Raw genomic sequence first — 50,948 nt, forward strand, 5'->3', positions numbered from 1 at the left:
TCTATATAATTAATAAGCAAGGTTTTAATGCTGAGAGTTTTGTAAATTTTTTTTGCGCCCACCACCTACTCTACGCTGTTTTCCTATGGGAATCTCTTCATAGATTTTTTCATTTTTTAGCTCTAAAAGAACTTTATTGAGCGTTCGACGACTCATGCTCAATAGTTTACTAATGTACATTTTGCCACCAAAACCTAATTTTTTAGCCTCAATAGCTGCATATTGACGTCGGTCTTTCTCTGACAATCGGCTGTAATGCAACTGTATAAAGAACTCTATCTCTGTGTCATAAAAATTTGCCATACGGCAAAAATAATAACTTAAAACGTACACCTTATTTTATTACTATTCCTAAGTGAACAATTTCTATAACACAACCCTCAATCGAAATGAAAAAATTCTTCAAAATCGCGGGCCTTATTGTAGGCATTGTTATCCTTGGTGTCGCGGGCGTAATAGCCTATGTGAAGTTGGCACTCCCGAACGTGGGCGATGCTCCTGATTTAAAAGTGGAAGTGACTCCTGAGCGAGTAAAACGGGGCGAATATCTCGCCAACCACGTCAACGTCTGTATGGATTGCCACAGCACACGAGATTATACGTTGTTTTCTGCTCCATTAGTGCCGGGTACACTCGGAAAGGGTGGTGAGCTTTTTGATCAAAAACAGGGATTTCCAGGCATATTTACTTCTAAAAATATTACGCCTGCCGGCATTGGGAATTGGACGGATGGTGAAATCTTTTGCGCTATCACAACCGGTGTAAGTCGGGACGGTCATGCCTTCTTTCCTATCATGCCCTATCCTTATTACGGAAGCATGGACGAAGAAGATGCCAAAAGTATTGTGGCGTATTTACGTACCTTGCAGCCCATTGAAAGCAAGCCTGCCGACTCTAAACCTGACTTTCCATTCAATTTTATTATCAATACCATTCCTAAAAAAGCAACTCCTTCCTAGCGTCCGGCAGAGTCGGACGTGGTGGCTACGGGCAAGTATTTGGTTAGTATTGCGGCCTGCGCAGAATGTCATACCCAAGCTGAGAAGGGACAAATTATAGCCGAAAAAATGTTTTCGGGAGGTCGAGAATTTGCGCTTCCAGGCGGGCTTCTGATTAGTCCGAATATTACTCCTGATAAAGAAACCGGCATGGGAAATCTTCCTAAGGAAGCCTTTAATGCCCGTTTTAAAGCGTACGCTGACAGTTCTTACAAACCTTATAAAGTAGGACCAACTGATTTTCAGACGATTATGCCTTGGACGATGTACGGAGGTATGAGCGAGCATGATTTAGGAGCCATCTATACCTACCTGATGTCGCTTAAACCCATCAAAAACGCGGTTCCCGAGAAGTTCAAGCCCAATGCCAAAACGGTGGCCATACGCTGATAAAACGCTCAAGCAGCGATGCTCCCGGAGCTGGTCTGATAAAAGGTAATAGTCTATGTTTGTTTTATGAAAAACTTTGCTTTAGTTGAATAAAAAAACGAATTATGACCATTACTAACCGACTTCTTACCTTCGCGCTTTTAGGCGGGATAATTGCCTGTAATCCGGGCAAAAACAAAGACCAATCGCAGGATACCGAGACGGTTGCCGTGTTTAACTATGACTTTGCCAAACCTACTGAAAAGTACGTGATGCCAAAGGTTTTGAAAGAAATATCGGGATTGTCGTTTTACAAAGAAGGACAGCTTTTATGCGTACAGGACGAAGCGGGGGATGCATTTGTGTACGATTTAGCCCAACAAAAAGTTACTGAGACGCATCATTTTGACCAACCAGGCGACTATGAAGGAATCGAAAAAGTGGAGGATGAGGTGTATGTTTTGCGGAGCGATGGCAAACTCTTGAGTTTTAAGTTTGGAAGCAAGGAAACCCGTGAAATAGAAACAAGTCTGCCCGGGAAAAATGATGTGGAAGGACTAACGTATGATACCGTAACGAAGCGACTTTGGCTGGCGGTAAAAGAAGCCTCTAAAAAAGCCGTTAAAAACGATGATAAGGTGATTTATTCTTTTGATTTGAAAAAAAGAAGGGTTTTTACTGAACTGGAATTGAAAGAAAAACAATTTGAATCCATCGGTTTAAAGGGTAAAAGCTGGAAGGATTTTAAACCTTCTGGAGTTGCTTTTCATCCGAAAACGGGGGAAGTGTATTTACTGAGTGCGGCGGGGCACAAGCTGTTGATTCTCAGCCGCAGCGGAGTGCCGCTCAAAAGTATAGAACTGAATCCATTGATTTTCCTGCAACCGGAAGGTATCTCTTTTATGCCGGATGGTACGTTGTACATTGCCAGTGAGGGAGATGGTGGAAGCGGTTATATCCTGAAATTTACGCCAATGAAGGATGCGGGAATGTAGATAATGACACTTGTCACCCATCATCTCTATTGGCTTTACATATCAAACCCCTGATAGGTCATTTAGACACCATCAGGGGTTTGTAAATAGTTTATGCTGCTTGATATTAAACAGTAACGGCCACAATTTGATCCAAAATATACCGACCGTCGGCATTGCCAAGGGCTTCATCAGAGGCACGTTCGGGGTGGGGCATCATTCCAAATACGTTTTTACCCGCATTGGTTACTCCCGCAATGTTCTCTAAACTGCCGTTTGGATTGGCGATTTCGGTGATGAGGCCATTTTCATCACAGTAGCGGAACAATACCTGATCGTTGTCGTTAAGGCTTTTCAGCGTATCCGCATCGGCAAAATACCGACCGTCGCCGTGCGCGATTGGAATTTTGTAGGCTTTAGGCTCTAATCCTGCCGTCAATATCGTTGATTGGCTTTGTGGAGAGAGGTAAATATTACGACAAATGTATTTTTGAGAGCTGTTTCTGAGTAATACGCCCGGTACCAGACCTGCTTCGGCCAAAATCTGAAAGCCGTTGCAAATACCCATGACATAGCCGCCGCGGTTGGCGTGGGCAATCACTTCGTTCATGATGGGTGAAAAACGCGCAATAGCGCCCGTACGCAGGTAATCGCCGTACGAAAAACCACCGGGCAAAATGATAAAATCACAGCCTTGGAGGTCGTGGTCTTTGTGCCATAGCTTAATAACTTCTTGTTCTAAATTGACCCGTAAGGTATAGACGGTATCATCGTCGCAATTGGACCCGGGAAAAACTACTACGCCGAATTTCATAGAATAATGGAATAATTGAGCAGATGAGTGATTAACTTGCCGCTGCAAAGTTACGGTTTTCGATGCGTGATTGATAACAAAACTTCACGTAACTTTGAATGTATTTGAAAATTAGTGCGTTAGATTCAAACAGAAATAATAGATTTATAGTGACTTTCGAAGATTTTAACCTCAACCGCCAACTCCTCAACGCCATCGCTGATGCGGGTTATGAGACTCCTTCACCCATTCAGGAACAGGCAATTCCGCTTGTTATGCAAGGCCATGATGTATTGGGCATTGCCCAAACGGGAACGGGTAAGACGGCGGCCTACTTACTCCCGCTCCTCATGCGTATCAAGTATGCGCAGGGACAGCACCCGCGCGCACTCATCCTCGCTCCCACGCGTGAGTTGGTGATGCAGATTGATGCTGCCATTAGTGAATTGGGTAAATATACTGATTTGCGCCATGTTGCGCTTTTTGGCGGTTTAGGGCCCAAAGCACAAATTGCAGCGCTGCAAAAAGGAGTGGATATTGTAGTGGCGACTCCGGGACGGTTTATGGATTTGTATTTGAAAGGTGAAATCCTCGTCAAGCAACTCTCGACGTTGATTTTGGATGAAGCCGACAAAATGATGGACATGGGTTTTATGCCGCAAATCAACCGAATTTTGGAGGTGATTCCGCGTAAACGGCAAAACCTTCTGTTTTCGGCAACTTTTCCTCCCAGAGTTGAAAAACTGTCCGAAAATTTTTTGGAAGCCCCGATTCGGGTAGAAGTAACCCTTCAGGCAACCACTGCCGAGCGTGTTGAACAAAGCATTTTCGAATTGCCCAATTTCAGGTCAAAAATCAACTTGCTCGAATACCTCGTTCAAGGGGCTGAAGATTTTCAACGGGGTATGGTTTTTGTCCGCTCAAAGGAAGCCGCCGACAATATTTATAAATTTTTGAAACGGAAAGTGGTAACCGACGAAGAAGTGCGGGTCATTCATGCCAATAAAGGCCAAAATACGCGTATCAACGCCATGGAAGCCTTCAAAGAAGGTAAAGTTCGGATTTTAATTGCCACCGATGTAGCGTCCCGTGGAATAGACGTAACTCAGGTAAGCCACGTCATCAATTTTGACGTACCGCTGATTTATGAGGATTATGTGCACCGCATCGGGCGTACGGGCCGAGCCAATCAGGAAGGCAAGGCTATTACGTTTGTAACGATAGCGGATGAATATCACATTGCAAAAATTGAAAAAATCATTCGGCTGACCATTCCGCGCGCACCCATGCCCGAAGCCGTTGAAATTCCGGAAACGCCTTTTGAGGAAAAGCAGGATATGCTCCGCGAGATAGATGAACAGCGCAAGCGAGATGATCCTAATTTTAAAGGCGCATTCCATGAAAAGAAACATAAAAAAGTTGTAATTTCGAAGTCACAAAAGAAGCCTTCCACACTAACAAAGAATAAGTACAGCAAACGAAAAAAGTAAAAGTTCGTACAATAACAGATTGGAAACAAACGTTTTTTAAGACGTTCTGATGAGTTGGTAGCGATGAAAGAAATACTGTCACTTAGTCATTTAGTTTTTGGGTCATTTGTTGTCATGTTGATGCCCCTTTTTGGGGTGGCTCAAACGATGCAGTTTATCAGCAGCAATCGTCCCGCCGATACCAGTACCAAAGCGTCTGCGGAAGCTACTGCGGTGGTGAAGAACATGCACTTAATGCCCTTGTTTGGTGAAACCGCTAAAAGCATTGAGCAAATTGAGTTTGAAATCACTTTTCTCAACGACTGCGATCAAAATTTCACCAATCGTACCGAAGCCAGTGAGTTTTTCTCGGCACGTGGCTGGGAATACCTTCAGGAGGGCGACCTTGATACCGCTTGCTATCGTTTTAATTTAGCTTATTTGCTCGACAGCAGAAACAGTGATTGTTATTGGGGGTTAGGCGTGGTATGTTTTCAAAAAGGTCACCTGACCGATGCCGAGCGAATGCTGCGCAAAGGAGCTGATATGGATTCTACCAATGTAGGTTTGTTGGTAGATTTGGCAACGGTGGACTTAATTCATTATAAAGAAGCTAAAGAGAATTGGGAGTTGATGGAGGCGGAACAAATTCTTAACCGTGCCATTCGATTGGATTCTACTTCTGCGAATGTGTATCTCAAAAAATCAGTACTGGAATTTCACAAAGGCAATTACGACGCGGCTTGGGCCAACCTGCATAGAACCCGCTTGTTGGACATAGAACTGCTTGATTATGAGTTCATGAAAGAACTGCTCGCTAAAAAATGTGACCCCGAGGGGATTTTTAGTACCCAAAATTAACACTGAGGCACCGCTCCAAACGGTGCCTCAGTTGTTTTTAGCCTATGATTCGTACGATTACTTCTGAACAAACCTACCCGCTTCGCCACCAAGTTTTGTGGCCTGACAAACCCCTCGAATTTGTAAAAGTTCCCAAAGATGAGTTCGGGTTTCACTTTGGCTATTTTGTGGCTGGTGAACCTGTTTGTGTTATTTCTTTATTTATCAACGAGCATAAAGTTGCCCGTTTTCGCAAGTTCGCCACCCATCCTGACTTTCAACGAAAAGGCATTGGCAGTCAATTGCTTCAACACGTTTTTGAGAAAGCAATTCAATCAAAGGCAGTCCAAATTTGGTGCGATGCCCGCTTGGATGCCAAACTCTTCTATGAGCGTTTTGGCATGAAACAGGAAGGCGAGCGTTTCTACAAAGGAGAAATACCGTATGTAAAAATGATACGAGTGTTTTAGCTTCGCATCTCATTCATCAATTGTTGAATTACCTCCACAAACTTCTCAGTATATTCGCGCTTAGGAGTGGTATCCCAATTTCCAACCAAACCATTTCCACCCAAGTAAATTCCGTCTTTTCGGGCAATGATGTTGGCGCCTTTGGTGATGAGTTTGTACGTAACTTCGGGTTGAGGAATCAAACACGCCAACTGCCCCGAAATAGGCGTTAATTCTTCGTCGTTAAAAACGGCTTTGGCTCCCAATCCCATGCAATTGACGATGCATTTTTCAGGTAAAGCATCCAAATCTTCCAATTTTTTGATTTCCTGAATCTTGATTTTTCCTCCCAACATCACAAACGTACTCATCTGATGATGCAGGTAGCTCGGGATATTGAACATCATATTGGACCGCCAATTCACAATTTTATTTTTGAAAGGATGTTGATTAGCAGCCAATTCCTGTCTTTCGGCCACGAGGCCCGCTAAATGGAAAGATTCTCCTCCCTGTGATATATCTGTTTGACCGGTAGGCCGCTCGGAAGAAACATTGTATTCGTCCACCCAAGCGGCGATGTCGTTCATGCCGAGTAAAAACTGAAACGTACGAAAGGAAAAGCGCGTGGCTTCTTCCCACTGTTGTTGAAATTCCGGTTTGGCAACTTTGGGATCACACACCCGCGATGCCGGTGACCACGTACCCGTAGCGAGGCTACTCGTTATATTAGGCGCTACATCTTTCGTATAAATGGTTACTTCACAGCCTTTTTCCTGTAGTAGTCGGGCTGTTGCAAGCCCCACCGTTCCACAACCAATTACTGCTATTTTGCGCTCTCCCGTGGCTAAAACCAATTGACGAGCCATGTTGCCCGTTCCCCAGGAAAGCGACCACCCGCTGCCACCATGCCCATAGTTATGAATGATGGTTTTGCTGCCCATTTCTTCTTTGGCAATGCGCGGTCCCGAAGCTCGGAAAGGCCGTAGTCCGACGGTTTCTTTGACAATACGGTCTAAAGAGAGTTTGAGTTTTGGGATTGTGTGATAACTGCTTTTAACACTGGGGCGCGGAGCACAACTCACGACTCCTGTAGCTATCCCGAAGCCGCTTAGGGTAGCTGCATTGATAAAATTACGACGATTCATAATGATTAGATGAAGAGAATGAAAAGTTAGATTAAAAATGCGCGGCCAAACAAAAATACCATAAAAGTCGTGATAGTCAAATGATTTTATTGTTATCTTGGATAACTCAAAATATTATTTCAATAAATACCCAAAACGTACTATTTTTTATTTCTTCACTCCAATTTATATTAACGATGAAAACTACTTTTACTCTTTTGCTAAGTTGTTGCTTATTCGCCAATGCTTTTGCGCAAACAGTGCAGTTTTATGGAAATCCAACCTCTCCGATTTCATCGGGGGCGGTGGTGCCGTCAGGAAAACAATTACTTTGGACAAGTGGGGTTGTGGCAGGTGTAGCTGACAGTACAGCTGCTGAAGGAACCTTGGCACGTTTTGGAGATACTAAAACGCAGGCAATCAATATTTTGAAGAATCTTGAAAAAGCCGTAAAAGCGAAGGGATTGACCTTCAAAGACGTGCTGATGTTGCGGATTTACGTAACACCCGATCATTTTAAAGGTAACAAACACGATTATCAGGGCTGGTTTGATGCGTACGCGCAGTATTTTGGAACGAAAGATAACCCAATCAAACCTACGCGCTCTACCATTGGCATTATGGCACTCACTCACCCTGATAAATTCATTGAGATTGAGTTAGTAGCGGTATTTCCCTAACTAAAGAAGTCGGGTATTTCTACCCGATTTTACAAAAAATAGTTGTCATCCAGTAAGGGTCAAAATGCGTCAATTTTAGACCCTTACTGGATGACAAAGTTTATTATTTTTTCTTCCGCAAATACACGTTGCCGTTGATAGTGCGAATCAAGATTTTTGTTTGACCTTCATTGAGTACGTATTTTGGGAATCCTTTGTCAGCGTCGTTCCAAGACAGATAAGAAGTAGGAGCCGCACTGTTAGCTGCGATGTTTGTGTTGTTTGTAGCCCAATCATTTCCACTCCAATAATACACATTTGGAAAAGCATTAGTAGCGGATGAAGTACTACCCCAGCCTGCATCCTTACCTACACTTTGTCCATTAATCGTAATGGCGCGGGTGCGATCTTTGACAGCATTAGCAATTACTTCATCCTGTAATTGTTTAGTTGATTTTTCCTCGGTTTTGGCTGGTTCAATATAAGGTTTCAAATCTAAATCAGTAAACATATTGCCATTGCCTGACAAAATACTGAATAATATTTTGGCTTTGTCAGAAACAGAAATATCAATATGACCATTATAATTAACGTTGGATGAAGGTTTATCCGGCATTTTATCGTCAAAAACCACTTTGATTTTCCCTTGATTAGAATTGGCTACCACCGGGCCGGTTACGTCGGTTAGGGTAATGTCTTCGTAGTTGGTATTGATTTCCAACGGCCCTTCCATTCCAATAATATGCATTCCTCCTTCGTTACATGAACAGGAGTTGCGCTTCTTTACAACCAATGCCAATTCTTTAGGCATTTTAATTTTGTAAAGCGCTTTTCCTTTCATTACTACGTTGATTTTGAGCACATCTCCGTTGGGGTAGACGGATAATCCGGCACCCGTGTTATCAATGCCTCCGGCTGACAAAGGGCGAAGGCCGTCGGCTTCTTTGGGCACACTGGGTACGTTGGTGGCTTCAATGATAATTTCATCGCCGTTGTATCCTTCAATATCCAATTGTTTGGCGTCAATGTCCATTATGACTCGTTTATTGGCACCGCTGAACTTGGTTTTATACGTTTTTGCATCTTGGGCATACGTGCTGCCCGCAATTGCCAGGGTGCACACGAAAAGCATGAATTTTTGCATGACTTTTATAATTAGTGAATTGTGAATGACTAAATTTTACTGCTATATGCTTCTTATTCCGTAATCATGGACAGTTCTCCGATGCCGCTTCTGGCCAAAAGCCGCACGGAATTGTCTACTTTTTCGTCTTTCTGAAGTTGTTCAAAAATGGGTAAGCTTTCTTTTGCTTTCATCCGTACGAGCGTTTCGATGAGCGATGTTTGCTCGGCGGGTTCGTCGGTTTGAGTGAGTTGACTTACTAATACTCGTTTTACTTCGTCGGTTTGTTTAAATCGCTCTAAGGTTTCGATGGTGGAAAGGCGTACGTTCAAACTTTCATCTTCGCGCAGTGTTTTGATAAGTGCCTGAATCACGGCGGGTTTAGGGTCGTTGAGCGCCGCAGCGTAATTAAGCCCTTTGAGTCTTTCAGAAGCTGAACGGTCTTTTAACAGGCCCAAAATCACTAATTCCTGCGTCATTTTCATATTGCGACGTAAAGATGCTATTTGCTGAGCAATGGTTTCGTCTTTCGATTTTTTCTTAGGCTCATCGGCCAAATTGGCTACCTCCGTTATTGATTCCTGTTGCTGTATGGGTTGGAGGCTGTCAATAGGTTTGGTAACGGGTGGTGCTGCCGTGATGGTACGGTATTCGATTTGGGTAGGAGCCGTTTGGCGGCCTATCCAAAAAGTGAGCGTAATACCTGCTATAGCAGCCGCATAACGCATATAATTCTGCCAAGGCTGAGGTTTAAATGCAACTACCGTGGTTTCAAGCATTTTTTCGCCCTGCAATGCCCGATAAAACTTCGAATCCATTTCTATATCGGTCTCGGCTTCGACGTTTTGGAGAACTTGCCAAACGCGCCTCAACTCCTCCACTTCTTTCCGCAAAACGGGGTCGGCACTGAGACGTTGCTCAAAAACGACCCGTTCTGCCTCGGAAAGGTGTCCCAATAGGTAATCGGTTATGATTTGTTCGTTTAACATCGCTACAAATATTTCGCGGCTCTGCCGCTTTTTTTACTGACTCCTAACTCCTCGCTACTGACTGCTGACATTGAAATACAGATCCCTCAGTTTTTGCATGGCTCTGAATACTCGCACTTTTACATTAGCAACGGATAGCCCGAGCGTTTGCCCGATTTCTTCGTAATTCATATTTTGAAACCGACTCAACAACAGCACTTCGCGGTATTGCTCCGGCAATTGTGCCAGTGCGTGATGTAAGTATTGATGCTGTTCATCGGTTTCGTCGTACGACTCGCCTACGTCAGGAATCTCGGTAAGGTCAGAGAACGTTGGGTTTTGTTTTAGATGATCAAAAAAAACATTGCGCGCAATTTCCAATATCCACGTTCTGAACGAGGCTCCTTCACGATACGTATGCCGATAGCGTAACATGCGCAGAAATACCTGTTGTGTCAAGTCACGGGCATTTTCGCGGTCGTTTTGCCGGTAAAGAAAGAAGTTCAGCAACGACTTCTTGTAACGTTCGTACAAGATAGCCGCCTTGTCTAAATCTCCTTGGCTTACGGCATACATGGCCTGTTCGTCGGTCATGGGCTGATTGGGTTTTCATGAAGAGATTACTGAACCAAGGCAAGAAGGTTACAAAATAGAAGAAAAAAATTATGAAATGGGAAGCAGCTCGTTTATAATAAGCCATAAAATGGAGCCATAAAAAAGCAAAAAGCGGCAATTCTACTAAAATTGCCGCTTTTTGCTTCTCAAATTATCTCTGGATCAATAGCTCGTTAACCAGCCGCCTGTTTCTGGGCCAAGTTCGCTTTCTTCTTGTAATCACCACGAGAGAAGGTCTTTTCGATGAAACAGTACATCAATATAAAAAAGTAACGGCTACCCATTTCTTTGATTTTCAACTTCGATTCACCGTATTTTCGATTGGTCCAACTATTGGGTACCACGGCGTAATTATAGCCTCTTACAATGGCTTTTAAGGGTAATTCGACTGTCAGATTGAAGTGCGGGGATAAGAAAGGCTTCAGCCCTTCCATGGTTTCACGCTTGTAGAGTTTGAAGGCGTTAGTGGTATCGTTGTATTTAATTCCCATTACCATCCGAATGATGAAATTAGCCAAACGATTGATTACTTTTTTTACGGTAGGATAATCATAGACTTTTCCGCCTTTTCCCCAACGTGTCCCAAATACCGCATCATAGTCGCCTTCCACCATCTTTTTGTAAAACTTCACTAAATCTTCGGGGTCGTCAGAAAGGTCGGCCATAAAAACAGCTACGCAGTCGCCCGAAAAGCGCTCAAGCCCATATCGAACAGCATAACCAAATCCATTAGGGCCGAGGTTGGTTTCAAAAACTAAGGTAGGTATGTCTTTTGATAAGCCTTCCAGCACTTTTAGCGTGCTATCCTTAGAATTATCGTTCGTAACCCAAATTTCGTGAGGAATGTTATATTTTGATAGTGCCGCATACAGTGTCAGCAGTGTTTGCGGCAGAGAATCTTGTTCGTTATAGGCAGGAATGACGACGCTCAATTTCATATATGTAGCAGCCCCCCACCCGCAGCGGCGGACCGTCCCAATGGGGGAGTTTGTTTATGGTTAATCTGCGAGGATTGTGCAGTAAATTTGGGTTATTTTACCCTAATTTCCAATTTTTTCCAGCAAACGGTCGTATTTTTGAAGTGTTTTTTGAACGGTAGCATCGTATCGAAAACCAAGCCATTCATTTACATCTGCAAACATTTGGCGACGATTTTTAAGAAAAAACGAATTGGTTACGGCATGAACGTTGCTCAATCCTCCGCGGTGTTTGCGGTATTTTCCCATGATCTCTGGCAAATAGCCAATCTCCCCCCGCGCTGCCAATTGAATCACCAAGGCCCAATCGCCGGCAGCCGCTCGTTGATGCCATTCAGCAAAATCTTCGGTACGAAAAAAATTGCGATACATCAAACTGGCCGTCCCCACAAACCAACGATCTTCTAGCAAGTCTTCTATTCCCGAAATGATTTTTTGGTCTGTTGAATTGAACGAATAACTCGGAGAGCCGTCTTCATAAATCACTTCCAAATCGTGGTGGCAAATGGAGAAATCGGGGTTGTTTTCTAAAAAATCAACTTGTTTTTGAAGTTTAAACGGGTCCGTCCAGTAATCATCCCCTTCGCACAGCGCTACATAATCGCCGGCACAGGCTTTGAGCAAAAAGAGCACATTATTTCGTCCGCCAAATTCACGCGGTTCGTGGGGACCTAAGTTTTCGGAATGAAGGTAGGCGCGAATTTTATCGGGAAAGCGCTGGGCGTATTCTTGAATAATGGCAGGGGCCTTATCGGTAGAAGCGTCATCCCCAATGATAATCTCAAATGAAAAGTTCGTCTGTTGCATCAATGCTCCTTCGAGCATTTGGACGATGTACTTTTCGTGATTGTAAGTAGGAACGCAAACGCTGACTTTCATCGAGCAGATTCTTTGAGACGGTGCGGCAAAAGTGCAAAAAAGCTATAAACACTCATTATCCATTTGGGTGTAATATAATCTCGAATTACTTCTTTGGAAACGTCTTTACTTGGTTTGCCCAAATTTAAGTACTTCAATGCCAACCCTGCACGACGAAAGTAACTTTTTTGGTATTGTCGCGCATCCAACATCATTCTATAATACCGTGCAATATTACGCTTCAGCGTTTTATTGTGTTGGTAATCAAGTTCTTTGTTGATTCCTTCATACATCTGAATTCGATTTTGTAGAAATCTGGCATCGCGATAATGGTCTCTAAAACTGGCACCACCTCGGTTTTTGCGATAGACTGACATCACACCGGGTACATAACCAATCGGACCCTGTTTTGCCAAAATTACATACCGAGGAATATCTCCGCTGGTTGACTGTAAAAACCATTGAGGATAATACATCAGCCCGTTTTTAAATAGAACAGCAGAAGTAGCCATGAACCAAATTTCGTCTTCTCCAATCAAATCCTCTACGGTAATTACCGTTTTTTGGTCATGCGCATTGAGTTCGTGTGCCGAACTGCCGTCTTCGTACGTAACGAGTGCATTGTGAAAACAGGCTGAAAAATCGGGGTGGGCTTCCATAAAGTCCACCTGTTTTTGCAGCTTTTGAGGATGAGTCCAATAATCGTCCCCATCCATGGGCGCAATGTACTTTCCCTGCGCCAATTTGAGAGTTTCAATGGTATTGAAAAGGCCATTTTGCCCTAAATTCTTGGAATGCAAAATGGCCTTTACTTTACCGGGATAGGTATTTTGGTACGAGGAAATTACTTCCTGAGCACCATCGGTAGAACAATCATCGCCCACCAATATTTCAAAATCAAAATCGGTTTCCTGAGTAAGGGCGCTTTCGATGGCCTTACCGATGAAGTCTTTCTGGTTGTAGGTGAGAATAACGACGCTTACTTTCATTATACAGCAGGGGCTGGTGAGGCAAAAACTGTTTCCAGTTGTTCAACTGTTGGGAAGTTGGGAGTTACGAGCTCTGCTTCCGGTTTATAAATATAGGCCATTGGATAACCACGCTCGATAAACGTTGGCTCCGCTAAATTGTTATATCTCAATTGTACCGACCAACGGATGTTTTTAGTAATGTTATTGCCCGATTGATGGACCAAAAAGGCAGAAAATATCAATAAGTCGCCTACTTGAAACTCAGTTTGGACAAAACTTTCATCGCTAAGTTCGGCGGTAATTCCTCCTTGATAACCCGAAGTACTTGAGGCCAATAGACCCGTTTTGTGGCTTTTAGGAATCACTTGCAAAGCTCCTAAATCTGCTCCAGCATCCACCAATGGAAACCAGATGACCGTGCTGTCCAACGAGCCCTGTCCCGTGCGCCAATCTTGGTGAGCGTCGAGTTTCCAGTGTTTACTGCCATCTTTTGAAAGAAAACGGCTGTTGAACTGCATCGCAGGACGTGCGCCAACGACGGGTTGTTCGATACCAATGTCTTTTAATAGATTAACAATTTTTTCACTAACTCCAAATTGATGAAGAGAAAGGCAATGCTGTACTGTCAGACCCGTGTTACGAAAAGCGGTAAAATCTTTCTCAAAAAACTCAAACATCGCGTTTTCAAATTCATCAAGGTTGTCAATATCAACCGTACGTCCTGTTACGTGTTTGATTTGGGTCGCAAAAATTTCACGAGCCTCGCGATAGATGTTTTCTACCACACTTTTATCTAAGAAATTACGGATAAGCAAAAAGCCCTCTTGACGAAACTGCTCTACTAGTGTTGACATCTTACTGATTAGTTTGGTTTAACAACCCTCAATGTTACCACATAACTCCCTTTTAAAGAATGACATTGGTCAAAACCAAAAGATAAAGTTACAATAAACGTTCCAAATTTTAATCTTCCCAAACTGCATACGCAAACCCTGCCGCCCCGAAACCATTGCCGTTATACAACAGATATTTTTTGCCTTTGTATTCGTAGTAATTGGCGTAATTAATCATTTGATAATCAAAATCCTCGGGATTCTCTGATTTATGAATTCCTACCAAATGGTCTTTACGCTCCCAATGTTCTCCGTCCACCGATTCTGCATAGCCCAGCCGATAACTTTGGTTACGGTCGGTACGGTAGTCACGAGTATGACGGTAGGAATAGTACATTTTGTAAAGACCATCTTCTTTAAAAACGCTCGGGCGACCTACTGCGTGTAGAAAATCGTCGAAATCAAGCGTTGGTACGTCGCTGATAGTCCAGTGTATACCGTCGGTTGAAGTAGCCGATTGTCCTCGATAATAAGGTTCAGGATAGCCGTGAATGTACTCGCACTTATGGCCCGAAATATACCACATGCGCCACGTTCCATCCTCTTCACGAATCACCGAAGGTTGCGCCGCCCAAATAGGATTTTGAATACTGCGATCCATAATAGGCCCCACAAACATCTTTTTAAAGGTCAATCCCCCATCGTGACTAACTGACAGTCCCATCGAAAGGCGATATGAATTATAAGTACGGTTCCAACCCGTGTAATACAGCCAAATGTCGCCATTGGGCATATCTACAAACCACGCCGGCATGGAGCCCGTTTCGTCATATTCACCGGGACCGCCCAATTCTAAAACAGGTCTGTCGTGGATGTACAAAATTTTGGTGGGGTCGTCGTAATCTACGTCAATAAACGTAGGCTGCGAGTACCCTTGGTCGTTGCGCGATGAAAAATAGATCCGTAAAAAATCGGGATGTTTATAAGCAAACGGTACCTGTGCGTGCGAACGGCTATGCGCCATCGAACCGTCAGGTTTATAAATAACTCCTTTTTTTTGCCACATAGTTTTTGAGTACTAATGGAACACGGATTGAACAGATAATACGGATTTTAAAACCTGTATAAATCTGTTCAATCCGTGTTCTATTTTAATTCACTTTTTTCTGCTCTCAGTTTCCAGTTATCCACAAAATCCTTGCCCGGAATAGGCAACTCAACATCAATTTCAGGTGCTTTGGCAGCCACGGTATATTGCATGACATAGAAACAGTTACCAAAAATATAATGGAGTTTGAAGTTTTCTACTCTATCCGGCAAATCTTCAAACGGTACTTCAGCATGAAAAAGAGGATTAGCTTTCCATAGAATTTCGTAGGTAGGTTCTTTCCGCAGCCAAGGGGCCATACTTTCATCACCAATCACTACTTTGCCACCCACTTTCACCACGCGAGTCAATTCGGCAAACGCTTTTTTACGCTCAGAAAATGTATTGATACCTCCAAAGTGGAAAACTGAATCGAATGTTCCGTCGGGAAATGGTAGATAAGAACCATTTCCCAAGAAATAATGCACATCGACCTCTTTGGGTTGGAGTTTTTGGGTAGCCAATCGTAACATATTGGGTGATAAGTCTGAAAGTACTGCTGTACCGCCCGGGCTGATTTGGTCAATTATCAATGCTGAATCTTTACCGGTTCCCGCCCCTACTTCCAACACCGTTTGTCTGGGCTTTAAATCCATCAGCCCAATCATAAATTGACGGGTAGCCGCTTCATCTGAATGATTGAGCGTTTCAAAAACCCAAGATACTCCTCGGTCATAGCGTTGATAAGCTTGGTCGTACAGGTATTGCTCACGGGCATCGTCGGCAAACAATTCGCGTGGGTGAACCATGTCAACAATCCCCGAATCCAATACCGGATAAACGGTGCCATCGGGAGCGGTGAGCGATAAGCCATTGTCGGCAATTTGTAATGGCTGTCCCGTATTTGGACTAACCAACGATTCAAGGAATTGAGTATGTGTCATTATGTATGAATATTCTAAGGATTCAAAATTAGCTTAACTTTTAAACTTTGACAAAGTTCGGAACTGGGGCGCATAGCCTTTGTCAAAGTTTAATGGTACCACAACTTATTGTTCGGCATTTCTTACATACACTCGGGTTCGTTCTACTTCTCCCACCAAATGGTAGTTTTTTGTAATAAATTCATTCAATTTAGGAAAGGCTTCGTGGGCTTGCGTAGCGCGGTCGTTTAGCCAAAGACTGTTAGGGATTGCATCCACAAACACTTTCGGGCGATTTTGCTCCAAGTCTGAAAGGTAGCGCTGATAGTACTTTTCACGCATGGGATGCGGATAAATACAACGTTCCGAATGATTTTCTGCCGTTCCCTGAGGCATTTGTGTTTCAATGTGATAACGGCACATCCATCCCCATACGACTAAACGGTCTTTGGAAGTGGCATGTTGCAATATCAATTTAGAAACGTTGCTGACCGGCACACGGTGATCAGCAGTTGACATATAGGTGTTCAGCGGTTGATGTTTAAGTATTTTATAACCAAAAACCGAGGTAAACGGTAGCAGAATAAGCAATGCTGTTAAGCTGCTAAACTGCTGATTTTTAAAGTTTTTATTGATAAAGAATGCACCTATTAACCCAAAAGGATAAATACAAAGATTCAAGTAATGGACAAAATCGTTGCCTGATTTAGTAGCGGCATAAAGTGAAGCTACTAACCAAAAACAGGCGAAAAAAATAATTGTTAAAGGAGTTTTGCTTTGATTGTCCAGAAGCTTTTTAGGAACAAAAAAGGCTAACAATGAGCTCAAGCCTATACTTATCAGAAACACTATAAAATCAGGACTTTTGGCAAAGAACGACGGTATTCTCAAAATGGAATCAAGTACTGAACTGCCTCCTGCATAAATCAAGTTGCCAAGTACATAAAAATCCCAAAAATCGTCTAAAACCCCATAAGCTGCTGCCCAACCAATAATCAGCAGTGGAAAAGTTATCCCACCCGCGATTAATGCGCCTGCATTCCTGAAGAAATTTTTAGGTTGAAAAGTAAAGACCAATGAAAATAGCCCAATGACTGCCGCTTGCGGGACTACCTGAATTTTAGCAAAAGGACTCATTCCCAACACAAAGCCTAACCAAAATAGCCCTGATAGTGCTAATGCTCGTCTGGATTTGTAATCCGGACGCAAACTGGCTTGCTCCCTTCTCCAAATGGACGGGGCCGCCCGTGCGGAAGGGCTGGGGATGAGGTTACTCAACAGCCAAAGTCCCCAATTCAACAGAAACACGGGCAATTGTTCACTCGAATAATGCACAAAATCAGCATCCTGTGTGAAGGTCACTAAAAATAAAGGTGGCAATAAGGCTAAACGAGCTACCGAACCATTGAAGAAATTTTTAACACTTTTGTAGAAAAACCACAAACTTCCCAGTACACAAAGCAAACCTACCAACTTGGCAGAAGTGTAGTTTATGGCAATTCCAAAAAAAGAAGGAAGAAGTAAAACATAATTGTCCAAAGGGCCAATCGTTGTCCCGTCCACCGATTGCCAATAAATAGGGTATTGCTGTAAAGTAAGAGCATGGGCAATCATCTGGCTTTCGTCAGGATTTATTTCCTGATTGAAAATGACGATTGGTAAGCGCATCAGTATCACCAATGTACCCGAAGCTACCAAAAAAAGGAGCTCCTGAATTCTGATTTTGTTCCCATACACCAACAATGCCACTGCCGCCGCCAATAGGTAGCCGAGCGCAAAGTAAACTACGGGAAAATCATCGAAACTTAGCACAGAGTAAGTAATCTGTTAGTTATAAATTAGAGACCCATTTTACTACAAACCGTGAACTGAAGACTGCGAACTGTCCATATCCTCTACTTTTTCAATAAAATCACGGTATTGAAGCACAGGGATAAATTGCTGTTGGGTGCGGTATTGTAACACCATAAATACTAAAAACAGTGAAATCAGGAAGGATTGCAGCACCACAATCAACAAAGCGGAACTTAACGTAGATGCCCAGCCCGGTGATGCATTGTTGATCCATTTCAAAAACAATACGACAAAAATGACAAACAGAGCTGCCACCGACATGCCAATGGAGAAAATCAAAATTCGAACCGCTGTTACGTCAATCAAAACCGAAATCGTACTGAGGCCATGCAAAACCAGCGATACAAAATTCATTTTACTTTCTCCCGCCAGTCGCTTTCCGCGTTCAGTAGGGACAGCCTCATACGGAATCCTTGATTTAATAATCCCTCCCGGAAAGTTGTTCCAAATTTCCGATACACGCACCAAGTTCTGCAAGCGTCGTTGAGGAATGAGTGAAAAATTGCCGAATGTGATAACCTTACCCGTCAACTGCCTGAAAATGAATTTATAAATTCCGTAAAAGAACCGAAAAGTAAAGCTTTCCTGACGTTTGGTCCGTTGGGCAAAAATAATACGGTCGGGTGATTTTTTAGAAGCGGCCACAAGGGCGTTGATATCTTTGGGCGCATCTTCGCCATCGGCATCCATCACAATCACCTTGTCACAAGCTACTTCTTTAGCAATGTAGGACAAGCCGATTGCTATTGCTCGTTGATGTCCAAGATTACGGTAAAGGCGCACTATCTGTACTTTTTGACCGCCGAAAGGTGCCAATCGTTCCAAATCCTGACTTGAGCAATCATCTACAATAACCAAAGACGTAGCAGCCAGTGTATCGGCCGCTACGTCTTCGTTAATGCGTTCGATGAGCAGGTTCAGCGCCTCCCAATCGTTGTATTGTGGTATGAGTATGACGTATTTAGGAGTCATTTAACAGTTACACAGGTAATGCTAAGCGAGCGGCAATACCGTCGTGAATTTGGCTAAGTGTGCTTTCGAGATCATACGACCAGTTCCAATCCGGATAATGACTCTTAAATTTGGTTAAGTCGCTTACGTACCAAATGTGGTCTCCGATACGGTTAGTCTCTGAATAATGATACGTCAATTTTTTGCCGGCGATTTTTTCACAAATAGCAATAGCTTCCAACATAGAGCAGTTGGCATAACGTCCGCCACCGGCATTGTAAGCTTCGCCTGGGCGTGGGTTTTGGTAAAAATGCCAAAACATATTTACTAAGTCGTAGCTGTGAATATTATCACGTACCTGTTTTCCTTTGTAACCAAAAATGGTGTAAGGATTGCCGGTAATTGTACATTTCATTAAATAGGCTAAAAAGCCGTGCAACTGCGCTCCGGAGTGATTAGGACCCGTTAAGCAACCGCCGCGAAATACCCCTACTTTCATTCCGAAATAGCGACCGTATTCCTGACACATAATATCAGCAGCTACTTTAGAAGCTCCAAAAATCGAGTGTTTGGTATGATCAAGACTATGGTGTTCGTCAATTCCATTTTTGAAATAAGCATGGTCTTCCGAAATCTCCCAACGAGTTTCCAATTCTACCAATGGAAGGTAATTGGGATTATCGCCGTATACTTTATTGGTAGAAGTAAAGATAAACACTGCTTCGGGGCAATTCTGCCGAGTCATTTCCAGCATATTGAGCGTACCTACGGCATTTACACCAAAGTCAGTAAAAGGCTCACGCGCTGCCCAATCGTGGCTGGGTTGTGCTGCTGCGTGGACGATAAGTTTAATATCAGCCCCATATTCTTTAAAAATGGGTTCCAGTTGGCTTACTTCACGAATATCTGCGCTATAGTGCTTATAATTAGTGTAAGCGTCCTGAATACGATTACGGTTCCATTCCGTGTTACCGTCCTGACCGAAAAAATATTGACGTAAGTTATTATCTACCCCAATAACGAGGTCAAATTTATCAGCAAAAAACGCTACGGATTCGCTTCCAATCAATCCGGCCGAACCAGTGACAAGTGCAATGTTCATACAAGAATCGTCTTTTTGAAGTGTGTTAATATTAGAAAACTTCTATTTTTCTTGAAATAAGGGTGTAAAATAAGCCAAAAAAGTTCAATTCGCCTAATCCGTAAAATAAGTCGTTTACTCCATTTTGTCCAATTTGAAGGTAAATGTTGTCCCTTTGTCCACTTTACTGGCTACTGTGATTTTTGAACCGTGAGCACTGAGAATGTGCTTTACGATGGCTAACCCCAGTCCTGTCCCTCCTTTTTCACGCGAACGGCTTTTATCGACTCTATAAAAACGCTCAAAAATTCGGGGCAAATGTTCCGACGGAATTCCGGGGCCATTATCCCGTACCGAAATCGCAAAATGTTTTTTATCTTCCTCAAAATGTACAATTACCTTACCATTATCATTCCCATATTTTATAGCGTTTTCGATAAGGTTAGTCATTACTTGGGAGATTCGTTGTGGGTCGGCCTTTACCCAAGCGTGTGGCATTTGATCTGGTTTGATTTTTAAAACGGTATTTCGCTGATTGGCTTTGTTTTCGAGTTGTTCACATACTTCTAAGGTAAGCAATCGCAAATCCACCTTTTCTTTGTGCATTCTGATTTCGCCCGTTTCCATTTGCGAGAGTGCTACCAAATCTTTCACCAGAGCATCGAGTCCGTCAAGACTCTTTGCTGCTTTCAGAAGAAATTTATCTCGCACTTTTTCGTCATACATCGCTCCGTCCAACAGCGTAAGTATGAATCCCTGCGCAGCAAAAATGGGTGTTTTCAATTCGTGCGAGACATCCGCTAAAAACTCTCGACGAAATACTTCCAATTTTTTGAGTTCATCAATCTCCTGCTGCTTTTTGGCTACGTAGACAAAAATTTCCTGATTAAGTTTCTTTAGCGGGTTTGAATTACTTACTATCTCTTTACGAGGAAAGCTAAAGTCTTTTAGTTTAAGTCGCTGAATAGTTTGGTGCATCTTGGTTACTTCTCGGTACACCAAAATTTCGATAGCATACAAAATCATAAAAAAAGACGCAGAAAAACTCGCTAAACCTACTACAAAAAGCATACTTTGGTTTACGCCATTTACAAAAGACAGAAATGCAACCGTAATAGTTGAGATTAGCAGAGCAAGTAAAAAAGCGGTAATGCGCGGATTGAGTCGCATAATTTTGGATAGAGGTGCTTTATTTCACAAAGTTAACCAAATATTTTTATCGAAATTTTAAGAAAATGTTTTGTCTTCTACCTGACTATCCGTAACTTTGCACTCCGTTTTGAAAATTGAAGCAAAGCAATGGCAAAGAAAGGTAACAGAATACAAGTAATTTTGGAATGCACTGCTCAGAAAGAATCAGGTGTTCCCGGGATGTCGCGCTACATCACCACTAAGAATCGTAAAAATACGCCGGCTCGTATTGAAATGAAGAAATACAATCCGTATTTGAAAAAAGTAACGGTTCATAAAGAAATTAAATAATTCGTCATTTGTTAATCGTTAGCCGCTTAATTGGTACTGTTAAACGATTGACTATTAGCAATTAACAAATCTAAACTATACTAACATGGCAAAGAAAGTAGTTGCAACCCTGAAAAAAGAAGGTGGTAAGACTTACGCCAAAGTGATTCAAGCAATTAAATCACCTAAGACAGGCGCTTACACTTTTAAGGAGGTCATCGTTCCCACCGATGAGGTACAGGCTGCGTTGAAAAACTAATCCGCATACTCTGTTACCACAACGATATTTGAGAAAGTCCCCTTGAGGGACTTTTTTTGTTGTACATTTGTTAAGTAGTAGCAGAATAAGATAGTAAAAGTTATTCTGTTTTAATAACTGTTATAAACTGTAAACGGCCGCACGGGCGGCCCCGCTACCGTAACATGGGTTTATTTGATTTCTTCTCTAAAGAAAAAAAAGAATCGCTCGACAAAGGGCTCGAAAAATCAAAAGAAAGTCTTTTTGGCAAGTTGAGCCGTGCCATCATTGGAAAATCCACCGTAGATGAAGAGGTACTGGACGAACTGGAAGAAATTCTCATCAGTTCAGATGTAGGTGTTGGTACCACTGTAAAGATTATAAAACGAATTGAAGACCGAGTATCGCGCGATAAATACACAAGCACCAGTGAGCTGGACACTATTTTACGCGACGAGATTGCTGCCTTACTGACCGAAAATCAGTCGGTCGATATTAAAGACAGTTATGAAACTGAGAACCTTCCCAAGCCTTACGTTATTATGGTGGTAGGCGTAAATGGCGCAGGAAAAACAACGACTATCGGTAAACTCGCTCATCAGTTCAATAAACGCGGTAAAAAAGTAGTGTTGGGAGCCGGCGATACATTTCGCGCAGCAGCGGTGGATCAGCTTAAAACGTGGGGGCAACGTGCAGGTGTACCCGTGATTGAACATGGAATGAATACCGACCCGGCGGCCGTAGCGCATGATGCGGTAAAAAAAGGCGTAGAAATGGGAGCAGACGTCGTGATTGTAGACACGGCAGGACGATTGCACACGAAAGTAAACTTGATGAACGAATTAACGAAAATCAAGCGGGTTATGCAGAAAGTGCTACCTGATGCCCCTCATGAAGTGCTTTTGGTATTGGATGGAAGTACGGGGCAAAATGCGGTAATTCAGGCTCGTGAGTTTACGAAAGCAACAGAAGTGACCGCTTTAGCTATTACAAAATTGGATGGTACGGCAAAGGGCGGAGTAGTCATAGGTATTTCGGATGAATTTAAAATTCCGGTCAAATACATTGGTGTTGGTGAGAAAATGGATGATTTGCAGGTATTTGATCGCACCCAATTTGTAGATTCCTTATTTAAAAAATAATAAACCCTGCAACTTTATGAAACCACTTCACGCACGTATAGGTGGGTACCGAGCTGGTGCCGTTCCTGACGATGTACAAAAACGTTCCACCAAAAAACGTAATTTACCATCCAAAGTTGATTTACGTAAATTCCTGACCAGTATAGAAGTACAAGTAGGAAATAGCTGCGTGGCCAATGCAATGGCCGGAGCTTATGAGTACTTGGCAAAACGCGAATTGGGAGATTCGGCAGATGTAAGTAGGCTGTTTATCTACTATAATGCTCGAAAATACCAAGGGGAAGAAGGCGAAGATAACGGGTCAATGATGCAGGATGCCATTGAGGCACTGAAAGAATATGGTGCCTGTTCAGAACAACTTTGGCCTAACGATGAAGAAATATTAACTGAAGAGCCAGACGAAGATTCGTATAATCACGGCAGTAATTTTAAAATTGTAGAAGCAGAATACGTTGAAACCGATTTAGATATCTGGCGGAGTGCGCTTGCCGATGGTTATCCCATTGCTTTTGCCCTAAATACATTTGACTCTTTTGATAAAGCCACGTCGAATAAAGGGCGGGTTATCATGCCCAAAAAGTCAGATAAAGTACGCAATACTCACGGTTGGCACGCCATGTTGTGTGTGGGTTACTCGGATCCTGACGAGGTATTTATTGTGCGAAACTCGTGGGGGGAAAATTGGGGCCAAAGTGGATATTGCTACATTCCTTACGCTTATATAATGGATGAGGATTTTAATGGACATGATTCCTGGATAATCAAAGCCGTTGAAAATTTATCTTACGATGACGATGTAGCGGTAGAGGATGACGATTCTCTGTTTTATAACGAAGATGCTTTGTATCTCGTCGATTTTTATATTCAGATAAAAGACGAAGACGAATTTAGCACTGCGTTGGAAGAACTTTGCCTCGAATATGTCGAATCAGAAGAAGATTATTATTTTGATTATGAGATGATTGAGGACGAAGAAGGGGTAGAATACTTAGAAATTTCTAATTTTGAAATTATAGTAGAAGACCCCGATGCGTTTTTGGAAGCATTGGATGAACTCTGTCTTGAATACGCTATTGATGAAGATTATGAGTACGAAATAGCAGAAGCAGAGTAGTTATTACTCTGCTTTCTGAACATTTTCTACGGAAGAATTTTGTCAATTACTTTCTCAGCAGTAGCCCGAATGGCGGGAACTGCCACAGAATTTCCAAATTGCTTATAAGCGGAGGCATCGGCAACAACGATTTTGAATTCATCAGGGAAGCCCTGCAATCTTGCCCATTCTCTGGGAGTCATTTTTCGGATGCCTTCGCGATTTACTTCTCCTTTTATTTTGGTTTCAGGGACAAAATTAGTGAGCCTGTGATCGTACACCAAATTTCTTTCACGGCCCATTCCACCCACTACAATGGCATTGGCAATGCCTTCATTCTCAATGATTTCATAGCCGAAACCGTTGCCTTTGTTTTCGTGCCTTTGTTTGTGGTTTACTAAAGTGGATAGATACTGAGTGGATAAGTAATATTTGACAGAGACGGGTTCTGTTTCTTTTACATCTTCAAATGCCACTGGAACTTTACTCGCTTCAGGATAGTCAAACGACGTGATGCCCAAATCGTTGCGAAAGCCAACTATGAAGATACGTTCTCGGTTTTGTGGAACTCCAAAATCCTTTGCATTCATTATTTGGGGCTCAGGAACAAAATAACCTAAATCTTCCCGCAGGGTGGCTAAAATGGTTGCCAGAGTGCGGCCTTTCTCGTGGTTTCGAAGCCCTTTCACATTTTCCAGAAAAAAAGCTTTCGGTTGTTTCTGTTTTATAATCTCAGCTACATCAAAAAACAGCGTTCCTCGGGTATCTTCAAACCCCCCGCGACGTCCGGCAATGGAAAATGCTTGGCACGGAAACCCGCCGCATAATACATCAAAGCCGTCGGGAATATGTTGCTTGGTCTCTTCTTTTTTAATATCGCCAAAGGGAAGTTCTCCAAAATTGGCTTTGTACGTTTTCTGCGCCTGCTCGTCCCACTCGCTGCTGAAAACACATTCGCCCCCCAAACTTTGAAGGGCCATTCGGAAGCCTCCAATGCCCGCAAAAAGGTCAATAAATGTAAACTTTGGATGAGTTATAGAAGGGAAAGGGATATTTTCTACGTTAGAAATTTCACTGTTGACTGTTTCGCTTACTGCCATTGAATCGTCTTTTGCTTTTATTGAAGCAAATATCTGTCTTTTTATCAACTTTTTTACGCTAAAATAGGTCTAACCACTTTTCCGTGCACATCCGTCAGACGATAGCGGCGACCTTGAAATTTAAAGGTAAGTTGTTCGTGGTCAATGCCCAGCAAGTGCATCACGGTAGCTTGAAAATCGTGAACATGGACAGGGTCACGAACAATATTATAGCTAAAATCATCGGTTTCACCGTGAATGTAGCCTTTCTTTACACCGGCACCAGCCATCCAAATCGTAAAACAACGCGGATGATGGTCCCGTCCATAGTTCTCTTTAGTAAGCTTGCCCTGTGAGTAAGAACCTCGGCCAAATTCGCCTCCCCAAACAACGAGGGTATCATCCAATAAACCTCTTTGTTTTAAATCCATCAACAATGCCGCCGAAGGTTGGTCAACGGATTTAGCCATGACTTTGATGTCATTGGGTAAATTTCCGTGCTGATCCCAGCCCTGATGATAGAGTTGAATAAATTTAACCCCTTTTTCGGCCAATTTTCTAGCCAATAAGCAATTGGCGGCAAACGTTCCTGCTTTTTTGGCTTCGGGGCCATACATGTCAAAAATATAGTCAGGCTCTTTGGAAATATCCAGCGTTTCAGGCACGGCAGTTTGCATTCGATAGGCCATTTCGTACTGCGCCATGCGACTGTTTATTTCGGGGTCAAGTACCTGTTTGTATTGGTCTTGGTGCATTTTGGCCAAGTAATCCAACATTCGACGACGACTCGTGCGGTCAATACCGGGAGGATTGTTAAGGTAAAATACGGGGTCAGGTCCGGAGCGAAAAACAACTCCCTGATGCACAGATGGTAAAAAACCATTTGACCATAACTTGGCATAAAGAGGTTGGTCACCTCCTTTTCCTTTGGAGAGTAAAACCACAAAAGCAGGTAAATTTTGATTATCAGAACCCAAACCGTAGCTTACCCATGATCCAAAAGAAGGCCGTCCGCCCTGCTGACTGCCCGTTTGAAAAAAGGTAATAGCCGGGTCGTGGTTGATGGCTTCGGTGTGCATGGAGCGGATAAACGTAGCCTCATCCGTAATTTTAGAAATGTAAGGAAGTATTTCACTGACCCACATCTTGCTTTGGCCTTGTTGGGCGAACTTGAAAGCCGAAGCAGCCAACGGAAAACTGCTTTGGCCGGCAGTCATTCCCGTAAGGCGCTGCCCTTTACGTACAGATTCGGGCAGTTCTTTGCCCCACATTTGTTCCAACTTAGGCTTATAATCAAACAAGTCCAGTTGGGAAGGTGCTCCGCTTTGGTGCAAATAAATCACGCGTTTTACTTTAGGCGCAAAATGCGGTTTTCCCAATACACCTCCTGTGCTGTTGGCAGCTTGAGCAGAATTATTCCCCAATAACGACGAAAACGCCGCTGCTCCCAACCCCATGCTGGCTTGCGATAAAAAATTTCGCCGACTCAATTGGTCGTGGGTATGTTGTTCCAGTTCTTCTAATGCGTTCATAATGCCTCCTCCCAACCCTCCTCCATGTTGGAGGAGGGCTTTTTATTTACGTTGGCTCTTTCTCCGAAAGAGTTTTGTATTCAATGATTTTGCTTAACACTGCGTTTATATCTTTTAAAACTTCATCGTTTGAGAATCGCAGTACTTTTAGCCCCAGTTCTTTAATAAGTGTTTCTCGATATTGATCATATTGAGCCACATCTGACAACTGATGAATGCTCCCATCTAATTCAATGACCAATTTCAGTTCATGACAATAAAAATCAGCTATAAATTGATGAATGCTATGTTGCCTTCTAAATTTCAAATCGTTTAATTTCCTTCCCCGTAATTGTTCCCAAAGTACTTTTTCAGCTTCTGTTGCTATTTTTCGTAAATGTGCAGCATTTTGAAAAGTACTTGCTTTAGCCTGATGAAAAAAAGGATAGTCCTGAGGTCTGGCAGGTTTTGAAGCATCTTCCATCGTAGCTAAATTCTTCAATTTTTAAACATAACCTATTACACTCCTTCTCCATTTTGGAGAAGGGGCAGGGGATGAGGCATTACCGCTTTATCACAAACTCATCAAAATTCATAATCGTACTTGCCACTATCGTCATGGCTGCCAATTCATTTTTATTCAATGACTTATCCACAGGATATTCACCTACACTCAATAATTCATCAGCTCGTTTGGGGTTCTTTGTAAAATCTTGGTATTCCTCCTGGTACAACTGCGTCATGGCTTCCAACTCGCTTTGTCGCGGCGGGCGCGACGTGAGTGAGTTGAAAATATAATTTATGGAATGTCGAGGGTCAAATGCAGATTGTCGAATCGGATTCTTTACTTCGACATTCTGCATTTTGCCTTCGACACTTTTCTGTGCCAAAACTCGGGCTGCTTCTACAAATTGCGGGTCGTTGAGGGTAACGAGGGCTTGGAGCGGGGTGCTGGTTTTTTGACGACGTACACTGCAAAAATGCCGCTCGGAAGCATCAAAGTTGAGCATCATGGGTGGGGGCGAACTTCGCTTCCAAATCGTGTACATACTCCGACGATATAGTGTATCGCCATGATTTTGAACGTATTGTACTGCATTTCGAGTAGCCAATGCTTCCCAAATGCCGTCGGGTTGATAAGGATGAACACTGGGCCCGCCAATTTTTGAACTCAAAAGGCCACTTGCCGCCAAGGCTGCATCCCGTACCTGTTCGGCCGAAATTCGATAGCTGGGTCCACGGGCATACAACGCATTATTGGGGTCTAATTCACGGAGTTTATCATCACAAACCGACGATTGCCGATACGTAGCCGACATTACGATGTACTTTTGCAGGGCTTTATAATTCCAACCCGACTCACGAAATTTGACAGCTAAGTAATCCAGTAATTCGAGGTGAGTGGGCAAATCTCCCTGATTGCCAAAGTCTTCCGCTGATACTACTAAGCCTTTTCCGAAGTAGCGCTGCCACATTCGGTTGACCATTACTCGCGCAAAAAGTGGGTTTTCTTCGTGAATAAGCCATTTTGCCAAGCCAAGGCGATTGCGCGGTAAATCTTTCGGAATCTTAAAAAATTGGTCAGGCGTGTCAGCCGTTACTTCTTGGTCCTGTGCGTCATAAGCACCGCGTTTGAGGATAAATGCCTTACGCGGATACTTGCGTTCCCGCATGACCATTACGTCAATTTCTTTGTTCAAAACGTCAGTTTCTTCTTTCAGAAGTTGCTTCCGCTCGGCCAGCAGTTTTTGATTTTTTGGGTCTATATTGGTAGTAAAATAGTCGAAAAGGCTTTCTTTTTGGAAATCGGTACGTTTATCAGCTGGCGTTTTTAGCGCTGTTTTTACAAAATCTTTTTGCCCAATCACACTGTGAACTTCCAACGGAGTCAGTTCGCGCGCAAAGACTTTCAATTCATCAACCGCATAGCCTTTGTAATTGTAGTCGTGCCGTTGACCAATCGAAAAGTTAGGCGCACCTGCTCCCCAATTGGTATGATTTTTACCCCAAAGTATACTTTCCCGTAATCCATCCGACATCACTCTTCCCGTAGCCCGTTGCCCATTAATATAAATTTTTAGCCCGTTTGCTTTGCTTGAACCATCGTAAGCCATCGTTATATGTGCCCAACGGTTAAGTTTGAGTACATAGTCTGTTTCAAAATCAATGGCATTATCGGGCCAAACGTTGCTTATTCTGAAAGCCAAATGACCATCTTCCAATCGCTCACATTCATAGCCTCTAAAGCCATTGAATGGGCCCAAGTTTCGGTTAAACAGCGGCCCTTTAAATTTGGGGTCAAGTAAACCTACCCACAAACTCACGGTAAAAGGTTGATTTCGTTCAAAAAAGCCCGAGATAGTAGGTACTTCTTTGTACTGCCCCCAACCATTGATACCTCGTATTTGCATAAAACTTTCTCCTACCAGCCGCACTCCTTTGCCACGCGGGCTTTTGATTCGAACGGGCAGAAAATCCAAATCACCGTTGGTTTCAAAATTCAGCGTATCATTGGCTAAATTCTTGAAAATCGGTCGTTTTTTATCTTTTTTCTCCCCCGCCATTCGTATATCCATCGAATCAAAAGGAACGTCAATGACTAAAGCAGATTGAGGAGAAATTAGCGGTGCTTTATCGGCTTTGGCTACCCATTGTTCAAACCGTTGACGTAATGCGGTGGCTTCTTTCAGTTGACTTTTAGTAACATCTGACAAATTTTCTTTGATGAATCGCAGTTGCTTTTCGGCTTCGGGTTTAGGAAGCGTAACCGTTGGACTGGGTTCGCCGTTGTAAGGAATTTGGCCGTATTCGTTGTTATTGTTAAAAAACGCAAACAGCGAATAATAATCTTTTTGACTGATGGGGTCATATTTGTGGTCGTGACAGCGTGCACATTCGACCGTAAGCCCTAAAAAGGCTTTTCCGAAAGTATTGGTCCGGTCGGCAATGTACTCTACAAAATATTCCTGCGGAACAATCCCGCCTTCCTGACTTTGTTGGTGATTTCTGTTGAAAGCCGTGGCTATCAAATGTTCTTTTTGAGGATTAGGCAACATATCGCCCGCTAATTGCCAAGTAACGAAGCGGTCAAACGCCAAATTTCGATTAAAAGACTTAATGACCCAATCGCGGTAAGGCCACATCGTGCGCAGACCGTCATCCTGATAACCGTGAGTGTCGGCATAACGCGCTATATCCAGCCAATCTGCTGCTTGATGTTCGCCAAAATGGGTGTTTTGTAGTAATTGGTTGACTACTTTTTCGTACGCATTGGGAGAAGTGTCTTTCAGGAAAGCCTCTACCTGTTCGGCAGTAGGGGGGAGCCCAATCAAGTCCAGATAGACACGCCGTAATAGCGTAGTTTTTTGTGTCTCAGACTGCGGTTTCAGGCTTTTATCTTCTATTTTTTTGAGTACAAAACGATCAATGTCATTTTTAACCCAAGCTTCATTTTTGACTTTGGGTAATTTGGGCTTAACAGGTGCTACAAACGACCAATGCGGTTTATATTCAGCACCTTGCTCAATCCATTTGATAAGCGTTGCTTTTTCTTCGGCCGACAGTGTCAGGTGGGTCGAAGGTTCAGGCATTACGTAATCGGGGTCTTCTGATAAAATACGGTGAACGAGGTCGCTTTGGGCAGGGTTGCCTTTTACAATGGCTTTTAGGCCACTCTCGCATTTTTTATCGTATGCCGCATCGGCGATATCCAAACGTAAATCGGCCTTTTGTTTGTTCTTATCAGGCCCGTGGCAGGCAAAACATCTATCTGATAAAATTGGCTTTACGTGGAGGTTATAGTCCACCTTTTCGGGCAAGGTAGCCGTCGCTTTTTGTACATCCAGAGGCAAATCAATGCTGCCTCCGCAGGCGCTTAGCATTGCCGCTGACACTACCCATACACTCCAATTACAGAAGACACGCTTTTTCATTTTACAATACAAATACGGTTAACAAAACCACTTATTATAAAAAGTTGGCAGTATGGTAAATATACTGAAAAATGGGCAAAAAATATTACTCAACGAGCAAGTATCGTTCTGTTGTTTGTGTACTTTATTTGAGCGAAGTTGTTATTTCTGACTCAATACGGTAGTGGTATCACTTTTGTCCTGTTCCTGTTTTTGCTTTCTAAAATAGCGGCGGAATAGGAAGTTATGCTGAAGTGCTTCTAAGTTTTGGTCTAATTTTCGACTGCTGCTGGTTAAATTTTGAAGTGTAGTTTTGATTTGAGTAGCCGCTGTTTCGTCATGAAGCAATACGCCAACGGGGCTTTTGCGGTCGGGGGTAAGTTCGTTTGTTATTCCTTTGGCTGACTCTTGCAGTTGGGCCACTAAAGTACGTGCAGTGGAAGCGGTTTCGTTTAACTTGGCTACCGTTAAGCGTACATTGCCCATAATGAGCGTGTCCGTAGCTAAGTCGTTGGCCAAACCTCCTTTTTGATTGAGTTTGGTACCGTAGCTGCTCAAAGAAGCCGTCAGTTTTTGAGCATCTATAGAAGCGTTTCGTAAGGTAGCCATTGTTTTTTCTAAATCTACGTACATCTTATCATCGGTCAATAATTTCCCTACCGACCCTTCTCCTTTTCTGATGCTCTGAGTTATGCCTTTCAAATCGGTCGTTATGGCCAAAATGTTTTTGTTGTTGGCTTGAAGCGTGTTTAAAATTTCCTGTTGCCCGTCTTCTTTTATTACTATCAACATATCACCCTCTTCGATAGCTGGCATTTTAGGACTGCCTCCCGTAATGACCACGATTTTATTGCCAATTAATCCATCCGTACTGATTTTAACATGGGCATCTTTACGAATGTATTGTTGCGATTTTTCTTCGATGCTCAAATCAACTTCTACCTTCGATTTGTCATAAAAACGGATGGATTTTACTATGCCGACTTTAACACCGGAAAACCATACATTATTGCCTTTTTTAAGGCCGTTTACGTCATCAAAAACAGATCTTACCGTTATTTTGCTGATAAATGCTTTTCGCATACTGCCAATCGTCAGGACTCCTACAATAAGTATAGCAAGGCCAAGAAAGACAAAGATTCCGACGGTGACGGCGCGCTTATTGGGGTTATTGGGTGATTGCATGGGTGGTGTGGGATGATGATGGAGGATTAATGAAATTATAATCGTAAAAGTTCTTAACCTGCTCTTCGTTTGTGTCGAAGACTTCTTCAAAGGTTCCTTGGCGGAGAAAACGTCCTTCCAAAAGCATTAGAATTCTATCTCCCGTAACTTTGGCACAGGTCAGATCGTGGGTAATAATGATGGAGGTAGTGTTATAACGACTTCTTACTTCGTTGATCAGTTTGTTGATTTCTATACAGGTAATGGGGTCTAAACCCGCAGTAGGCTCGTCGTAAAGCATTATCTCAGGGTTTAGGATGAGCGTTCTGGCAATTCCAATACGTTTGCGTTGCCCTCCCGAAAGTTCAGAAGGCATCTGATGAAGCGTTTTTTTCAACCCTACCGAATCCAGTACCTCTGCAACCTTGCGATTGATTTCGCCCCGACTCAAATTTTTAACGTTTCTGACCAAGGGGAATTCCAAATTTTCACCAACAGTCATACTGTCATAAAGGGCACTGTTTTGAAATAAGAACCCTAACTTTAATCGTAATTCGCGCAATTGTTTATCGTTCAAATCAGCCACTTCCTGCCCCAGTACTTTCACGCTACCTTTATCGGGAGTTAATAAACCTGAGATGATTTTTATTAAAACCGACTTCCCTGTTCCCGAACGTCCCAAAACCACTACATTTTCGCCTCTGTATACATCAAGGTTCACGTCGCGCAGCACGTGCAGGTCTCCGAATGATTTATACAAACCTCGGATGGTGATGACGGATTCTCGTTCTGTTGTATGATTAGCCATAGATGCGAATGGTGAATGAGCGAATTGTGATTTAGTGAATAATTGTAAATAGATTATGAAGTGTTTAATGTACGAAATTGGTTTAAGGTGTTAATAAATAATGTTTAAGTGATTGAATATTAAAAAATTATTCACGAATTCACCATTAACTAATTCACAATTACCATCTATCTAAACCAGTTCGTAACCTGAACAATCGCAACTTCTTCCAAAAAAATCAAGAACATAGAAGTCACTACTGCGCCGTTGGCGGCTTCTCCTACGCCTTGAGTACCTTTATTGGCATAATACCCTTTGTAACAACCCACTAGTCCAATGGTAAATCCGTAAGCAACGGCCTTTATCAAAGCAGAGCCGATATCTAAAAAGGTGATTTGCTCGAACGCATTTTGAAAGTAGGCCTGAAGGTTCGTCTCTTCGTTGAGGGTAATGTCCAAAAAAGAGCCCATTAATCCCACAAATGCACAATAGAAGGACAAGATCGGGATAGTAATCGTAGTGGCTAATACCCGGGTTACTATCAAAAATTTAAACGGATTCACCGCCGATACTTCCATCGCATCTATTTGCTCAGTGACCCGCATAGATGCCAATTCAGCTCCAATACTTGATCCTACTTTTCCCGCACTGATGAGGGAAGTAATTAAAGGAGCCAAAGCTCTCACAATGGCAATGGAAACCAAAGATGGCAACCAGGAAGTAGCCCCAAATTCCATCAAAGACGGACGCGACTGTTTGGTAAAAACCATCCCGGTAATAAAGCCAGTCAGTGAAATCAGCGGCAATGATTTATAACCTATTTCAAAGCATTGTTTGATTAATTCCTGAAACTCAAACCCGCCCCCAAAAATTTCCATAAAAAAACGCCTTGTGAAGATGTAAGCTTCATAAACACGTAAAGAAAAATTGTCAATTCTTTTTGAAATGACGTATGATTTGGGGTGTGATTTCATAGATGCTGTTCAAAACGTTTCCAATTGGGGAATTTTATCCCCAATTTTTAAAGTGATAACGGACAAAAAACGTATATAGTCATTTATTTGTACTATTTCTTTTATCAAAGGCTTTATAGGCCGAATCAAATGTTTCACCTGATTTTATACGGTTTATTAAGCCGGGAATGTGTTGTGTCCCTGTATTTGTCAACCATCTGGATACTTCCATCCCTGAGGTCATATAGGCTAACATAACATGGCCCTCACTTCCACTAAAAAAACCGTGCAAGGAACTGATTTCATGTAAGCTTAGCACCGTCTGCCCGCCATTGGAAACGTAGGAACATTCATCTTTATAGTCCAGATAACGTTGTACACTATCGGAGGTTGCCACAAAACGGTAGTCTACCATCAGGGCTAAACCTTCATTGAACCATTGGGGAATCTCGCGGGTAGTTTTCCACCAACCCAGACGCGTAAAAAGTTCGTCATGGCACATTTCATGAGCAATTACGTCGGTATTCAGTCCATCAAGATTAAGCACTATAAATGAAGCCCCCCAAGGGGTGCCAATGCTGCAACCTGCACCCTCATCGCTGTTGCAATAGCGATGGTATTGTTCGGTACTTTCACATAAGATGATGGTGGCATCGCCAACGGGTTTTCCCCACAATTCTGCAATACGCTTGCGAGCTTCGTCAATGGATTGAGTTGCTTTGAGAAGATGTTTGGGAGGAGTTGTTGGACTTACATAGAGGCTGGGTTTGACCTTTGTAAAATCCGAATAACCAATCCATTGGCAGTGCCAAAGGTGAGGGAAAAGAACATAATAACTGATTGTTATACCTAGAATGACAAACAGTAGCCACGAACAAAATTGACGAATGGGCATTATTCCAACTCAACGTTCATTTTGGCTAAATAAGTACCAATATTCATCATAATGTCGTCCTGGAGCAGGATATCTTTGTTCCAGTTTATAATGCGCCAATCTTGGTCAGGCTCTGCTACAATGACGGTTTGTGTAGGAGTAAGTACCCAAATCACTCGTTGAACCCCAAAATCCAGTAATTTTTGCGTCTTTTTGGTTAGATATTCATTATCAGTAAAGTTCGTGTTGTCAATTTCGACATCTACCTCTATTTGTAAAAGAGGAGGTGATTGGAAATAGTGCTTGTCAAATTTGGTCAATTGTTCAGCTTTATAGACAATCAAATCTCCTGATAAATTAGTGTGGTGTTCTAAATGCAAACCAGGTTCCCCTGAAAAAACAAAATATAAATCCTCCTCTAAAAACTTCAATAGAATTCGTTGGATATAATTAATTATTAATATCTGTAAACTACTGACACCCATAATATCTTCTACTTTTTTACCCCCAAACATAACAGTGCGGTACCCTTTATAGTACACAGGTTTTCCGTCAAGTACCTCTTTGATGAGATATTCAGGTGCTTTCCGAGGACGTTTAGGATTTTGAATAATAGTTGTCATGTCTAACACATTATGTTCACTTAATCAAATTTAGGGATAAAAATCAGGTTAACAAAATGCCGAAATGTCAATTTCTAACGCCAGAGCAGCTTCTTTAATGATATTCTGTTGGAAGGTTGGGCCAATGTCAGACAACTTTGCTTCACCCAAAATTAACTGACTAATGGTTTCATTACTAAGTACATAAGGGGCAAATAAAAGACTGTATTGCTGTTCAATCCAACGTTTAATAGGCAGAAAAATTCCATCACGTAATGCATTAATGCGAGTTGCCCGTTGTTGGGCTTCGGCGATTTCCTGTCGGCTCAACTGACGTTTAAACTTAGGCAGTTGAGAATCTTCCGCAGCTCGTTGGGCTTGTTGGTATATAGCTTTGAATTTTTCGGCCACCAATTCATTTTGAATTCGGTAGTGAATGCCTTTCAGGCTCATCCAATCGTCTAATACAGCCGGTTGTTGCAGTATCTCATAAATGATACTCTCCGGAATGACTTGATACACAGGTTTGCTGATGCGTTGCGCCTGCTCGTCGCGAAACCGATAGAGTTCATTTAAAATATATTGGTCAAAAGGATGGAATTCCTTTTGTTCTTTAAAACTCAAAAATGTGCTTTTAGTCTTAGGGGCGTAGTTCTTTTGTTCCAAAAACAACATACTTTGTTGAAACCACTCCCAGCGATTTTGAGCTTGAAGTCGCTCCGTAAATACCTCTCTCAACTTGAGTAAATAAATTACATCGTTAGTCGCATATTCCAATTGCAAGGGTAACAACGGTCGTTTGAGCCAGTTGCTTTGCTGTTTTTTCTTATCGGATTCAATCCCCAAAACTTCGTTTAAAACACTTCCTAAGCCTATTTTTTCAAAATTGAGCAACTTAGTAGCAATACTGGTGTCAAAAATGCCGCGCGGGGAACAGCCGTGTAAATAGAAAAGCCGCATATCTTCCCCGCTGTCGTGCAGCACTTTTTCGACGTTGGGATTTTCCAAAACTCGCCAAAGCGAAGATAAATCCTGAATTTCGAAAGGGTCAATCAAATAGCAGGCATCTGGCGTGGCAATTTGAAGTAGACAAAGTTTGAAACCATAGGCGTAGTGATTGTTATCGAATTCGGTATCAATGGCAAACGCCTCTAAACGGTTCAGATGTTCGGCCAAGCCTATAAATTCTTCTTGGCTCTGAATAAAAACGGGAATAGACATAGTGCCAAAAGTAGCGAAAACACGCCATTCTGTCTATAATTTTTAGGAAAAACCAACGAAATCGTGTCAAAATTTCCGCTTTTTTTCGTAGGCACGACTATTGTGCAATTTCTATTCATAAGCCGATAGACCATTACAAATACTATTTAATACCGTTTTAGCCATGAATTTTAATCAATATACCATCAAAGCGCAGGAGGTTGTACAGCGGGCTGTGCAAATTGCGCAAAGCAACCAACAACAGGTAGTGGAAACGGGTCACATTCTGAAAGCTATTTTGGAAGAAGACCCGAATACGTCGCAGTTTTTAGCAAAAAAAGGGAACGTATCCCTTCAAACACTCAATACAAAACTGGAAGTCATTGTAAACGGCTATCCTCGTGTAGCTGGTACCGCCAATACAGAATACCTCAGCAACGACCTGAATGCCGCATTTCAAAAAGCCCAGAGCTATCTGAAAGAGTTTAATGATGAATTTGTAAGTATAGAATTGCTCTATTTGGGATTGGCTGCTGGCAAAGACACCACGGCAAAGCTCATGCAGGAAGTAGGATTAAAAGAAAAAGAACTATTAGTAGCTATCAAAGAATTAAGAGGAAAAAATAATCCTGTGAAAGACCAAAATGCCGAAGCTAAATATCGCTCGCTTGAACGGTACAGCAAAAATTTGAATGAAATGGCTAAAGCGGGAAAAATTGACCCTGTCATTGGCCGAGACGATGAAATTCGCCGGGTATTGCAGATTTTAGCCCGCCGTACCAAAAATAATCCCATGCTCGTAGGGGAACCTGGGGTAGGTAAAACCGCTATTGTAGAGGGGCTTGCTCAACGTATTGTGCAGGGTGATGTGCCCGAACAATTGAAAGAAAAACAAATTATTTCTTTGGACATGGGGCTGCTCATTGCGGGAGCCAAATACAAAGGAGAATTTGAAGAACGTCTCAAAGCCGTTATCAAAGAAGTGACGGATTCTGAGGGACAGGTTATTTTATTTATTGATGAAATTCACACGCTCATCGGGGCGGGGGCCGGAGGTGAGGGCGCCATGGACGCTGCCAACTTGCTCAAACCAGCCCTCGCGCGGGGCGAACTTCATACCATTGGGGCGACAACTATCAAAGAGTACCAAAAGTACATTGAGAAAGACAAAGCCCTCGAACGCCGTTTTCAGGTAGTTACTGTCGATGAGCCTAATGAAGCAGATGCCATCAGTATTTTGCGGGGTATCAAAGATAAATACGAGCTTCACCACGGGGTGCGTATTCAGGATGATGCCGTCATTGCGGCGGTAGAATTGTCAAGTCGGTATATTTCAGACCGTTTCTTACCTGACAAAGCCATTGACCTTATGGATGAAGCGGCGGCTAAGTTGCGTTTGGAAATGGACTCTGTGCCAGAAGAACTTGATGACATCAACCGTCGTATTATGCAGCTGGAAATTGAACGCGCTGCCATTCGTCGCGAAAACGACAAAGACAAAGAGTCGCGTTTGAATAAAGAGATTGAGGATTTGAACGAAGACCGCAATGCCCTTAAAGCTCAATGGGAATTGGAAAAAGGGAAAATTACGGAAGTGCGTGCGTTGAAAGAACAACTGGAACAACTTCGTCTTGAAGCCGACCAAGCGGAACGGACAGGTGACTATGGGAAAGTAGCCGAACTTCGTTACGGAAAAATTCCTGAAATTGAGAAAAGGTTAGGTGAAAATAACCAAGATAAGCGAGCAGAAAGTCATACGCTTATTCAGGAAGAAATAACAGCGGAAAATATCGCGGAAGTAGTCGCCAAATGGACGGGTATTCCAGTGAGCAAGATGCTGCAAAGTGATCGCGAAAAATTATTAGGCTTAGAAGCCGAACTTCAAAAACGCGTAGCCGGGCAGGAAGAGGCCATTCAGGCCGTATCTGATGCCGTACGTCGTTCACGGGCGGGTTTGCAAGACCCCAAACGCCCCATTGGCAGTTTCTTATTCTTAGGTCCGACGGGTGTTGGTAAAACCGAATTGGCAAAAACCTTGGCAAACTATCTCTTCAATGACGAAAATGCCATGGTGCGGATTGACATGAGTGAATACCAGGAACGACACGCTGTAAGCCGTTTGGTAGGTGCGCCTCCGGGCTACGTGGGTTACGATGAAGGCGGTCAATTGACCGAAGCTGTGCGTCGTAAGCCTTACAGTGTGATTTTGTTGGACGAAATAGAAAAAGCGCACCCTGATGTTTGGAACATCCTGTTGCAGGTATTGGACGATGGCCGCTTGACCGACAACAAAGGCCGCCTTGCCAATTTTAAGAACACTATCATCATCATGACTTCCAACATTGGCAGCGAGATTATCATGGAGAAATTCAAAGAAGCGGGCAGCAAACTTGAAAAAGGCTGGAAAATGTACTTTAAAGAAGAAGCCAAAAATGATGTGTTGAGTCTGTTGAAACAAACGGTTCGTCCTGAGTTTCTGAATCGGATTGATGAAATCGTTCTCTTTGATCCATTGAGCCACGACAACCTCAAACAAATTGTACGGATTCAGTTCAACCACATCAAAACATTGTTGGCCGAACAGGGCGTGACGATAGATGCCACCGACGAGGCCCTCGTCAAACTCTCCGAAGAAGGCTATGAGCCTGCGTTTGGTGCGAGACCGCTGAAACGCGTGCTCCAAAAACGCATCCTAAATGAGCTTTCTAAGCAGATTTTGAGTGGAAGAATCACCAAAGATTCCGTGATCATGATGGAGTTAGGCGAAAACGGAGAAGTAGTTTTTGAGAATATAAGCGATGTGAAAGTCGAAGTGTAACATTCAAAACTAAAATAATTAAGAAGCCCCGCTGAAAATTGCAGCGGGGCTTCTTAATTATTGCTCAAATTCTATATCCTTATAAATTTCATTCAGGGTTAATTTTTGCCCCATGAGCTCAAATGATTCTTCCATTTGAGTATAGTCGCGAAGTTCCCAATGATGCGGGCCTTTGCGTTCATACACGGTCACAAAAGGCTGGTATTGACTTACGAAAATCGCGTATTGTAAAGAATCTATTTTTTTGTAAGCCAGCAGTTTATCGCCAAAATCGTGAGAAATTGTGCTTTTGGAGCTAACTTCTACCACAATAACGGGATTACTGATTTTGGCTTTTGATTTTTTGCCCGAAGGTAAAGTGACAAATGCCGGTTCTCCTTTTACAACTGAAACATCAGCGTTGAAATCCGTTGGGGACAATACATCAGCAATATGAATTTTGATATTGCTTCCTAAAACCGAGAAGCCTGTAAGGTTTTCTAAAAGAAGGGTTAATAAATAGCCGATACGGATAACTAATTTTTCGTGAAAATAACTCGCATTACCCATGATTACGATTTCATTATTAAAGTATTCGATAGTAAACTCACATTTCTCTACCCATTCGAGATATTCCTCAAAAGAGGCAGGAAAACGCAGTGTTGCATCTTCTCCAATCGCTTCTAATTCAGTTAGTGTTGTCGGTATTTTTAGGGTTTTTACCATCGTACAGCCTGATTGTTTCTTAAAGATACAGGAATTTAGTCGGCAAAAAAATCCCGTCGGAGTTCGGCGGGATTTTTGAAAAAGAGACATTTAGCGGAATTTACAGCTTGCTATCTGCTTTCAAATACGTTTTATTTCCATTGGAATTGATGTAATACTGACCGCCGCGAGGGCCTTCGTAGATCGTACGGCCTTTGTCATCTTTGCCTGCTACTTTGTCGGCACCGGCTACTTTTTTACGAGTACCTGTGTCGGCTTCTTTGCCATCGTCGTTTTTAGCGGTGGTTTTGGTCTTGGCAGTCGTGGTTTTCTTATCTGATTTATCAGCCACTACATCTGCCTGACGGTCGGATGTTTTAGTGCCTTTTTTGTCGGCTTTCTCTTCTTTTTCTTTTTTAACTGTTTCTTTCTTTTCAGCTTTGTCTTCTTTGTCGGCTTTTGTGCCTTTTGATTTTTTAGCGTCAGCCTTGTCTTCTTTATCTTCCTTATCGGCCTTTGTACCTTTTGATTTCTTAGCTGTTTCTTTTGTGTCCGCCTTGTCTTCTTTGTCTTTTTTTGTACCTTTTGATTTCTTAGCTGTTTCTTTAGTGTCCGCTTTGTCTTCTTTTACTTTAGCCTCTTTTTTTTCCTTTTTAGGCTTTTTCTCATCTTGAGCCACCGTGTCAAATAGTACGCCTGAGCAAATTACAGTGATTAATAGGGCAAGCAACTTTTTCATTTTTTTTTAAGGATTAAGTTAAATAAACGGTTTGTTTCAAATGTATTGCAAATTTTTAAAATTTAAAGAAAAGATTGTGCTTTTTAATTGCTTTTTAAACCGTTAGACGTCACCCCAAGAGCATTGTCACTCTTTTAAACTGATAAAAATCATGAAAAAAGCCTTTTTAATACTCAGTTGGCTGGGTTCTTTGTCCGTATCAGCTCAACTACCTACCCCACAATTTAAAATACAGGTTGTTGATAATCAGATTGCTATTGGATATGGCTTGGCCATTGGAGATGTAGATGGCGACAAAAAACCGGATATATTGCTTGCTGACCAAAAAGACATCGTTTGGTATAAAAATGATGGAAGCAGCGGTCCTTGGAAACGGTACGTAATGGCCACAAATCTGACTTCCAAAGACAATGTCTGCATCGCCGCCCGTGATATAGACGGTGACGGTCGCGTGGAAGTGGCGGTGGGAGCAATGTGGAATCCCGCCGAAACCAAAGATTTGACGCAATCAGGTGCTGTGTTTTATTTAATTCGCCCCAAAGACGCTACTCAACTTTGGGAACCTGTGCAACTGCATCACGAAATCACCACGCACCGGATGCGTTGGGCGCAGGTTAACAAAAACAAATACCAATTGATTGTAGTGCCTTTGCACGGTTTAGGCAATGTCAACGGCGAAGGGACAGGGGTGAAAATTCTGGCGTATGATGTTCCCAAAAATCCTAAACAACCGTGGTCGTATCAAATGCTGGATTCTACGTTACACATTACTCATAATTTTGAAATTTGGGAAGACGCCGACGCCACAAAAGTGCTGATTGGCAGCAAGGAAGGCGGCAAAGTAGTGTCTTACAAAAAGAATCAGTGGCAACCGACGGGGCAATGGATGGGCGAGGGTTTGGGAGTAGGAGAGGTGCGGCGGGGAATTTTACCCAATAAAGAATCTTTCGTGACAGCTATAGCACCCTGGCACGGAAATCAACTGGTTGTTTTGAATTCCAAAAGCAATACAAAAGCAATATTGACCGACCGCCTGAGCCAAGGTCATGCGCTGGCCTGTGGTGATTTTTTGGGTTTGGGTTATTCACAAATAGCTGTGGGTTGGCGCAATCCCAATGCTGATAAAAAAGTGGGTGTTCGATTGTTTGTCCCCAAAGAGGCCAATGGCGAAAACTGGGAGGAATTCATATTGGACGAAAGTGTGCGAATGGCTTGCGAAGACCTTCAAGCCGCTGATTTGGATGGCGATGGCGATTTGGACATCATTGCAGCAGGACGGGCTACGCTTAATGTGCTGATTTATTGGAATCAACGAATAACAAAATAATAGAGCGCTTAGAATAAACCTTTCATGCCGCGAAGCATTTCATGCGCCACTTTTTCGGGTGCAAAGGGAGCTACAATGGCACGGGAAGCTTCGCCCATGCGAGTTAGATTGTTGGCATTTTGAACGAAATAGTGCATTTTATTCACTAAATCCTGCTTTTGGTGGGGATTGAAGGTAAAACCATTTTGCCCGGTCTTTACCAAATCGTCTACACAGCCTGATGGCTCTGATACCAATACGGGCAAGCCGCAAATCATAGCTTCATTGACGACTAATCCCCAAGGTTCGGATTCACTCGGCAAAACCAATACATCGGCCAAAGCCAAATATTCGGCAACTTCATACCAAGGTACTCCTGCTTCAAACCGAATAGTAGTGTTGTTGTGAGCAAGGCGTTGCAATTCGCCTTTTTGCTCTCCTTCGCCTAAAAGCACTAATCCCCAATCAAAAGCTTCCGCGCTGATTTCAGCAAAAGCGTCTAAAAGCAACGGTAAATTTTTAGGGGGAATCAAGCGGCCGACAAAAATGAAGTTATAACGTGCCCAATTTTTGGCTTTTTTATGACTGTCGCGCTCACCAATTGCCTTTTGATAATGTTCCAAAATCACCTCGTTATCCACCACTGCAGCTTTTTGGGTAAGGATTTGGGAGGGTTTTGCCCCTAATTTTTCTAAATAAGCGGCAGATGATTTACCAAAACAAAAAAAAGCGTCAGCGCGTCCGAGCAAAAACTGTTTAAATCGCTCTTTGGCTCCCATGCGCACGTGGTCACGCACGTTGGATTCATTGGAAATGACCACTTTTATCCCCATCAGTTTGGCGTAAAACAACAAAGCCCACTGAGCAGGGTCATACCAACCCGTCAGATTCAGTACATCGGGGCGATAGCTGCGAATTTTTTTGAACAATGCTTTGGTCCGAGGCCAAAGAGCCACTTGATCCAATGAAGTATTGAAAAGCACTTCGTAATCATAATCGTAGCGAAATGCCTCGGCCTCACCCATGTTAGCTCGACTTTTTTCGGAAAGAGCGATTTGAACTACGTGAATTTGAACGTCATATTGGGGAGCCAATCGGTGCAATTCACTGAATAGTTTGGACTTATAATGCGCCCAAAGTTGATTATGAACGATGAGTACGCGCATGACGGGCAAAATAAGCGTCGAGGTATTGTTTCAAAATAGGATACAGGTGCTTTGCCATGAAGGCTTGCCCTTTGGCATTGTAATGAATACTGTCAAAATCCGGACTTCTGAACAAGTCTTTGGCAGGATGCAGCTTCAATTCTTCTATCACCGGAATGTGATTTTTACGGGCAAACGCCAAAATTTCTTCCCCCTGACTATCGTAGCGATTTTGTGCAATTTCGGGTAATTCCGGATGCAGATACATCAAAAACGGAATGCCAAGAGCTTTGGTCGTGTCAGCTAATTTCTGAAAACCCGGGTTGAAAACAGTGCCAAATTTATGAATAACATCGTTGGGAGCTTTTTGAGTAGCGGGGCCAAAAAACTCTTTCAAAGGCACTTCTACGTAATGATAGACAAACAGGGTATAAATGTAGCGATGCCAAAATTCATACAAGGCGACTTTGTATTGTTTATCGGGATAATTGGGATTAGTTCCTACTACTTTATGGTGACTCATGTTGTCGTAGGCATCGTGGCTGCTCGTTACTAAACAAACTACATCTGCCCCAAAGAATCCTTTCTTTTTTAGAAAGGCAAAGACATTGTCGGGCCCCCATGAACCCGCTGAAATATTGAGTACCCGAACAGGCTTTTTGTAGTGTTCGGTAAACTGTTTTTCCAAAATTGTTGAAGCCAAATTATCGTGGTCGGTGGGATTTCCGCCATTGATTACCGAATCTCCTACCAGCAAAATGACCGTGGTATCGGTGGGATTAATGGATTCGCTGCGTATCGAAAACTCGTTGGTACGCACCACATTTCGGAAACGAAACCGATATTGATTGGGAGCAAAAACGTACTCAAAATCAGGGTCTTCGATGTAGAGAGGTGCGTTGCAAAAGCCAAATCCAAAGCGCAAAACCAATTCAGCTATTCCAAGAATAGCCAACACAATAATCAACCTTTTGCGCCAATAGTTCACGATTTTATGAGTGATTTTAACTGCCTAATGTTGTTACTTTCCTTCGTAAATTTTAAACTTCTTTGTTTGCTTCACCAATCGAAATTGATAGTTCGGAAATTGACTTTCCAATGACGGGCTACTTGGAAGTTGTTGGTAAGCTTCATGCACAAAAGCATATAAAGTTCCACCTTTCCCTTCATAACGGTCAGCTAAAAATCCGCAGCCTTTGGCGAATTTATAATCAATACTTCCCACCAATTTACGAGCCTGAGTTGCATCTACATTGAGTGAACCGGAAGTGAAATACAAAATGTTGCCGGGCTTGTCAACAGCATGAATAAAAGTCAAGTCTTCAGGGGTAGCATGACGTAATGCGAAACCGGCGCTTCCTGTGGCCGATTCATTTTTGATTTCTAATTTTTTAATAACAAACGAGGCTAATCCATAACCCGTATTCAGGATAATGAGTGCCCAAAATGCCAATTTTAGAACGGCTTTCGGGCGACGTAGTTCGACTAATAATAAAGGTAAAAATAAATAGGCAACGATTTTAGTGTGGCGATACTCAATGGAAATTTCAGCTCCTTTGTTATAAAGCAGCAGAAAAACTCCACAATACACGATATAGAATCCTATGAAAATTCGACGTGCATCTGCGAATTTTGTTCGAGAAACGATCCATAACAGGCCAACAAAGCCACCAAACATCAAAACATAATAAACCCCGTGGCCCCACCATGGAAGCTCAGTACGTTGCAGCAGTTGGGGATACATCTCTGCAATACTGAACCAATGAGTTAATGGATAAGTTAGTGTTTCAAACGATGCCCATGCTATTTTGAAAGGTTGACTTGTACTTGTAATTGGGCTGGTACCAAGATTAATAAATCCGAATTGAGTAAGTGCCAAATAGAATAACATACACCCGCCTACTGCTACAGTAGTCCAAAAAGAAGGGTTAAAAATTTTCCTGCTCTTGGATAAATCCGTTAAAAAAGCTAACCCTGCACACCCACACAAAGCAGCTAATCCAATGGTATAGGCCGATTTGAAAAAGAAGCACACCAATGACAGTACTAACAAACCTCCAAACAATTTAAGAGGTTGTGAGCGGTATTTAAGGTAAAACCAAATCGTCCAAGGTTGACTCCCGAAAAGCAACAACTCTCCACCGGTATAATTTAAGAAATTGATGGTAAAAAGCCGTGACGTGGTGATAAAAAAGATACTAAGCGCAATCGTCGTTTTATCAAATTCTAATTGCTGATACACAAAGCGCCAACCGATTAAACCAATGATTGAAAACGCTAATGTAACCCATAAAGATGCACTGCCTTGCGAAATTCCCAATACGTTACTCACTACCCCAGGCACCATATATTGCCCAGGGCTCCACCACGTCAAAAATAAAGATTGGTTTTCGGCTATGTTGGTTGGAGATGGTACAGAAAGTGTATTGAAGGAATTTCCACGGAGCATTTCATCCCATACCGACAACCCAAATCCGGGATCTTCCCCTAATACCAAAGCGATTCCAAAGCCTGCTATGGTAAAAGCCAACAACAAAAAAATCAGTAAGTAGCGATTGGTCAGTATTTTCTCAGGAAAAGTCATAAAACGACCTACGCAGTCTGTGGTTTTAAGGTTGCGGGTTGTGTTTTAGGAGTATAAATTCCAAAAAAACGAATGTAGAAAACATACACCAACCACATACTGAGATCTATCGGGCGGGCTCCTGAAAACAAAGCGATCAGGATAACGATAGAAAAATATGCCATGAATTTGGACAGGTCACTTGCCGGCCTGAAAAATTGCTGAACCGCAATAACCCCCATAACCAAGAAGAAGCTGTTGAATAATATAAATCCTAAAATTCCTTGATTTACAAGTGCTTCCAGCGCAGGAACATCAAAAAACTGGGCTTTGTATCCTTCTCCGAATAAAATTTTACCCCATGAGCCTTCTCCCAGGAAAATTTCATACACATACCTGAAACTGTATACACGATTAACTGAAGAATAGTCAATTTCGGCAGATTTCTGGTCAACTTCGACTCCCGTAACGGTGTAAATTACTTTCCCAAATCGAGATATGAAGGTATTAAAATAGACAGAAAGAGCGTAGGAAGCAAATCGAAACTGAGATAACAATAACGCAACAATCCCATATACTACGGCAACGATAGCCAAAACTCGCGGTCGAAAAACGGAACCCACTACCTGGCGGCCGTGTAAGGTCAGGTAAATGACGGCCATAATGGCCAAGCCAATCAGACTGATATTGGTACGGGCTAAAATCAAAACACCCATGGAAAAGACCGCCACCAAATAATAAAATACTTTAATGACAACGCTTTTGACCCGACCCGATACGATAAGAGCAGCCAAAACGCCGCATAGGGCATTGTTGGCATAAGCGTGGGGGTTACTGTTCTGGGTGTTGGCGGCAAATTTTATCGCTGCCCGTTCTCCAAAAGTCCAGTGAGGGTCACGGGTTAAGCTATACAAAAGTCCTGCGCTTGCAATAAGCGAGTAAAAGACCATTACAATCAGAATAATGTGTACTTTATCATTCGGATAGTACATCGAAGCAAACAAGAACACCAAAGGGATAACATAGGTGAGGGTTTCACGGACTCGTTCTGGATACCCGTTGGGGCTGGGATAATACTGCCAATACAACCAACCCAGTACAATGAAACCGAACCAGCAGGCAAAAAGCATTCGGTTAGGCAAATAAACTGTACGAAAAATATTCATGGGCATTAGCAGTAAAATGCCTAACCCCCAATACAAAATTGTAAATGTACTTCCGCTTGGACCAACCCCAAAACCGTCCCGAACGATAAACACAATCGGATAGGAATTCCAAAGCATGTTTACCCCCAATGCTTGACGATAATATTTCAAATCATTCCACATGGCCTCTGCTTATTTAAACAAACCGTACCTCAAAATACAATAAATGGCCCGAAAACCATCTTCCCAGTTAATTTTCTTGCCTTCGGCATATGTTCGCCCATAGTAAGAAACGCCGACTTCATAAATTCGGATGTTGGGAATTCGTGAAATTTTAGATGTTACTTCAGGCTCAAATCCGAATCGTTTTTCTTTCAAATCAAGAGATTGTACCATATCGGTTCTGAACATTTTGTAGCAAGTCTCCATATCTGTCAGATTGAGATTGCTGAACATATTGCTCAGGAACGTCAAGAGTTTATTGCCAATAGAGTGCCAAAAGAACAAAATACGGTGAGCTTTGCCTCCCATAAAGCGCGATCCAAAAACCACATCGGCAAAACCATCCACAATAGGTTGTAATAGTATGTTGAATTCCTGAGGGTCATACTCCAAATCGGCATCTTGAATGACTACGTAATTGCCCGTAGCGTGACGAATTCCCGTATGTAATGCGGCTCCTTTTCCCTGATTGACTTCATGTTTGAAATAAGCTACGGGTACATCAGGATGTTGAGCTTTAAAAGTAAAAATTTGGCTTTCTGTACCATCCTTTGAACAGTCATTGACCACAATAATCTCTTTTTCAAAACCGCCGATTAATTCAACTGATGCAACGGCTTTCAAAACCGTCTGAATCGTTTTTTCTTCGTTGTATGCAGGAATAACTATGCTAAGCTTTTGATTCACAATCAACTGAAATTAAATGGTTTGATACGATGCCTTCTTTGACTTATACCATATTCTGAGGTATTGCAAAGTGGGTTTTTCAATAAAATAAGTAATAAATGAGGCAAGAATAAAAGCACTTAAGAGTGCCATTGCACCTGCCGAAATAAACGACCAACCGAATTTATCACGCAATATCGTAATAACTCCTACCATAAAATAATGGTGAATCACATAAAGACTATATGAAATCGACCCTAAATAAAGAGTGATACGATTATTGATCCATTCTAAACGTCGGCTTACAAACAAAAAGAATAGTACAAAGTAAACGGTCGTCGTCATAAAGTACTCAATAGGGCCCAAAAATAAGCTGCTGCGGCCACTTTTATCGTACAAAAATAAAGTAACTCCGTAGGCGACTCCTATGCCCATTACTCGCCATTTATCGTAGCCTTGAGTATAAATGGTGTAAAATAAAATTCCTGCCCAAAAAAGCTGAAAATGATTAATCAAAGGGAATACTTCCAAAATCGAAGCGTAAGCAGAAGGCGCAGCGATTCGTACCCAACTGTGTATCAGAACCTGAACAGCTACTAATCCTAACCCATACCACTCTAACCGCTTAATTTGCTTCAGATAAAAACATAACAACATCAATCCGTAAAAAAGCATTTCAACAATCAGTGTCCAATAAGAACCATCCAAATCCCGAATGTTGAAATAATGCTGAAACATGGTCATATTGGCTAAATATTCCCCCCATGTAATCTGACTGTATCCCAAATAGCTTCCAATTACCATACAAATAGCGGTAAGCGTCACGGCCGTCCAATATACAGGATACAAACGTGAAAATCGAGCTACTACAAAATCAAGCCCGCTGTTTGTTTTGTTGAGCGTCAAAAAAATCACGAATCCACTGATAATAAAGAATAAATCCACGCCCGTAGCTCCCCAACCCAGTTGGAAAGGTGCTTCTGACTGATGTAACGTAAGGTGAAAAAGCACTACTGCAAGTGCAGCAATCCCCCTGAACGTGTCCAAAGTGGCTAATCGTTGGTGCTTATCCGCCATATTCCTGTTAAACTATTTCACTTTGTGTTACAAAGTTGATTTTTTTACTTTGTATTTCAAAGTGAATTTTTCTCTTTTCTTTCGTATTTCTGTTTTAGTGCTCTCAAAGATGGCCGATGAAAAAGTAATTAAAATAACAGTTTCTGACAGAAAACCTCTGCCGAATGGTCTTGCAGGTATTGTTTTCCATCAATTGCTACAAGAGCCTGATTTAAATATATATTCATTGCTTCGGCAATTGCTTCGGGGCGATGCGGCGAAACCGTCACCCCCAATTTGTACTGGTTTACCAATCCTTCCATCACACCTAAGTTAGAGGCTATGAGTGGTTTACTATATTTGGCCGCCAAACCGAGGATATTACTCGAACTGAAAAAATTAATGTAAGGTACCAATACTACATCCGAAATTTTGAATAGTTCGTTGGTGTCTGCCGGATTAAAAAACCGGAAATGCTTCACAAAACGAACCTCCGGATACTTTTTTTCAGCTTCATTAATAGACGCAAAAAGAGTGGATTCATAGCCTTTTTCAGGTTCGCCACAAATGAGGATGCAAATACGCTGACGCTCCTTTGGGCTGATTCGTTTTAAAGCAGCCAGAATGTTGGGTACATTTTTACGAGACGAAAGATGACCGTAAATCAAAAAAACGCGCTTACTTTCTTCAAGGCCGTATTTCGTTTTCAACTCTTCGATCGATATAGAAGTGATTTGACCTACTTCGATAGGGTCAGGAAGGTGCTCAAAACGGTTGCCGAAACGTTGATTGTATTCGTTTACTCCCTGCTTGTCGTTAAGAAAAAAAATCCTTTCCAATAATGGATTACGAAGCATCCATCTTATTTGCCAACCTTTGCGCCAACCGCGCCATTCGCGCCGCAGTTTTGCTTTGATTGTAGAGCCGTCTTCGTAATATTTGCGAAAAGGTAAGAACAAAAGCCCTGATAATTTTACACCCAAGCCACGAACTGCACTGCGCCCTACTTCGTACTGAAAAGCATCTATGTGCATAAATATGAGTCGTTTAGCTTCATATTCGTGAATTAGTTTTGTCAAATAACTCATCTCCGCACCCGCACGCCCCAATACGCTCGTATGAGACAAAAATGCGTCGAGTTGTTCCAATGGAATAAAGCGAAACCGGATAAGTGACTCGTCGTTTTGAAAACGTGCTTTTGCCCCTTCGTGAAGAACAAAGAGAAACTGTTCTCTAACTGAAATAGGTGAATTTTTAAGATATTCTACCAGAAATTGTAAATAATCCAAATGATGCCCGCTGATGTCTCGGTCATAAATAAGGGTACGTTCCGGGATTTGCATCATACGTTTACTAATTCTTTATAAGCTTCTAAGGTACGTTGGGCTGTGGTTTCGGCCTTGAAAAGAGGTACTCGCTCATACCCTCGTACTCGCATCGAATTTTGTAAGGATTCACTGTAAACTACCTGCTCGATTGCTGCTGTGATGGAGTCGGTTCGCTCGGCTTCAAAATAGACCGCAGCGTCTTCGGCAATTTCATCGAATGAAGTACCCGTTGTTAATGCCACCGGACATCCGCAACTCATCGCTTCTAGTATAGGCAGTCCAAAGCCTTCCATCAGCGATGGGAAAACAAAAACTTGGGCTTTACCATACAGTTGCACCAACGTATTGTCAGCGACTATTGGATGGTATTGTACCTGCTTTTCAAGTTTAGCTGTTCTAATTGCTTCTTTTTCTTCATTGATAAAGTCCCCTCCACCTGCACAAATAAGATGTAAGTCTTTGTCTTTTAATAGAATAGGGGCTATTGCTTCAAGAAAACGGTCAAAGTTTTTGTAGAAATCACGTCTTCCTACAAAAAGGATATAGCGTTTGGGCAACGTCTGTGTTAAACCTTCCACAAAAGAGGGCTGGGCTAAGTAATTTCCAAGTGGGATTACTTTAATCTTCGTCTCATCCACGTCGAAATATTCCAAAATTCCGCGCTTAGTGGCTTCCGAAACTGAAATAACCACGTCAGCACGTCGCAGCAGGCGTTGCTTTAATTCAGAAAGACCTTCTCCCAATACCGGGTAAGTTTCGCCGAATTTCTCACTCAGTACATCGTGAAAAGTCAAAACCAGCGGCTTTTTTCCAACTTTATCTAAAAAATAGGAATGATAATAAGTGGGATGAAAAATGTCGAAATTACCCAAAGATAATTTGGTGGAACTATACAGGCGGTTAATGCGGGAAATGACTTGATTTGCTCTTAAATTATTGGCAAGTTTCTGATAACCAATAGGATTAGAATAGGAGACATTCCTCAAATATTCGTTATTAGAGAATTTTAGTGACAATTCAAATTCGATGTCCTTTCGACCTTCAAAGGAATTCATCAATTCATAAAAGTACCGCGAAATGCCGCCGTATTGGGTTCCGGTAAAGGTCTGGTGATCATATAAGACTTTCATGCAGCACTCATTACTGATAAAAAATGAGCCGCTTTTAGCGGATATTTCCCGCAAAAGTACAAAAAAACCGGTATGGAATTGGCTATTTAGTTATTTTATAGGGTGATTGCATCAAGTGTTAAGTTGGTTTAACAGGGTTTTAAGGTAAGCATCGTCGCGAGCGGCTTTCTTTCGCTTACGAGCCAAACTCATTTCAGTCGGCTCTCGCTTTAAGA

At 42.4% G+C, this 50,948-nt stretch carries 48 protein-coding genes and 1 pseudogene; 13 read left to right on the plus strand and 36 right to left on the minus strand.

Annotated elements, in window-relative coordinates; all coding sequences use genetic code 11:
* Positions 1-24: 24 nt before the first annotated feature.
* Positions 25-303 carry a hypothetical protein gene (locus Q0081_RS05760; protein WP_298350244.1) on the minus strand — a complete coding sequence of 93 codons (279 nt, stop codon included), beginning with the start codon at positions 301-303 and terminating at the stop codon, positions 25-27.
* 86 nt (positions 304-389) lie between these two features.
* Between Q0081_RS05760 and Q0081_RS31610 the strand changes: the two genes are divergently transcribed.
* The 3 genes from Q0081_RS31610 (at position 390) to Q0081_RS05770 (ending at position 2,362) form a co-directional block, all read left to right on the plus strand.
* Entirely contained in the window at positions 390-959 is a 570-nt protein-coding gene (locus Q0081_RS31610; protein WP_310586477.1) for a hypothetical protein, read from the plus strand.
* A 21-nt stretch (positions 960-980) separates the two neighbouring features.
* A complete protein-coding gene (locus Q0081_RS31615; RefSeq protein ID WP_310586478.1) occupies positions 981-1,388 on the plus strand; it encodes a c-type cytochrome in 408 nt (135 codons plus the stop codon).
* Between the two features lie 104 nt (positions 1,389-1,492).
* A complete protein-coding gene (locus tag Q0081_RS05770) occupies positions 1,493-2,362 on the plus strand; it encodes an SdiA-regulated domain-containing protein (protein WP_298350246.1) in 870 nt (289 codons plus the stop codon).
* Between the two features lie 106 nt (positions 2,363-2,468).
* On the opposite strand, the gene purQ is transcribed toward Q0081_RS05770, so the two are convergent.
* Positions 2,469-3,155: a phosphoribosylformylglycinamidine synthase subunit PurQ gene (gene purQ, locus Q0081_RS05775; RefSeq protein WP_298350248.1), complete on the minus strand. Its 687-nt coding sequence runs from the start codon at positions 3,153-3,155 to the stop codon at positions 2,469-2,471.
* A 98-nt stretch (positions 3,156-3,253) separates the two neighbouring features.
* Here purQ and Q0081_RS05780 point away from each other — a divergent pair, with 98 nt between their 5' ends.
* The 3 genes from Q0081_RS05780 (at position 3,254) to Q0081_RS05790 (ending at position 5,913) form a co-directional block, all read left to right on the plus strand.
* Complete coding sequence (locus Q0081_RS05780; protein ID WP_298350249.1) at positions 3,254-4,624, plus strand: DEAD/DEAH box helicase; 1,371 nt, start codon at positions 3,254-3,256, stop codon at positions 4,622-4,624.
* A 63-nt stretch (positions 4,625-4,687) separates the two neighbouring features.
* Positions 4,688-5,464 (plus strand): tetratricopeptide repeat protein, encoded by a 777-nt coding sequence (locus Q0081_RS05785; RefSeq protein ID WP_298350251.1) that lies wholly within the window; start codon positions 4,688-4,690, stop codon positions 5,462-5,464.
* A 44-nt stretch (positions 5,465-5,508) separates the two neighbouring features.
* Complete coding sequence (locus tag Q0081_RS05790; protein ID WP_298350254.1) at positions 5,509-5,913, plus strand: GNAT family N-acetyltransferase; 405 nt, start codon at positions 5,509-5,511, stop codon at positions 5,911-5,913.
* Here Q0081_RS05790 and Q0081_RS05795 read toward each other — a convergent pair.
* On the minus strand, positions 5,910-7,037 hold the full coding sequence (locus Q0081_RS05795) for an FAD-dependent oxidoreductase (RefSeq protein WP_298350255.1): 1,128 nt from the start codon (positions 7,035-7,037) through the stop codon (positions 5,910-5,912). The genes Q0081_RS05790 and Q0081_RS05795 overlap by 4 nt on opposite strands.
* A gap of 176 nt (positions 7,038-7,213) precedes the next feature.
* Between Q0081_RS05795 and Q0081_RS05800 the strand changes: the two genes are divergently transcribed.
* The gene (locus Q0081_RS05800; protein WP_298350256.1) at positions 7,214-7,696 is read left to right on the plus strand and encodes a RidA family protein; all 483 of its coding nucleotides are present in this window, start codon (positions 7,214-7,216) and stop codon (positions 7,694-7,696) included.
* A gap of 103 nt (positions 7,697-7,799) precedes the next feature.
* On the opposite strand, the gene Q0081_RS05805 is transcribed toward Q0081_RS05800, so the two are convergent.
* The 13 genes from Q0081_RS05805 to Q0081_RS05865 all read right to left on the minus strand — a co-directional run bounded on the left by Q0081_RS05805 (position 7,800) and on the right by Q0081_RS05865 (position 21,086).
* Positions 7,800-8,798: a hypothetical protein gene (locus Q0081_RS05805; RefSeq protein ID WP_298350258.1), complete on the minus strand. Its 999-nt coding sequence runs from the start codon at positions 8,796-8,798 to the stop codon at positions 7,800-7,802.
* Between the two features lie 74 nt (positions 8,799-8,872).
* On the minus strand, positions 8,873-9,787 hold the full coding sequence (locus Q0081_RS05810) for a HEAT repeat domain-containing protein (protein WP_298350260.1): 915 nt from the start codon (positions 9,785-9,787) through the stop codon (positions 8,873-8,875).
* A gap of 54 nt (positions 9,788-9,841) precedes the next feature.
* Positions 9,842-10,360, minus strand: coding sequence for an RNA polymerase sigma factor (locus tag Q0081_RS05815; RefSeq protein ID WP_298350261.1), 519 nt, complete (start codon positions 10,358-10,360; stop codon positions 9,842-9,844).
* Positions 10,361-10,554: 194 nt separating this feature from the next.
* Entirely contained in the window at positions 10,555-11,319 is a 765-nt protein-coding gene (locus tag Q0081_RS05820; protein WP_298350263.1) for a glycosyltransferase family 2 protein, read from the minus strand.
* 102 nt (positions 11,320-11,421) lie between these two features.
* The gene (locus Q0081_RS05825; RefSeq protein ID WP_298350265.1) at positions 11,422-12,237 is read right to left on the minus strand and encodes a glycosyltransferase; all 816 of its coding nucleotides are present in this window, start codon (positions 12,235-12,237) and stop codon (positions 11,422-11,424) included.
* The gene (locus tag Q0081_RS05830; RefSeq protein ID WP_298350267.1) at positions 12,234-13,205 is read right to left on the minus strand and encodes a glycosyltransferase family 2 protein; all 972 of its coding nucleotides are present in this window, start codon (positions 13,203-13,205) and stop codon (positions 12,234-12,236) included. Before Q0081_RS05830 ends, Q0081_RS05825 begins: the two co-directional genes overlap by 4 nt.
* On the minus strand, positions 13,205-14,041 hold the full coding sequence (locus Q0081_RS05835) for a phytanoyl-CoA dioxygenase family protein (protein WP_298350268.1): 837 nt from the start codon (positions 14,039-14,041) through the stop codon (positions 13,205-13,207). Before Q0081_RS05835 ends, Q0081_RS05830 begins: the two co-directional genes overlap by 1 nt.
* A gap of 109 nt (positions 14,042-14,150) precedes the next feature.
* Entirely contained in the window at positions 14,151-15,086 is a 936-nt protein-coding gene (locus Q0081_RS05840; protein WP_298350269.1) for a hypothetical protein, read from the minus strand.
* A gap of 80 nt (positions 15,087-15,166) precedes the next feature.
* Complete coding sequence (locus Q0081_RS05845) at positions 15,167-16,051, minus strand: class I SAM-dependent methyltransferase (protein ID WP_298350270.1); 885 nt, start codon at positions 16,049-16,051, stop codon at positions 15,167-15,169.
* Between the two features lie 105 nt (positions 16,052-16,156).
* Entirely contained in the window at positions 16,157-17,842 is a 1,686-nt protein-coding gene (locus tag Q0081_RS05850; protein WP_298350271.1) for a hypothetical protein, read from the minus strand.
* Between the two features lie 42 nt (positions 17,843-17,884).
* Positions 17,885-18,856 (minus strand): glycosyltransferase, encoded by a 972-nt coding sequence (locus Q0081_RS05855; protein ID WP_298350273.1) that lies wholly within the window; start codon positions 18,854-18,856, stop codon positions 17,885-17,887.
* 7 nt (positions 18,857-18,863) lie between these two features.
* Entirely contained in the window at positions 18,864-19,937 is a 1,074-nt protein-coding gene (locus tag Q0081_RS05860) for an NAD-dependent epimerase/dehydratase family protein (RefSeq protein ID WP_298350274.1), read from the minus strand.
* A 114-nt stretch (positions 19,938-20,051) separates the two neighbouring features.
* On the minus strand, positions 20,052-21,086 hold the full coding sequence (locus tag Q0081_RS05865) for a cell wall metabolism sensor histidine kinase WalK (RefSeq protein ID WP_298350276.1): 1,035 nt from the start codon (positions 21,084-21,086) through the stop codon (positions 20,052-20,054).
* 129 nt (positions 21,087-21,215) lie between these two features.
* Here Q0081_RS05865 and rpmG point away from each other — a divergent pair, with 129 nt between their 5' ends.
* The 4 genes from rpmG (at position 21,216) to Q0081_RS05885 (ending at position 23,871) form a co-directional block, all read left to right on the plus strand.
* Entirely contained in the window at positions 21,216-21,398 is a 183-nt protein-coding gene (gene rpmG, locus Q0081_RS05870; RefSeq protein WP_298350277.1) for a 50S ribosomal protein L33, read from the plus strand.
* Between the two features lie 85 nt (positions 21,399-21,483).
* The gene (locus Q0081_RS05875; protein WP_013927273.1) at positions 21,484-21,636 is read left to right on the plus strand and encodes a DUF4295 domain-containing protein; all 153 of its coding nucleotides are present in this window, start codon (positions 21,484-21,486) and stop codon (positions 21,634-21,636) included.
* 164 nt (positions 21,637-21,800) lie between these two features.
* Entirely contained in the window at positions 21,801-22,757 is a 957-nt protein-coding gene (gene ftsY / locus Q0081_RS05880; protein WP_298350279.1) for a signal recognition particle-docking protein FtsY, read from the plus strand.
* A gap of 16 nt (positions 22,758-22,773) precedes the next feature.
* Positions 22,774-23,871, plus strand: coding sequence for a C1 family peptidase (locus tag Q0081_RS05885; protein ID WP_298350280.1), 1,098 nt, complete (start codon positions 22,774-22,776; stop codon positions 23,869-23,871).
* A 26-nt stretch (positions 23,872-23,897) separates the two neighbouring features.
* Here Q0081_RS05885 and Q0081_RS05890 read toward each other — a convergent pair.
* The 10 genes and pseudogenes from Q0081_RS05890 to Q0081_RS05935 form a co-directional block, all read right to left on the minus strand.
* Positions 23,898-24,905, minus strand: a pseudogene (locus tag Q0081_RS05890) (DNA cytosine methyltransferase); the annotation flags it as partial.
* Positions 24,906-25,003: 98 nt separating this feature from the next.
* The gene (locus tag Q0081_RS05895; RefSeq protein ID WP_298350283.1) at positions 25,004-26,461 is read right to left on the minus strand and encodes a DUF1501 domain-containing protein; all 1,458 of its coding nucleotides are present in this window, start codon (positions 26,459-26,461) and stop codon (positions 25,004-25,006) included.
* A gap of 46 nt (positions 26,462-26,507) precedes the next feature.
* Positions 26,508-26,942: an endonuclease domain-containing protein gene (locus Q0081_RS05900; protein WP_298350285.1), complete on the minus strand. Its 435-nt coding sequence runs from the start codon at positions 26,940-26,942 to the stop codon at positions 26,508-26,510.
* 61 nt (positions 26,943-27,003) lie between these two features.
* Positions 27,004-30,372: a DUF1553 domain-containing protein gene (locus Q0081_RS05905; protein WP_298350286.1), complete on the minus strand. Its 3,369-nt coding sequence runs from the start codon at positions 30,370-30,372 to the stop codon at positions 27,004-27,006.
* A 141-nt stretch (positions 30,373-30,513) separates the two neighbouring features.
* Positions 30,514-31,536: an MlaD family protein gene (locus Q0081_RS05910; RefSeq protein ID WP_298350288.1), complete on the minus strand. Its 1,023-nt coding sequence runs from the start codon at positions 31,534-31,536 to the stop codon at positions 30,514-30,516.
* Positions 31,520-32,323 (minus strand): ABC transporter ATP-binding protein, encoded by an 804-nt coding sequence (locus Q0081_RS05915; RefSeq protein WP_298350289.1) that lies wholly within the window; start codon positions 32,321-32,323, stop codon positions 31,520-31,522. The genes Q0081_RS05910 and Q0081_RS05915 overlap by 17 nt, the downstream gene beginning before the upstream one ends.
* A gap of 167 nt (positions 32,324-32,490) precedes the next feature.
* Positions 32,491-33,276 (minus strand): ABC transporter permease, encoded by a 786-nt coding sequence (locus tag Q0081_RS05920; RefSeq protein ID WP_298350291.1) that lies wholly within the window; start codon positions 33,274-33,276, stop codon positions 32,491-32,493.
* A 79-nt stretch (positions 33,277-33,355) separates the two neighbouring features.
* Positions 33,356-34,150 (minus strand): hypothetical protein, encoded by a 795-nt coding sequence (locus tag Q0081_RS05925; RefSeq protein ID WP_298350294.1) that lies wholly within the window; start codon positions 34,148-34,150, stop codon positions 33,356-33,358.
* A complete protein-coding gene (locus Q0081_RS05930) occupies positions 34,150-34,752 on the minus strand; it encodes a Uma2 family endonuclease (protein WP_298350296.1) in 603 nt (200 codons plus the stop codon). The genes Q0081_RS05925 and Q0081_RS05930 overlap by 1 nt, the downstream gene beginning before the upstream one ends.
* 48 nt (positions 34,753-34,800) lie before the next feature.
* Positions 34,801-35,952, minus strand: coding sequence for a ribonuclease D (locus tag Q0081_RS05935; RefSeq protein WP_298350298.1), 1,152 nt, complete (start codon positions 35,950-35,952; stop codon positions 34,801-34,803).
* 163 nt (positions 35,953-36,115) lie between these two features.
* Here Q0081_RS05935 and clpB point away from each other — a divergent pair, with 163 nt between their 5' ends.
* Positions 36,116-38,749, plus strand: a complete 2,634-nt coding sequence (gene clpB, locus Q0081_RS05940) for an ATP-dependent chaperone ClpB (protein ID WP_298350300.1) — start codon at positions 36,116-36,118, stop codon at positions 38,747-38,749.
* Between the two features lie 57 nt (positions 38,750-38,806).
* Here the strand turns inward: clpB and Q0081_RS05945 are convergent, their stop codons facing one another.
* Together Q0081_RS05945 and Q0081_RS05950 are read right to left on the minus strand one after the other, a co-directional pair.
* Positions 38,807-39,454 carry a Uma2 family endonuclease gene (locus Q0081_RS05945; protein ID WP_298350302.1) on the minus strand — a complete coding sequence of 216 codons (648 nt, stop codon included), beginning with the start codon at positions 39,452-39,454 and terminating at the stop codon, positions 38,807-38,809.
* A gap of 100 nt (positions 39,455-39,554) precedes the next feature.
* Positions 39,555-40,172, minus strand: a complete 618-nt coding sequence (locus tag Q0081_RS05950; protein ID WP_298350303.1) for a hypothetical protein — start codon at positions 40,170-40,172, stop codon at positions 39,555-39,557.
* A 151-nt stretch (positions 40,173-40,323) separates the two neighbouring features.
* Between Q0081_RS05950 and Q0081_RS05955 the strand changes: the two genes are divergently transcribed.
* The gene (locus Q0081_RS05955; RefSeq protein WP_298350304.1) at positions 40,324-41,499 is read left to right on the plus strand and encodes a VCBS repeat-containing protein; all 1,176 of its coding nucleotides are present in this window, start codon (positions 40,324-40,326) and stop codon (positions 41,497-41,499) included.
* A gap of 8 nt (positions 41,500-41,507) precedes the next feature.
* Here Q0081_RS05955 and Q0081_RS05960 read toward each other — a convergent pair whose 3' ends face one another.
* From Q0081_RS05960 to Q0081_RS05995, 8 genes are all read right to left on the minus strand, one after another.
* Positions 41,508-42,644, minus strand: a complete 1,137-nt coding sequence (locus tag Q0081_RS05960) for a glycosyltransferase family 4 protein (RefSeq protein ID WP_298350306.1) — start codon at positions 42,642-42,644, stop codon at positions 41,508-41,510.
* Entirely contained in the window at positions 42,622-43,611 is a 990-nt protein-coding gene (locus Q0081_RS05965) for an SGNH/GDSL hydrolase family protein (RefSeq protein ID WP_298350307.1), read from the minus strand. The genes Q0081_RS05960 and Q0081_RS05965 overlap by 23 nt, the downstream gene beginning before the upstream one ends.
* Before the next feature lie 33 nt (positions 43,612-43,644).
* Positions 43,645-45,207: a hypothetical protein gene (locus tag Q0081_RS05970; protein WP_298350309.1), complete on the minus strand. Its 1,563-nt coding sequence runs from the start codon at positions 45,205-45,207 to the stop codon at positions 43,645-43,647.
* Positions 45,208-45,215: 8 nt separating this feature from the next.
* On the minus strand, positions 45,216-46,514 hold the full coding sequence (locus Q0081_RS05975) for a hypothetical protein (RefSeq protein ID WP_298350311.1): 1,299 nt from the start codon (positions 46,512-46,514) through the stop codon (positions 45,216-45,218).
* A 9-nt stretch (positions 46,515-46,523) separates the two neighbouring features.
* The gene (locus Q0081_RS05980; protein WP_298350313.1) at positions 46,524-47,240 is read right to left on the minus strand and encodes a glycosyltransferase family 2 protein; all 717 of its coding nucleotides are present in this window, start codon (positions 47,238-47,240) and stop codon (positions 46,524-46,526) included.
* 12 nt (positions 47,241-47,252) lie between these two features.
* On the minus strand, positions 47,253-48,296 hold the full coding sequence (locus tag Q0081_RS05985) for an acyltransferase (RefSeq protein WP_298350315.1): 1,044 nt from the start codon (positions 48,294-48,296) through the stop codon (positions 47,253-47,255).
* Positions 48,297-48,424: 128 nt separating this feature from the next.
* Positions 48,425-49,621 carry a glycosyltransferase gene (locus tag Q0081_RS05990; RefSeq protein WP_298350317.1) on the minus strand — a complete coding sequence of 399 codons (1,197 nt, stop codon included), beginning with the start codon at positions 49,619-49,621 and terminating at the stop codon, positions 48,425-48,427.
* Positions 49,618-50,733, minus strand: a complete 1,116-nt coding sequence (locus tag Q0081_RS05995) for a glycosyltransferase family 1 protein (protein WP_298350319.1) — start codon at positions 50,731-50,733, stop codon at positions 49,618-49,620. Before Q0081_RS05995 ends, Q0081_RS05990 begins: the two co-directional genes overlap by 4 nt.
* Positions 50,734-50,948 lie beyond the last annotated feature (215 nt).

Origin of the sequence: Runella sp. (genome assembly GCF_027484545.1) — a bacterium.
GTDB lineage: Bacteria > Bacteroidota > Bacteroidia > Cytophagales > Spirosomataceae > Runella.

Bases quoted from the DNA above. Each gene is read 5' to 3' on its own strand.
- Q0081_RS05810 (WP_298350260.1), bottom strand. From the start codon at position 9,787: ATGTTAAACGAACAAATCATAACCGATTACCTATTGGGACACCTTTCC.
- Q0081_RS05915 (WP_298350289.1), bottom strand. From the start codon at position 32,323: ATGGCTAATCATACAACAGAACGAGAATCCGTCATCACCATCCGAGGT.
- Q0081_RS05825 (WP_298350265.1), bottom strand. From the start codon at position 12,237: ATGAAAGTCAGCGTTTGCGTTCCTACTTACAATCACGAAAAGTACATC.
- Q0081_RS05925 (WP_298350294.1), bottom strand. From the start codon at position 34,150: ATGCCCATTCGTCAATTTTGTTCGTGGCTACTGTTTGTCATTCTAGGT.
- Q0081_RS05985 (WP_298350315.1), bottom strand. From the start codon at position 48,296: ATGGCGGATAAGCACCAACGATTAGCCACTTTGGACACGTTCAGGGGG.
- Q0081_RS05865 (WP_298350276.1), bottom strand. From the start codon at position 21,086: ATGCGACTCAATCCGCGCATTACCGCTTTTTTACTTGCTCTGCTAATC.
- Q0081_RS05930 (WP_298350296.1), bottom strand. From the start codon at position 34,752: ATGACAACTATTATTCAAAATCCTAAACGTCCTCGGAAAGCACCTGAA.
- Q0081_RS05855 (WP_298350273.1), bottom strand. From the start codon at position 18,856: ATGACTCCTAAATACGTCATACTCATACCACAATACAACGATTGGGAG.
- Q0081_RS05935 (WP_298350298.1), bottom strand. From the start codon at position 35,952: ATGTCTATTCCCGTTTTTATTCAGAGCCAAGAAGAATTTATAGGCTTG.
- Q0081_RS05815 (WP_298350261.1), bottom strand. From the start codon at position 10,360: ATGACCGACGAACAGGCCATGTATGCCGTAAGCCAAGGAGATTTAGAC.
- Q0081_RS05795 (WP_298350255.1), bottom strand. From the start codon at position 7,037: ATGAATCGTCGTAATTTTATCAATGCAGCTACCCTAAGCGGCTTCGGG.
- clpB (WP_298350300.1), top strand. From the start codon at position 36,116: ATGAATTTTAATCAATATACCATCAAAGCGCAGGAGGTTGTACAGCGG.
- Q0081_RS05770 (WP_298350246.1), top strand. From the start codon at position 1,493: ATGACCATTACTAACCGACTTCTTACCTTCGCGCTTTTAGGCGGGATA.
- Q0081_RS05895 (WP_298350283.1), bottom strand. From the start codon at position 26,461: ATGAACGCATTAGAAGAACTGGAACAACATACCCACGACCAATTGAGT.
- Q0081_RS05845 (WP_298350270.1), bottom strand. From the start codon at position 16,051: ATGACACATACTCAATTCCTTGAATCGTTGGTTAGTCCAAATACGGGA.
- Q0081_RS05800 (WP_298350256.1), top strand. From the start codon at position 7,214: ATGAAAACTACTTTTACTCTTTTGCTAAGTTGTTGCTTATTCGCCAAT.
- ftsY (WP_298350279.1), top strand. From the start codon at position 21,801: ATGGGTTTATTTGATTTCTTCTCTAAAGAAAAAAAAGAATCGCTCGAC.
- Q0081_RS05970 (WP_298350309.1), bottom strand. From the start codon at position 45,207: ATGACTTTTCCTGAGAAAATACTGACCAATCGCTACTTACTGATTTTT.
- Q0081_RS05860 (WP_298350274.1), bottom strand. From the start codon at position 19,937: ATGAACATTGCACTTGTCACTGGTTCGGCCGGATTGATTGGAAGCGAA.
- Q0081_RS05835 (WP_298350268.1), bottom strand. From the start codon at position 14,041: ATGTCAACACTAGTAGAGCAGTTTCGTCAAGAGGGCTTTTTGCTTATC.
- Q0081_RS05820 (WP_298350263.1), bottom strand. From the start codon at position 11,319: ATGAAATTGAGCGTCGTCATTCCTGCCTATAACGAACAAGATTCTCTG.
- Q0081_RS05945 (WP_298350302.1), bottom strand. From the start codon at position 39,454: ATGGTAAAAACCCTAAAAATACCGACAACACTAACTGAATTAGAAGCG.
- rpmG (WP_298350277.1), top strand. From the start codon at position 21,216: ATGGCAAAGAAAGGTAACAGAATACAAGTAATTTTGGAATGCACTGCT.
- Q0081_RS05995 (WP_298350319.1), bottom strand. From the start codon at position 50,733: ATGAAAGTCTTATATGATCACCAGACCTTTACCGGAACCCAATACGGC.
- Q0081_RS05960 (WP_298350306.1), bottom strand. From the start codon at position 42,644: ATGCGCGTACTCATCGTTCATAATCAACTTTGGGCGCATTATAAGTCC.
- Q0081_RS05990 (WP_298350317.1), bottom strand. From the start codon at position 49,621: ATGATGCAAATCCCGGAACGTACCCTTATTTATGACCGAGACATCAGC.
- Q0081_RS31610 (WP_310586477.1), top strand. From the start codon at position 390: ATGAAAAAATTCTTCAAAATCGCGGGCCTTATTGTAGGCATTGTTATC.
- Q0081_RS05830 (WP_298350267.1), bottom strand. From the start codon at position 13,205: ATGAAAGTAAGCGTCGTTATTCTCACCTACAACCAGAAAGACTTCATC.
- Q0081_RS05785 (WP_298350251.1), top strand. From the start codon at position 4,688: ATGAAAGAAATACTGTCACTTAGTCATTTAGTTTTTGGGTCATTTGTT.
- Q0081_RS05840 (WP_298350269.1), bottom strand. From the start codon at position 15,086: ATGTGGCAAAAAAAAGGAGTTATTTATAAACCTGACGGTTCGATGGCG.
- Q0081_RS05905 (WP_298350286.1), bottom strand. From the start codon at position 30,372: ATGAAAAAGCGTGTCTTCTGTAATTGGAGTGTATGGGTAGTGTCAGCG.
- Q0081_RS05760 (WP_298350244.1), bottom strand. From the start codon at position 303: ATGGCAAATTTTTATGACACAGAGATAGAGTTCTTTATACAGTTGCAT.
- Q0081_RS05975 (WP_298350311.1), bottom strand. From the start codon at position 46,514: ATGTGGAATGATTTGAAATATTATCGTCAAGCATTGGGGGTAAACATG.
- Q0081_RS05955 (WP_298350304.1), top strand. From the start codon at position 40,324: ATGAAAAAAGCCTTTTTAATACTCAGTTGGCTGGGTTCTTTGTCCGTA.
- Q0081_RS05910 (WP_298350288.1), bottom strand. From the start codon at position 31,536: ATGCAATCACCCAATAACCCCAATAAGCGCGCCGTCACCGTCGGAATC.
- Q0081_RS05780 (WP_298350249.1), top strand. From the start codon at position 3,254: ATGTATTTGAAAATTAGTGCGTTAGATTCAAACAGAAATAATAGATTT.
- Q0081_RS05950 (WP_298350303.1), bottom strand. From the start codon at position 40,172: ATGAAAAAGTTGCTTGCCCTATTAATCACTGTAATTTGCTCAGGCGTA.
- Q0081_RS05875 (WP_013927273.1), top strand. From the start codon at position 21,484: ATGGCAAAGAAAGTAGTTGCAACCCTGAAAAAAGAAGGTGGTAAGACT.
- Q0081_RS05885 (WP_298350280.1), top strand. From the start codon at position 22,774: ATGAAACCACTTCACGCACGTATAGGTGGGTACCGAGCTGGTGCCGTT.
- Q0081_RS05790 (WP_298350254.1), top strand. From the start codon at position 5,509: ATGATTCGTACGATTACTTCTGAACAAACCTACCCGCTTCGCCACCAA.
- purQ (WP_298350248.1), bottom strand. From the start codon at position 3,155: ATGAAATTCGGCGTAGTAGTTTTTCCCGGGTCCAATTGCGACGATGAT.
- Q0081_RS05920 (WP_298350291.1), bottom strand. From the start codon at position 33,276: ATGAAATCACACCCCAAATCATACGTCATTTCAAAAAGAATTGACAAT.